The 57,671-nt window shown below is 35.9% G+C and carries 50 protein-coding genes and 1 pseudogene (1 of these 51 running past the window's edge); 17 read left to right on the top strand and 34 right to left on the bottom strand.

Annotation, left to right across the window (positions count from 1 at the left end):
- The 16 genes from metH to LX80_RS03065 all read right to left on the bottom strand — a co-directional run.
- Positions 1 to 2,365 carry the 5' portion of a methionine synthase gene (gene metH / locus LX80_RS03140; protein ID WP_111293612.1) on the bottom strand. It extends 359 nt beyond the left edge of the window, so only the first 2,365 of its 2,724 coding nucleotides appear in the window; it begins with the start codon at positions 2,363 to 2,365; its stop codon lies off the left edge, out of view.
- A gap of 23 nt (positions 2,366 to 2,388) precedes the next feature.
- Positions 2,389 to 3,405 carry a homocysteine S-methyltransferase family protein gene (locus LX80_RS03135; protein ID WP_111293611.1) on the bottom strand — a complete coding sequence of 339 codons (1,017 nt, stop codon included), beginning with the start codon at positions 3,403 to 3,405 and terminating at the stop codon, positions 2,389 to 2,391.
- Positions 3,406 to 3,725: 320 nt separating this feature from the next.
- Positions 3,726 to 4,253: a YceI family protein gene (locus LX80_RS03130; RefSeq protein WP_111293610.1), complete on the bottom strand. Its 528-nt coding sequence runs from the start codon at positions 4,251 to 4,253 to the stop codon at positions 3,726 to 3,728.
- A gap of 28 nt (positions 4,254 to 4,281) precedes the next feature.
- Complete coding sequence (locus tag LX80_RS03125; protein ID WP_111293609.1) at positions 4,282 to 4,698, bottom strand: OB-fold protein; 417 nt, start codon at positions 4,696 to 4,698, stop codon at positions 4,282 to 4,284.
- Between the two features lie 119 nt (positions 4,699 to 4,817).
- Positions 4,818 to 5,435 carry a recombination mediator RecR gene (gene recR / locus LX80_RS03120; RefSeq protein WP_111293608.1) on the bottom strand — a complete coding sequence of 206 codons (618 nt, stop codon included), beginning with the start codon at positions 5,433 to 5,435 and terminating at the stop codon, positions 4,818 to 4,820.
- A 58-nt stretch (positions 5,436 to 5,493) separates the two neighbouring features.
- Positions 5,494 to 6,903 (bottom strand): Ig-like domain-containing protein, encoded by a 1,410-nt coding sequence (locus LX80_RS03115; RefSeq protein ID WP_111293607.1) that lies wholly within the window; start codon positions 6,901 to 6,903, stop codon positions 5,494 to 5,496.
- A 91-nt stretch (positions 6,904 to 6,994) separates the two neighbouring features.
- Positions 6,995 to 10,141, bottom strand: a complete 3,147-nt coding sequence (locus LX80_RS03110; RefSeq protein ID WP_111293606.1) for an ATP-dependent helicase — start codon at positions 10,139 to 10,141, stop codon at positions 6,995 to 6,997.
- Positions 10,142 to 10,401: 260 nt separating this feature from the next.
- The gene (locus LX80_RS03105) at positions 10,402 to 11,607 is read right to left on the bottom strand and encodes an efflux RND transporter periplasmic adaptor subunit (RefSeq protein ID WP_170120361.1); all 1,206 of its coding nucleotides are present in this window, start codon (positions 11,605 to 11,607) and stop codon (positions 10,402 to 10,404) included.
- A 2-nt stretch (positions 11,608 to 11,609) separates the two neighbouring features.
- Positions 11,610 to 12,980 (bottom strand): efflux RND transporter periplasmic adaptor subunit, encoded by a 1,371-nt coding sequence (locus LX80_RS03100; RefSeq protein ID WP_111293605.1) that lies wholly within the window; start codon positions 12,978 to 12,980, stop codon positions 11,610 to 11,612.
- A 3-nt stretch (positions 12,981 to 12,983) separates the two neighbouring features.
- A complete protein-coding gene (locus LX80_RS03095; RefSeq protein ID WP_170120360.1) occupies positions 12,984 to 14,234 on the bottom strand; it encodes a TolC family protein in 1,251 nt (416 codons plus the stop codon).
- Between the two features lie 10 nt (positions 14,235 to 14,244).
- Entirely contained in the window at positions 14,245 to 16,182 is a 1,938-nt protein-coding gene (locus LX80_RS14660; RefSeq protein ID WP_211307687.1) for an efflux RND transporter permease subunit, read from the bottom strand.
- Positions 16,183 to 16,192: 10 nt separating this feature from the next.
- Positions 16,193 to 17,464, bottom strand: a complete 1,272-nt coding sequence (locus LX80_RS14655; protein WP_111293602.1) for an efflux RND transporter permease subunit — start codon at positions 17,462 to 17,464, stop codon at positions 16,193 to 16,195.
- Between the two features lie 113 nt (positions 17,465 to 17,577).
- Positions 17,578 to 17,982, bottom strand: a complete 405-nt coding sequence (locus LX80_RS03080) for an HYC_CC_PP family protein (RefSeq protein ID WP_111293601.1) — start codon at positions 17,980 to 17,982, stop codon at positions 17,578 to 17,580.
- A 184-nt stretch (positions 17,983 to 18,166) separates the two neighbouring features.
- Complete coding sequence (locus tag LX80_RS03075) at positions 18,167 to 18,382, bottom strand: heavy-metal-associated domain-containing protein (RefSeq protein WP_111293600.1); 216 nt, start codon at positions 18,380 to 18,382, stop codon at positions 18,167 to 18,169.
- A gap of 96 nt (positions 18,383 to 18,478) precedes the next feature.
- On the bottom strand, positions 18,479 to 20,701 hold the full coding sequence (locus LX80_RS03070) for a heavy metal translocating P-type ATPase (RefSeq protein ID WP_111293599.1): 2,223 nt from the start codon (positions 20,699 to 20,701) through the stop codon (positions 18,479 to 18,481).
- A 96-nt stretch (positions 20,702 to 20,797) separates the two neighbouring features.
- Positions 20,798 to 21,361, bottom strand: coding sequence for a helix-turn-helix domain-containing protein (locus LX80_RS03065; RefSeq protein ID WP_111293598.1), 564 nt, complete (start codon positions 21,359 to 21,361; stop codon positions 20,798 to 20,800).
- A gap of 454 nt (positions 21,362 to 21,815) precedes the next feature.
- Here LX80_RS03065 and mgtA point away from each other — a divergent pair, with 454 nt between their 5' ends.
- From mgtA to LX80_RS03045, 4 genes are all read left to right on the top strand, one after another.
- Entirely contained in the window at positions 21,816 to 24,527 is a 2,712-nt protein-coding gene (mgtA, locus tag LX80_RS03060) for a magnesium-translocating P-type ATPase (protein WP_111293971.1), read from the top strand.
- 114 nt (positions 24,528 to 24,641) lie between these two features.
- The gene (locus tag LX80_RS03055; protein ID WP_111293597.1) at positions 24,642 to 25,985 is read left to right on the top strand and encodes a carbohydrate porin; all 1,344 of its coding nucleotides are present in this window, start codon (positions 24,642 to 24,644) and stop codon (positions 25,983 to 25,985) included.
- A 93-nt stretch (positions 25,986 to 26,078) separates the two neighbouring features.
- Positions 26,079 to 26,585 (top strand): SRPBCC family protein, encoded by a 507-nt coding sequence (locus LX80_RS03050; RefSeq protein ID WP_111293596.1) that lies wholly within the window; start codon positions 26,079 to 26,081, stop codon positions 26,583 to 26,585.
- 270 nt (positions 26,586 to 26,855) lie between these two features.
- Positions 26,856 to 28,835 carry a KUP/HAK/KT family potassium transporter gene (locus LX80_RS03045; RefSeq protein WP_111293595.1) on the top strand — a complete coding sequence of 660 codons (1,980 nt, stop codon included), beginning with the start codon at positions 26,856 to 26,858 and terminating at the stop codon, positions 28,833 to 28,835.
- 14 nt (positions 28,836 to 28,849) lie between these two features.
- Here the strand turns inward: LX80_RS03045 and LX80_RS03040 are convergent, their stop codons facing one another.
- The 3 genes from LX80_RS03040 to LX80_RS03030 form a co-directional block, all read right to left on the bottom strand.
- Positions 28,850 to 30,334: a glycoside hydrolase family 10 protein gene (locus tag LX80_RS03040; protein ID WP_111293970.1), complete on the bottom strand. Its 1,485-nt coding sequence runs from the start codon at positions 30,332 to 30,334 to the stop codon at positions 28,850 to 28,852.
- Positions 30,335 to 30,493: 159 nt separating this feature from the next.
- Positions 30,494 to 30,946, bottom strand: coding sequence for a MarR family winged helix-turn-helix transcriptional regulator (locus LX80_RS03035; RefSeq protein ID WP_111293594.1), 453 nt, complete (start codon positions 30,944 to 30,946; stop codon positions 30,494 to 30,496).
- A 24-nt stretch (positions 30,947 to 30,970) separates the two neighbouring features.
- Positions 30,971 to 32,002 carry a radical SAM/SPASM domain-containing protein gene (locus LX80_RS03030; protein ID WP_111293593.1) on the bottom strand — a complete coding sequence of 344 codons (1,032 nt, stop codon included), beginning with the start codon at positions 32,000 to 32,002 and terminating at the stop codon, positions 30,971 to 30,973.
- 129 nt (positions 32,003 to 32,131) lie between these two features.
- Here LX80_RS03030 and LX80_RS03025 point away from each other — a divergent pair, with 129 nt between their 5' ends.
- From LX80_RS03025 to LX80_RS02980, 10 genes are all read left to right on the top strand, one after another.
- Positions 32,132 to 32,914, top strand: coding sequence for a glycoside hydrolase family 25 protein (locus LX80_RS03025; RefSeq protein ID WP_111293969.1), 783 nt, complete (start codon positions 32,132 to 32,134; stop codon positions 32,912 to 32,914).
- Positions 32,915 to 33,021: 107 nt separating this feature from the next.
- Entirely contained in the window at positions 33,022 to 33,546 is a 525-nt protein-coding gene (locus LX80_RS03020) for a class I SAM-dependent methyltransferase (RefSeq protein WP_111293592.1), read from the top strand.
- A 1-nt stretch (position 33,547) separates the two neighbouring features.
- Positions 33,548 to 35,947, top strand: coding sequence for a heavy metal translocating P-type ATPase (locus LX80_RS03015; protein ID WP_111293591.1), 2,400 nt, complete (start codon positions 33,548 to 33,550; stop codon positions 35,945 to 35,947).
- 189 nt (positions 35,948 to 36,136) lie between these two features.
- A complete protein-coding gene (gene ccoS / locus LX80_RS03010; protein ID WP_111293590.1) occupies positions 36,137 to 36,325 on the top strand; it encodes a cbb3-type cytochrome oxidase assembly protein CcoS in 189 nt (62 codons plus the stop codon).
- A 37-nt stretch (positions 36,326 to 36,362) separates the two neighbouring features.
- On the top strand, positions 36,363 to 38,513 hold the full coding sequence (gene ccoN / locus LX80_RS03005; protein WP_111293589.1) for a cytochrome-c oxidase, cbb3-type subunit I: 2,151 nt from the start codon (positions 36,363 to 36,365) through the stop codon (positions 38,511 to 38,513).
- A gap of 11 nt (positions 38,514 to 38,524) precedes the next feature.
- Entirely contained in the window at positions 38,525 to 38,698 is a 174-nt protein-coding gene (locus LX80_RS03000; RefSeq protein ID WP_111293588.1) for a CcoQ/FixQ family Cbb3-type cytochrome c oxidase assembly chaperone, read from the top strand.
- Positions 38,699 to 38,734: 36 nt separating this feature from the next.
- A complete protein-coding gene (locus LX80_RS02995; protein WP_111293587.1) occupies positions 38,735 to 39,916 on the top strand; it encodes a cbb3-type cytochrome c oxidase N-terminal domain-containing protein in 1,182 nt (393 codons plus the stop codon).
- A 19-nt stretch (positions 39,917 to 39,935) separates the two neighbouring features.
- Positions 39,936 to 41,357, top strand: a complete 1,422-nt coding sequence (gene ccoG / locus LX80_RS02990; RefSeq protein WP_111293586.1) for a cytochrome c oxidase accessory protein CcoG — start codon at positions 39,936 to 39,938, stop codon at positions 41,355 to 41,357.
- An 11-nt stretch (positions 41,358 to 41,368) separates the two neighbouring features.
- Positions 41,369 to 41,803 (top strand): FixH family protein, encoded by a 435-nt coding sequence (locus LX80_RS02985; RefSeq protein ID WP_111293585.1) that lies wholly within the window; start codon positions 41,369 to 41,371, stop codon positions 41,801 to 41,803.
- Complete coding sequence (locus LX80_RS02980) at positions 41,803 to 42,510, top strand: sulfite exporter TauE/SafE family protein (protein WP_111293584.1); 708 nt, start codon at positions 41,803 to 41,805, stop codon at positions 42,508 to 42,510. The genes LX80_RS02985 and LX80_RS02980 overlap by 1 nt, the downstream gene beginning before the upstream one ends.
- 245 nt (positions 42,511 to 42,755) lie before the next feature.
- On the opposite strand, the gene LX80_RS02975 is transcribed toward LX80_RS02980, so the two are convergent.
- The 6 genes from LX80_RS02975 to LX80_RS02950 form a co-directional block, all read right to left on the bottom strand.
- Complete coding sequence (locus LX80_RS02975) at positions 42,756 to 43,130, bottom strand: VanZ family protein (RefSeq protein ID WP_111293583.1); 375 nt, start codon at positions 43,128 to 43,130, stop codon at positions 42,756 to 42,758.
- Positions 43,131 to 43,302: 172 nt separating this feature from the next.
- On the bottom strand, positions 43,303 to 44,115 hold the full coding sequence (locus tag LX80_RS02970; protein WP_111293582.1) for an anti-sigma factor: 813 nt from the start codon (positions 44,113 to 44,115) through the stop codon (positions 43,303 to 43,305).
- A 2-nt stretch (positions 44,116 to 44,117) separates the two neighbouring features.
- Positions 44,118 to 44,663, bottom strand: a complete 546-nt coding sequence (locus tag LX80_RS02965) for an RNA polymerase sigma factor (protein WP_111293581.1) — start codon at positions 44,661 to 44,663, stop codon at positions 44,118 to 44,120.
- A 61-nt stretch (positions 44,664 to 44,724) separates the two neighbouring features.
- Entirely contained in the window at positions 44,725 to 45,099 is a 375-nt protein-coding gene (gene gcvH, locus LX80_RS02960) for a glycine cleavage system protein GcvH (RefSeq protein ID WP_111293580.1), read from the bottom strand.
- Positions 45,100 to 45,145: 46 nt separating this feature from the next.
- Entirely contained in the window at positions 45,146 to 45,838 is a 693-nt protein-coding gene (locus tag LX80_RS02955; protein ID WP_111293968.1) for a peptidylprolyl isomerase, read from the bottom strand.
- A 10-nt stretch (positions 45,839 to 45,848) separates the two neighbouring features.
- Positions 45,849 to 46,208, bottom strand: coding sequence for a hypothetical protein (locus tag LX80_RS02950; protein ID WP_111293579.1), 360 nt, complete (start codon positions 46,206 to 46,208; stop codon positions 45,849 to 45,851).
- 79 nt (positions 46,209 to 46,287) lie between these two features.
- Here LX80_RS02950 and serS point away from each other — a divergent pair, with 79 nt between their 5' ends.
- Together serS and LX80_RS02940 are read left to right on the top strand one after the other, a co-directional pair.
- A complete protein-coding gene (serS, locus tag LX80_RS02945; RefSeq protein WP_111293578.1) occupies positions 46,288 to 47,559 on the top strand; it encodes a serine--tRNA ligase in 1,272 nt (423 codons plus the stop codon).
- 27 nt (positions 47,560 to 47,586) lie between these two features.
- A complete protein-coding gene (locus LX80_RS02940) occupies positions 47,587 to 48,534 on the top strand; it encodes an alpha/beta hydrolase (protein WP_111293577.1) in 948 nt (315 codons plus the stop codon).
- Here LX80_RS02940 and LX80_RS02935 read toward each other — a convergent pair.
- The 4 genes from LX80_RS02935 to LX80_RS02920 form a co-directional block, all read right to left on the bottom strand.
- Positions 48,531 to 49,064, bottom strand: a complete 534-nt coding sequence (locus tag LX80_RS02935) for a L,D-transpeptidase family protein (RefSeq protein ID WP_111293576.1) — start codon at positions 49,062 to 49,064, stop codon at positions 48,531 to 48,533. The two genes, LX80_RS02940 and LX80_RS02935, sit on opposite strands and share 4 nt — an antisense overlap.
- A gap of 142 nt (positions 49,065 to 49,206) precedes the next feature.
- The gene (locus tag LX80_RS02930) at positions 49,207 to 50,112 is read right to left on the bottom strand and encodes an outer membrane beta-barrel protein (protein ID WP_111293575.1); all 906 of its coding nucleotides are present in this window, start codon (positions 50,110 to 50,112) and stop codon (positions 49,207 to 49,209) included.
- An 18-nt stretch (positions 50,113 to 50,130) separates the two neighbouring features.
- On the bottom strand, positions 50,131 to 51,216 hold the full coding sequence (locus tag LX80_RS02925; protein ID WP_146250362.1) for an anti-sigma factor family protein: 1,086 nt from the start codon (positions 51,214 to 51,216) through the stop codon (positions 50,131 to 50,133).
- Positions 51,213 to 51,701 carry an RNA polymerase sigma factor gene (locus LX80_RS02920; protein WP_111293573.1) on the bottom strand — a complete coding sequence of 163 codons (489 nt, stop codon included), beginning with the start codon at positions 51,699 to 51,701 and terminating at the stop codon, positions 51,213 to 51,215. The genes LX80_RS02925 and LX80_RS02920 overlap by 4 nt, the downstream gene beginning before the upstream one ends.
- Before the next feature lie 527 nt (positions 51,702 to 52,228).
- On the opposite strand from LX80_RS02920, the gene LX80_RS02915 reads away from it, so the two are divergent.
- Complete coding sequence (locus tag LX80_RS02915; protein ID WP_111293572.1) at positions 52,229 to 53,392, top strand: ATP-binding protein; 1,164 nt, start codon at positions 52,229 to 52,231, stop codon at positions 53,390 to 53,392.
- A 550-nt stretch (positions 53,393 to 53,942) separates the two neighbouring features.
- Here the strand turns inward: LX80_RS02915 and LX80_RS02905 are convergent.
- From LX80_RS02905 to LX80_RS02880, 5 genes and pseudogenes are all read right to left on the bottom strand, one after another.
- Positions 53,943 to 54,452, bottom strand: a pseudogene (locus tag LX80_RS02905) (sugar transferase); the annotation flags it as partial.
- 21 nt (positions 54,453 to 54,473) lie between these two features.
- Complete coding sequence (locus LX80_RS02900) at positions 54,474 to 55,115, bottom strand: hypothetical protein (protein ID WP_111293569.1); 642 nt, start codon at positions 55,113 to 55,115, stop codon at positions 54,474 to 54,476.
- 19 nt (positions 55,116 to 55,134) lie between these two features.
- The gene (locus tag LX80_RS02895) at positions 55,135 to 55,845 is read right to left on the bottom strand and encodes a sugar transferase (RefSeq protein WP_111293568.1); all 711 of its coding nucleotides are present in this window, start codon (positions 55,843 to 55,845) and stop codon (positions 55,135 to 55,137) included.
- Between the two features lie 165 nt (positions 55,846 to 56,010).
- Positions 56,011 to 57,198: a glycosyltransferase family 4 protein gene (locus LX80_RS02890; protein ID WP_111293567.1), complete on the bottom strand. Its 1,188-nt coding sequence runs from the start codon at positions 57,196 to 57,198 to the stop codon at positions 56,011 to 56,013.
- A gap of 213 nt (positions 57,199 to 57,411) precedes the next feature.
- A partial coding sequence (locus LX80_RS02880; protein WP_146250361.1) for an integrase core domain-containing protein occupies positions 57,412 to 57,671 on the bottom strand: 260 nt, incomplete at its 5' end.

The following is a 57,671-nucleotide window of genomic DNA, read 5'->3' as shown; positions in this document are numbered from 1 at the left end:
CATGCAAACATTCAGCAAAAGCTTCAGCCAAACGATCGGCTAAAGCCTGCAACATAATTTTATTATAATCATCGTGTTGCACTTCAAACTTGCGAATATGAGGCTCAATGCCATGTATGGCCACAGCAAATGCACCCATATAATCATCGGCAGTATCTATATTTTCAGCAGGTTTCACAAAATCGGCTAAAGATAAATTCGGCTGATTGGCAGCTTTTTTAATTTGTTGGCGCAAACATTCCAAATGATAAGTTTTTTCATTGTGTTGCACCAATAGGGTATCGTTTTGGCTTGCTGCCCTGTAAAAGCCTATTGTTCCTTTTGCTACTAACCATTTCTCATTGATTATTTTGTCGAGTAGGGCATTAGCATCGTTGTATAATTTGGTGGCTTCTGCTCCAACAATACTATCGGTTAAAATATCCGGAAAATTACCATGCATTTCCCATGCAATAAAAAAAGGTTTCCAGTCAATATATGTCCGTAATTCAGTTAATGGATAATCATCAAACACTTTATTACCGATAAACTGAGGTTTTACCGGCTTGTAATTTTGCCAATTTATGTTGGTTTTGTTTAACAATGCATCGTGATATGAAATGTATTGTTTTACGGGTTTTTTATTCAAGAAATTTTCGCGTAGCTGTGCATATTCATTAGCTGTTTGATCAAGAAAACCTTTTTTTTGATCGTTACTTAATAAAGATCCGGCTACTGTTACACTGCGCGAAGCATCTAAAACGTGTACCACACCATTTGGATATTCCGGTGCAATTTTTACGGCAGTATGAATTCTTGAAGTGGTTGCCCCACCAATTAATAATGGTTGCTGCATATTACGCCGTTTCATTTCTTTGGCCACATGCACCATTTCATCGAGCGATGGCGTAATAAGACCACTTAAGCCAATAATGTCAACATTCTCTTTAATGGCTGTATCCAGAATTTTGTCGGTAGGCACCATTACACCTAAATCAATTACCTCGTAACCATTACAACCCAATACCACTCCCACTATATTTTTACCAATATCATGCACATCACCTTTAACTGTAGCCAGCAATATTTTAGCTGCACCTGCAGCTTCTTGATTAATAGTACCTGCTGCTAAATGTGCTTGCTTACGAACTTCTTTTTCGGCTTCAATATAGGGCGTTAAAATAGCCACGCTTTTTTTCATTACTCGTGCACTTTTTACCACCTGGGGCAAAAACATTTTACCGGCACCAAACAAGTCACCTACCACATTCATACCATCCATTAATGGCCCTTCAATTACATCTAAAGGTTGTGCATATTTTAAACGAGCTTCTTCGGTATCCACTTCAATGTAGTCGGTAATACCGTTGATGAGTGCATGCTTTAAACGCTCTTCAACGGTTGCATTACGCCATGCTTCATCTTTAACAACCGTTTTTTCTTTGGTTTTAACCGTTTCAGCATATGCAATTAAGGCTTCCGTTGCCTGGTTGTGATCGTTATTTCGGTTAAGCACCACATCTTCACACAACTGACGTAATGTGGGTTCAATTTCATCATACACAGCTAACTGACCTGCATTGACGATTCCCATATCCATGCCTGCACGAATGGCATGGTACAAAAACACAGCATGAATGGCTTCACGAACCACATCGTTTCCACGAAATGAAAAAGATACATTAGACACACCACCACTTACTTTGGCTAAAGGCAATTGCTGTTTTATTTGACGAGTAGCTTCAATAAAATCAACAGCATAATTATTGTGTTCTTCAATACCGGTAGCAATGGCAAAGATGTTGGGATCGAAAATAATATCCTGAGGGGGGTAGTTTACTTTTTGGGTAAGAATTTCATAAGCTCGTTTACAAATATCCACTTTACGTTGTAATGTGTCAGCCTGCCCAACTTCATCGAAAGCCATTACCACAATTGCTGCACCAAAAGATTTACATACAATAGCTTGTTCAATAAATTTTGCTTCTCCTTCTTTTAATGAAATAGAGTTTACAATACACTTTCCTTGCACACACTTTAAACCTGCTTCAATAATGGCAAACTTAGAAGAGTCAATCATTATTGGAATTTTGGCTATATCGGGTTCTGCTTGCAACAAATTTAAGAATGTAGTCATAGCAGCAACGCCATCCAACATAGCATCATCCATATTTACATCCAATATTTGAGCACCATTCTCCACTTGCTGGCGAGCAACAGACAAGGCCTCTTCAAATTTGTTTTCGCGAATTAAGCGGGCAAATTTTTTAGAACCGGTAACATTGGTACGTTCGCCTATATTAATAAAATTAGTTTCGGGCCTTACTACCAAAGGTTCTAACCCCGAAAGTCGTAAATAAGGATGTATGACAATTTGTTCGCTCATAATTTATAATTACACGTATGCTATTAAATGAATTGCTTTTCAACAACAGGTAACGGCCTTGGCTTTATGTTTTTAACATGCTCGGCAATGTGTTTAATATGATCGGGTGTAGTACCACAACAACCCCCTACTATGTTTACATAACCTTGCTTGGCCCATTCTTCAATAAAATGTGCTGTTTGGTGGGGTTGTTCATCATATTCGCCCATGGCATTGGGTAAGCCTGCATTGGGATATGCCGAAGTATAGGTTTCAGCCATTTGCGATAGTTCTTCGATATGACTGCGCATTTCGGCTGCACCTAATGCACAATTTAACCCAACACTTAAAGGTTGTGCGTGCATGATGGAAGTATAAAAAGCTTCTAACGTTTGACCGCTTAGGGTTCTTCCGCTGGCATCGGTAATAGTTCCACTAATCATTATCGGCAATTCAGGCTTCTGTACATCGCGGAAATATTTTTTTATGGCAAAAATGGCGGCCTTGGCATTGAGTGTATCGAAAATGGTTTCAATTAACAGCACATCAACACCGCCATCTACCAAACCTTTTACCTGTTCGTAGTAGGCTTGCATAACTTCATCGAAGGTTACAGCGCGGTAGCCGGGATTATTTACATCGGGCGAAAGGCTTAATGTTTTATTCAACGGACCAATAGCACCAGCAACAAAACGCGGTTTGTTTGGATTTTTTGCTGTGTACTCATCTGCTACGGCACGAGCACATTTTGCAGCAGCAACATTTAACTCGTATGCTAATGCCTCCATTTTATAATCGGCCATGGCAATGGCTGTACTACTAAAAGTGTTGGTTTCAATAATATCGGCACCTGCCTCTAAATATTGCCGATGTATATTTTTAATAATATCGGGTTGTGTAAGACATAATAAATCGTTATTGCCTTTTACTTCAACAGGCCAGTTTTTAAATCGCTCTCCTCTGTAGTCTTCTTCTTTTAAATGATGGCGTTGAATCATAGTACCCATGGCACCATCAATAATTAAAATGCGCTCTTGTAAACAATCTTTAATTGACGTCATAATGATTTTATTATCACTTAACCAATAATATTTTGGCAAAGTTGTATTTATGCAGGTGTATTGCTTTTGCTATGAAGCCTTTTGCCGAGCATTGAACAGAACGATGCAGTGTGCGACGCAACGGAAGCTTAACAGCATTGTTGCAGCCGGTTACCAAATGAATAAGATGAACGGTAGAACGATTGCTAAATGGTGCGGGAAATGCAGCTGCTTACCGTTTATTAGTTCACTTTTCACAGGCCGAACAATAAACAAATCCACCTGAAGTGGCGCAAAGGTAATACAAGATTTTGGGAAAAAATACAAACAGGTGTTAGTAGTTATTGATAGGTGCAATTAAATTGGATGGCGACTTTTTTGGCAACCCGATCGGCATGAATATTAAAATCGCTTAATTGCAGGGTAAATTTTGCTTTGGCAATGATTTTAGTGCCCTGCACTTCAATAGTGCCATTAACGGTAATGGGTTTGGTTACACCATGCAAAGTTAAATTACCTTGAACAGTTGCCGGATAGACACCGTTTTTACTAAAATTTATGCTTTGAATGTTGGTAATTTTTCCTTTAAAATCGGAACGTGGATAGGTGTTACTTTGTAAATAGTCGCTATTAAAATGATCTTGCATTTCGGCATACTGAAAAAAGAAGCTCTTAATTAACAAACTAAAAGTTATATCACCATTAGTGGTAATTCGGCTGGCAACCTCATTATTAACGGCACTTACATCATCATCGTTAGTAGCTACGAAACTAATTTGACCATTTCGGGTAACATAAGCTTTTTGTGCCTTAACAGTAACAATACTCAATGTAAAGCATAAAAAAAACAACATGAATTTTGTTGCCATGGGTTCAGATTTTTTAAAAAAATATTTATTATTTTACCAATATTCCGTTATTCATTACCACATTCATGTCGGGAATATAGCCGGTGCATATTCCTTTAAAATGAATTGAATCGCCTACCTTAATATTTTGTGGTGCTTCTTTAAAAGTACAATTAATGGTTACCAGTGAATCGGCAGTATTGAAATCGATAACGGTTTGCCCTTGCTGATTGGTGGTAATTTGTGCTATACGTCCGGTTAATTCAATAGCCTTATCGAGGTATAATTGATTGGCATGTTGTTCATTGTCTTTAAACGCCTGATATAATTGTTCGGCAGTTAGGGTAACTGCTTTTTCGTTGGCTACATTGCGATGCGGTTTATTGTACACATAAATAACAAACCCGGTAGCTACAATAGCCACCACCAACAAAGCAATTAAAAAATATTTGAGCGTTTTTTTCATGAAGCCTTTTTTCTTTCATTAATGATTGAATAACCTTTTTAAGCTGAAATAGTTGAAACTAACAGCATTTTAAAAATAATAAGCGATTGTTTGATAAAAAAATTATTTGTAACGGACATTTAACCTTTAACATATTGTTGTACCGGCAAGCGATTAGCCAAGCTGCGTGCCAAGGTCATTTCATCGGCATATTCCAATTCGCCACCAAAGGCAATACCACGGGCAATAGTGGTTATTTTACAAGGTAAATGCTGTATTTTTTTTTGAATATAATATATGGTAGTATCGCCCTGAATATTGGGATTCAACGCAAAAATTAATTCTTCTACGGGTTCAGATTCCAGCCGATGCAATAATGGTTGAATGGTTAGTTGTTCGGGGCCAATGCCATCGAGCGGGGAAATAATGCCACCTAAAACATGATAGGTTCCATTGAATTGCTGAGTTGTTTCAATAGCTATTACATCGCGAATATTTTCAACCACACAAATAACGGCTTTGTTGCGCATGGAATTGGCACAAATGCTACAAATGTCACCATCGCTTATGTTATAGCAACGCTGACAAAATTTTATTTCGCGGCGCATTTTTGCAATGGTTTCCGAGAATAAGTTTACTTCTTCTTCGTTTTGCTTTAAAAGGTGCAACACTAAGCGTAGGGCAGTTTTCTTTCCTATTCCCGGCAATTTAGCAAATTGCGCTACTGCATTTTCCAATAAACCGGAGGGTAATTGCATGGCTCAAAGATACAATTTTGCTGCTTGAATAAGAGATTGTTTAACGGAACGATACTTTTTATAGGTTAAATTCAAACTCATTATCCCAGTTGCTTTTAATGACAATTTTTTTATTTAAGTCGTACACAATTTCGGGTTGTCGGTGCTGTTTATAATTACCGGTATCCCAAACACCATTTTGATTGGTATCGTACAGTATGCGAATATCATAATCGCCTGGGCGATACAGCTTGCGGTAAATTTCATTGGAAGTTAGGGGAATAGATTCCATTATGGTATTGTTTTGCAGCAGTTGCAAAACGGGATGCTTTTGTAAATCGAGATGATTAAAGCGCATACGCAATGAACCATAATCAGATTCGTTTTTGGTTGAAAACCGAATGGTATCGGCTTTAGCCAATTGCACGTGATTGGTATCGGTGGCAGCATTTTTTTGCAAAAGCAGAATAAATTGTTCAGCTTCTTTCCAAGGATGGGTAATACTGCAAATGGTTTTTGTTGAATCTAAATGAATGGTATAACCTTTAATGGGTTTAAATGCTGTATCGAGCAAAGCAATAGCCGAAGTATTTAAAGTATCTAATGGCGTACTAAATTTTAATTGCAATGCAGGGGTTAGCAAATCTTGTTTGCCATTATCAAGGTTTAAGGTAAAGCGCAAACGTTTATGTTCTTCTTGATCTTTTTTAATTTGTTTGGCAGCAGGTGGTGCAGTGGTTTTGGCCGGCTTTTCCTTTTTCTTGGCTGCTTCAAAAGCATAAAAGGTTACCGGTTGCATATTGGGTGCAACAGTAATAGCAGCATCTAAAAATGCAAACATTTTGGTAGAATCGTCGTACCGTTTACTATAATCGTCGGGTAGCACATAAGCATTAAAAGTTTTAGCGGGCAGGTAATGAAAAGCAAAATGCCCCTTGCCGTTTACTCTTGCAAAATATTCCGGTGCATTTTTTATAACAGCGGTATCGTTTAAATTTTCATGCAATACCACAATTAAAGTAGAATCTGTTTTACCGGTTTCAGCAACAATAACATTTCCGGTAAAACTTAATGTATCTAAATAATTGCCGGTTGAAAATACGTAGGTAAAATTTTTTAGGATATTTCCTTCATTTACATCGCGAATAGCATTGCCGAAGTTAATGGAATAAGTGGTGTTGGGTTTCAGTGTATCCTTTATTTGAATAGTTACATTTTTTAAATGTCCCTGAATGTTAGGAGTAACTTTTGGAATGGGCGATACAATTAAATTTTTTTGTAAATCTTTTACATCCACATACTCATCGAAAGTAAGCACCACTTTTTTGCTATTGAAGTCAAGCATTGAATCTTTAGGAACAGCCATTACCAACTTTGGGGGCAAAGTATCTTTAGGGCCACCGGTAGGGGGAATAATATTGGCACAACCCGAAAAAGTAAAGGGTATAAAGAATGCAGCAATAATAACGACCCACAATAGCTTTTGCATGAAATGAATATTTTATTGTAGCAATACTTGTTAAAATAGCTGCAAACTTAAGGTTTCAGTTGGGTTTTGCCAGTAAATAGAATGATAAAATCTATTCTTCACCTTCTTCTTCATTCGCGCCATTTATTTCATGCAATGCAATGGCCAACTGATTATCTTTTACAAAATTGCACCAATGACAATCTTCTTCACCACAGCCGGTATAAAAATCGTGCGCCTGAATTTTTTCCCATGCTGTTACAATTTGCTGCTGAACGGTTGTTACATCGGCCGGATGAATGACCATTTTTCTTTTTACAAGTTGTCCATCTTTTCCGGGTTCTAAGAAATCGAATTCCGTACTAACTGCTTCCCAGTTTTTGGTAGCATCATTATCAACCAATATTTTATAAAACACTGCCTGACGCCAATAATCGCCACCTAAAGGATGTTTTTCAGTAGGCGGCTTAAGCTTGTCTTTTGCATTTTCAACACTGCCTGTTTTATAATCTACTACATTCACCATTCGGCCATCAAATTCCAGTTTATCTAATTTTCCTTTAATGGGTACACCATTTACCACAATATTTTTAATGGTATGCTCTACCACCACAATTTTATGCCAGGTTAATACATTTTCTTCATAATATTTGGTTAGAACAATATGTCCGTATTCTATTCGCCTATCAAACTGCTCTTGTGTAAAGCTTTCGCGATGGCGATGCATATACCATTCAAAATAACCAATAAAGTTTTGTAGTGATGGGAATTGCTTTTCAGGGTCGTCTTTCATTTTTTTGAACAACTGTTCTAAAGCATAGTGCACGGCAGAGCCAAATTCTGTTGCCTCGCTTTTAGGTGAAGGTATGCGAATGAGGTTTCGATAATAAAACTCTAAAGGACACTTTAAATAGTTATTTAATGCAGTAACATTCATTACAAATTTTTCAAGCATACGGTTAATAACATCTGCTTCCATAGGTGCAATTTCAGGAGCACCCATGCCGGAAAATAAAACTGCACGGAAATTTGTCAAAGTTGTTGCATCTATTTTTTTGTGTTCAATTCCCAGGCCGGTTTGATCAATTAGTTCGGCTATAAACATAGATGGTTCCAACAATTTTCCATCATTACCATGTTCTGAAAAACTAATGGTTAAATATTGCTCTGCCCGGGTAATAGCAACATAAAAAAGCCGACGTAATTCCTCTTCAATTTTATTTTTAGGTGTGGAAATAAAAAGTGTATCAGGAAAAGCAAATCCGTTGTCGCTCTTTTTCTTTTTTTCCCAAAATGAGGCATTGCAACCTGCTAAAAAAACGTGTGTATATTCTAAGCCCTTTGAACCATGTGCAGTTAAAAAATTTACCCCTTTTTCATTACCGCTTACCTGTATTAAGGGTAGTTGAATTTTTTCTTTTTGCATTAATTCAATTAGGGTTACAAATTGCTTTAAGGTGATGAGAGGATTCCTTCGTGTTTCTTCCTTTACAAAATTGAATAAAGCGGTTAGTACCTGTAACAAATAAAATTTTTCAGGCTGCTGCATAATGTATTCAACAACACCTGCCTGCATAATAATGGTTTCGAACAAATGCTGCAACGTTAAGTTTGGAACCGCTGCAATTAAATTTTCTATTGTTGCAGAGGTCTTTTGTAATGACGCATGCAATGATTGACTGAATAAATCTTTTGCAGGCGTATTGGCCTTTTCATACAACAATTTTCGAATGGAAGTTTTACGAGGAGTAAACTGAACATCTGCAACTTCTAAGGATAACTTGGCAATTTCGATGGGTGGAATATGAAACCAATTAAAATGTAAAATTTCAAACAACATTTCATCACCGCCAAAAGGAGTATCATGTTCTGCATTCAAATATTCCAACATTAATAGAATTTGCCTGGCTAAAGGAATGGTGAATACATCTGTATTTTTTTTAGTGTAAACAGGAATATTCTTTATACTGCAATAACGTGCAAGCTCTTCACCAAATTTGTGTTCTTTATAAATTACTGCAATTTTCCCAGGCTCAACCCCACTTTGCAACAATTGTTCAATTTGCAGGGTAATACCCACCATTTCTTCCTGTTGATTTTCATACTCATGAATAAGGGGCATTTGCCGTAAATGTGCAATAGCGGGATTAGCAGCCACTAACTCTTTAGACAAATTGGGAATTTGATTAATTAATCGTTCTTCATTTTTATTAATTAATTGCTTAGCGCTTTCTAAAATAGGTTGTGTGGAACGATAATTTTTGGTAAGCACAACGGTTTCAATATTATGCTGATATTGTTTTTGAAATAACAGCATGTTTTCAACATTAGCCCCTTGAAAGCGATAAATACTTTGGTCATCATCGCCCACCACAAAAATATTTGGCTCGTCCCAATAATTAATGAGCAGTTGTACTAACTTATTTTGCGTACCGCTTGTATCTTGGTATTCATCTACTAAAATATATAAGAACTGCTCCTGGTAACGCGATAATAATGAGGGATTGGTTTCAAATGCTTGAATTACCCACTGAATCATGTCATCAAAATCGTAGCGGTTGTTTTCGTTCATTAACTGTTGAAATCGCGGAAATTCGTGTATTGCAGCACGAAGTTTTTCCATTGAAGTTTTTTCTTCTTCAATTTTATTCAGTTTTAAATCGCCTGCTTTAAAATTCTTATACTTTCTTTTGTACACAAATTCATCACGGTTAGGTAAGTCATTCAAATAATCGTCAATGGCTTTTTCAATTTGCTGTACGGTCCAACCTTCGCGTTTCATGGTGCTGAACAGGCTTTGCAAATTTTTTATTTCATAGTAAACATTACCTCGGTAACGTTTTATTGGATGATTTTTAGGCAACTCATCAATTAATTGTTTTAAAAATGCAATACGCTCAACATCCGATACAGGATCAAGCACTTGCTTTTCAAACATGGATAAATTTTCCTGAATAACATCATTACAAAAAGCATGAAAAGTATAGATGTTTACGCGATAAGCATCGGGACCAATGAAGCTCATTAAACGTTTACGCATGGCAACTACTCCGGCATCGGTATAAGTTAAACAAAGAATATTTTCCGGAAGTGTATCCGTTTCCAGTAATATTTTACCAATGCGAGCTGAAAGAATTTGTGTTTTACCGGTACCCGGTCCGGCAATTACCATCACAGGCCCCTCTATTTTGTCAACCGCTTTACGTTGTTCATCATTCAATTGATTGTATATACGTTGGAAATTTTGATTCAAATTCATATAAACACATTTAAATGCTGAAAAAAGCTATACCTTTTCAGGTATAAGCATACAAATATAAGCGCAGATTGAATTGATGTTTTTTGGAATTTATGAACACTCTTTACAAAAATACTTTGCCAACAACTGAATCAGTCGATTGTATGATGTAATGGTTTATAAGAATAGAAACATTCCGCCATTCATCAACAACAATTTAAATTGTGTGGCGCTATTTTTTTAAAAAACTATATTCATTATCTGACGAAAGAAGGAAGTTTTTACATTTTCATGCCTGGCATATTCATTTGCATTTCGGAACCGTTTTTAAACACAGCTTCACTATTTAATAAGTAGGCACCATGTGTTACAACCACATCACCTTTTTTCAACCCATTAACTACCACAATATTGTTTTTGTTTTGTGTACCAATTTGCACCATACGTTGTTCAAAAGTATGTTCCGAAGTTCTTACCCAAACCACATTTTTATTGTTACCCAGCTGCAAAACAGCTTGCAATGGTAATACCCATCCTTGTTGCTTTTGAATGTTACTTATAACATAAGCAGGCATTCCTGGCTTTAGTAACTGCGTTTTATTGTCAAGCATAATTCTAACCAATACAATATGTTGTTCATCGGATAAGAAAGGATTGATAGCAATTACTTTCCCTTGCATGGTAACGGTAGGGAATTGAGGTAGTTGTATTTCTACCCAATCATTCTGATGAATGGATAATTCATTGACTGCATACACCTGAGCGTCAACATAAACCGTACTTAAATCAGCTATATTAAACAATGGGGCGCCTTCATTCACATACTGCCCCTCCACAATTGGCAATTCAGTAATGACGCCTGAAACTGAACTATAGAATGTAGTAGTGAGGGGAATGTTTTTTAACAAAGGCAACTGAGCAACAGCATTTTCTGACATACCCCATAATAAAAGCTTATTTTTTGCATTATTTACTAATTGTGCCAATTGTGCTGAAGGATGTGCTTTTTGCTGTTGATACAATTGCACATAGGACTGTTTAGCATTGTTCAATTCTTCACTATACAAATCGTACAAAGGCATTCCCTTTTGCACAGGCACGCCGGTTTGCCGTATATACAGCTTATCAATACGACCATTTATACGCGCTGTTACAGTTTGTAAACCGGTGGGATTATATGTAACCGTAGCCGTTAAAATCATTTCATTGGCAATGGTACCTTGCTGAACAGTATCAGATTGAATATTTCCCAGTTCTAATTGTTCATTGGTTAAGTGAATTGCATTGTCGTGATGCATTTGTTTATCAACAGCAATCAATTCCATGTGGCAAATTGGACAAGTTCCCGGCTTATCTTGCTTTACCTGCGGATGCATACTACAAGTATAATAAACATTAGAAGAAGCAGTGTTTGAAGAATTTTGTTTTTGCTTGCAAGCAGAAATCAAAAACAATATGGCATATATGAAAATTGTAAGTTTTTTCATAATTATGATTTTAATTGAATGAAGCTTTCACTATCCACCAAATATTGAGCATCTGCAGCAACAGCTTCGTGAGTGGATAGGCCATCTATAATTTGAATTAGGTTTTTATATACAATACCTGTTTTAACTTTACGCGCCATGAATACCTCACCTGAACGAACAAAAACCACATTATTCATTCCAAGCGTTAACACAGCCTCTTTGGGCAACCACTGCGCAGTTCTATTTCCTGTATAAATTGTTGCTTTAACCAAAGCACCAATGGGTATTTTATATTGTGTATTATCAAACAAAACTCTTAAGCTGGTAGTTTTGGATGTTACATTGTAATAAGGCTCAATTAAATGAACGGAAGAAGTGATAGCTGTTTGGGTATTGGTTTCCGCTGAAAAAACTACTTTATCGCCTTTTTTTACCAATGGAACATCTGAATCGTAAAGATTAAGTATTGCCCATGTTTTAGCGGGATTAAACACCTTAAACAAAGTGGTTCCTTTCATTACATACATTCCTTCTTTAATTGGTAATACATCGGTTGTGTTATTATAGTTGTTAATGGAATTTTTACCATCACTAACATTCATGCTTTCGTCATTTAACAATACCGTACCGTCATAATTACTATACAATGTTACATGCAGTAAAGCAGTTCGTGTTTGCTCAACGTATTGCAATTGACGTTGGCTCATACCCATTAACAACAATTTTTGACGAGCCATTTGAATAAGGGAACTGTTATCAGCATCAGATGCCAATAGCTGTAATAAATTTTGTTGGGCAGTTACTAATTCGGGACTATAAATTTCAGCTACCTTAGATCCAACACTAATTTTTTGAAAAGGAGAATTAATATACAGTTTGTCAATTCGTCCGCTTACATTACTTACAATACTGTATAAATAATCGGTATTGTATTGCACGTAACCCAGTACATCTAACGAAATATTTTCAGTTCGGGGCATTAAATGAATCATTGGCACATTGGCTACAACCTGATGGTTTACCGGCTTCAATAAAGCATTTAATGAAACAGTACCTTTCAATGAGTCGGGTTTCAAAGGCTCTAAAGGCATACTACAAATAGGACAATTGCCCATGGTATCACTTACAATTTGTGGATGCATGGGGCAAGTAAATTTTTTACTTCTGTTTATACTGTTATTTGAAAGTTGATTGATATTATTTGGGTTGGGAATTAATTGCATGCCACATTTTGGACATTTTCCCGGTTTATCGGAAAAGAAACTATCCGATGGCATTGGGCAAGTATAGGCATTGTTCATTTTTCCTATACCGGCATGATGCTGATTACAGGCTTGTAAAAAAAAGATGATCATACAAAACGAAAGCAAGTATGTTAAATGCATTTTCATATGCTATAATTTTATTTCAGTTACTTTTAAAAGTTCTGCTTGCAGTTGCAAAGCCGCCTCTTCTTCGTTCAAAAACATTATATTGGTATCATACAAAGTTTGCCAGGCATCAAACAGTTCAAACAAGTTGCCTGTATTTTGTGCAAATGCTGTATTGGCAGTTTCATAATTTTTTTGCAAAGCAGGTATAATTTTATTTGTATACAGCTGCAGTTGTTGTTTTTTCAATTTTAATTGTAACCATAGCGTATTTGCTTTTCCAACGGCATCATTAACAATTACCTGCTTCTGTAAATTAAGCGATTCATTTTCGGTAAGCAAGCTTTGTGCTTTTGCTTTATTAGCCTTTGCAGCCCATTTAGCAAATGGAAGTTTTACAGTAAGCATGGCAGTAAATAACCAAGGTTGCTTTGCCCATCCCATCATTTGGTCAAATCGAACGCCATATTCCGGCTTTAATTGATTCATTTCAGCATCATACTGAAGTTTATTTACTTTCATGGCTGCATCTAACACTTGCAATTCACTTTTTTGTTGCAAGGCTTCAGGTGCAAACATTGCGTCATTAAAATCAGTCCATTGAATAGTAGTATCAATCAATAAATCTGTGCTGCCACTTCTATTCATTAAAGTATTTAACATGACTTTACTTTGTGCAATAACTGACTGTAATTGCCATGCAGTATTTTTCAGATTTTCCAATGCACTTTTGGTTTTATAATACCCATTTAGTGTACTAATGTTATTCGCATACTGTATTTCCGCTTGTTGCAACATTTGCTTTAGCAACAATTGTTGTTGCTGAATAACATTCAATTTTTTTTCTGCAATAACCCATGACCAATAACTTGATTGAGCTTGAAACATATATTCATTCAGACTAACTTGTTTTTTTTGTTGTTCAACATTAGCACGTTCATTTAGGTAAGCAAAAGTTGTTTGCTGTTTTTGTTTATTAGGAAACATTTGTTCAACACTAATCATAAACGCTCCCATACCGGGTTGACCATTCATTACTTTCCATTTTTCAGGATTGTAGGGTGTCATAAAAAATCCGGCTCCTACCTGTGGTGAAGACCAACTATATGCGCCACCTGCTTCTTCTTGCAAAGATTTTGATGCAACATCAAACATTTTAAATGCCGGGTGATGCCGGTAAATACTATCTTTAATTTGCTGCAGGTTTAAAACAGCTTGTGCCTGTAATTGCACTGAGAAAAAACATAAACAAAATATTATAAATACGTTTTTCATACCATCAATTTTAATGTTTGGATTCAAAAATTTGTATTCGGCCATATTTCTTCAATTCATACTCTTTACTCATTAAAAATATTAGCGGTGTAACGAGTAAAATATGAATAGCAGAAGTGAATACGCCACCCACCATTGGCAAAACAATAGGCTTCATAACATCACTACCTACCCCATTACTCCACAAAATGGGTATAAGTGCAAAGAGTGATACACTAACCGTCATAATTTTAGGCCGTAATCTTTTTGTTGCACCTTCAATAACATACATTTTTAAATCATTTCGTGTGATGGTTGCAGCAGAATTTCCTTTTGCTTTTACCAATTGCAGCATCGCATCATTCAAATAAATAACCATAACAATACCGGTTTCAACTGCAATACCAAATAATGCTATAAAGCCAACTGCAACTGCAACAGACAAATGCACATTCCATATATAAATGATAAATGCACCGCCAATTAAAGCAAACGGAAGCGAGATTAAACTTAAAAATGCTTCTCGCAGAGAATGAAAAGCGAAATACATTGCAATAAAAATAATGAAAACAACTATGGGCAAAATCCATTTTAAAGTTTTTTCGCTGCGAATTAAATTTTCGTACTGACCACTCCATTCAATAAAATAACCCTTTGGCAACTGCTTTAATAAGTTATTAAGATGCTCCATTGCCGATTGAACCGTACCACTTAAATCACGGTTGCGCACATTAAATAAAACCGTACCGCGCAATAACGCATTTTCAGAATTTATCATAGGCGGACCTTCCGCAATTTGTATATCAGCAACGGCTTTTAAGGGAATAGATCCATTTTCCGGTGTTTGTACTTGTAAATTTTGCAACTCAAACAAACTGCTTCTAAAGTCTTGTGCAAACCGTGCATTTACGGTAAAACGTTCCCGTCCTTCAATAGTAGTTGTAATAGTTTTACCACCCAGTGCAGTTTCAATAACATCATTTACATCATCTATACTTAAGCCATAACGATTTATTTCATTCCGTTTAATGTTTATATCAATATAACGTCCGCCTGTAATGGGTTCTACATACAAATCTTCAATACCATTGATGCCTTTTAAAGATTGTTTTATTTTTTCGGATAAAGCATAAATAGTATCTAAATTCTGACCATATACTTTAATACCTACATCTGTACGAATACCTGTTGAAAGCATATTTATTCGGTTAATAATGGGCTGTGTCCAACCATTGGTAACACCCGGAATTTGCAGCTTACTGTTTAACTCATTTATTATATCGTTTTTGGTTATGCCTTTCCGCCATTCTTTTTGTGGTTTTAAAAGAATGATGGTTTCTATCATGTTAATAGGTGAATTGTCTGTAGCAGAATTTACGCGCCCTGCTTTACCCAATACATTTTTCACTTCAGGAACTGTTGTAATAATTTTATCCTGTACCTGCAGTATGCGTTTAATTTCGCTATTGGAAACATCAGGCAAAGTAACGGGCATGAATAAAATACTGCCTTCATCTAATGGAGGCATAAACTCCCTACCCATACTAACCAATAAGGGAATACTAATTAATAACGCAGCTATATTGACGAACAAAGTTGTTTTTCGCCATTTTATGCACCATTGAATAATGGGTGCATATATTTTTTCCAACCACCTGTTTACAAAATGATGCGATTCGGGCTTAAATCTTCCTTTCATGAAAATAGAAATAAGCACGGGTGCTAATGTTATCACCAATACTGCATCTACAATTAAAATAAAGGTTTTGGTAAAAGCTAAAGGATGAAATAATTTCCCTTCTTGTCCGGTTAAAAGAAAAACAGGCAGAAAAGAAGTAATGATGATAACTGTTGAAAAAAACACTCCACGTGATACTTGAATACTAGACTCTTCAATAATCTTTATTCTTTCCTCGTAGGGTATTTCTACATAATTTTTTTTTGCGTTTTTCTTAAACAACTTACGCATAATGTTAGTATTAAGAATGATGATTTTGTTTTTCAGCTAAATGGCGATAAGCATTTTCGCTCATAATAATGCCATTGTCGACAATTACGCCAATAGCCAATGCAATACCCGTTAATGACATAATATTGGATGAAATGCCAAACAGGTTAAGTAAAATAAAACTGATGGCAATGGTTATGGGAATTTGAATAATAATATTAAGTGCGCTTCGCCAGTGGAAAAGAAATATAATTACAATAATGGCCACAATTATCATTTCCTCAATTAGTTTCGATTGTATATTATGAATGGCAGCCTCAATTAATGTACTTCTATCATACGCAATATGGAACGAAACACCATCGGGAAGACCTTTCTGTATATCACTCATTTTACTTTTAACAGCTTTTATCACCTTGTCGGCATTTTCACCATAACGCATAACAACTATACCTCCAACCACTTCGCCATTTCCATTTTCATCAAACACACCTAACCGCAAATCACCGCCCATTTGTACCGTTGCCACATCTTTTATACGAACGGGAATGCCTTTATAACTACCTAACGCAATATTTTCAATGTCTGTTATATTTTGTATGTATCCTAATCCGCGAATTATATATCCCATATCACTCATTTCAAATTTCCTTCCGCCAACATCATTATTATTAGCTTTTACTTTTTGAAGCATTTGCTGCAAGGAAATTTGATAGTATTGAAGTTTAGCCGGATTAACAACGATTTGATATTGTTTTTCAAATCCGCCAAAAGATGCCACTTCAGCCACACCGGGAACTGTTTGAAGTGCTAATTTCACATACCAATCTTGTAAGGCGCGTTGCTCGCCTAAATTCATGTTTTTAGCCTGCAGTGTGTACCAAAAAATATGTCCTACACCTGTTCCATCAGGCCCTAATGAGGGCGTAATTCCTGAAGGCAGTAATCGTTGTGCATAATTTAAACGCTCAAGCACCCGGGAACGAGCCCAATAAATATCAACATTATCATCAAACACCACATATATAAAACTCATACCAAACATTGATGTGGCCCGAATGTTCTTCACCTTTGGAATACCTTGCAGATTACTGACTAAAGGATAGGTAATTTGGTCTTCAACAATTTGAGGACTTCTTCCCTGCCACTCCGTAAAAACAATTACCTGATTTTCGCTTAGATCAGGTATTGCATCAACCGGATTGCTTTGTATATTGATAATTCCAACAATTAATAAAACTGCGGATATTAATAATACCACCCATCTATTCTGCAGTGACCAATGAATGATCCTAGCTATCATAAAATGAATAATTTAAATATAAAAATGGAAATGCAACAACACAAGTCAATGGTATATGAGCATACCATTAGCTCCAGTAATTAATACAGAGCTTAATAGAATAAAGAGTAGTATTATATGCGAAAGGTACAATTACGGACAAAAAGAGGAAGAGCTTGATTGAGGGGAGGCGCATGCACCGCAGGTGCTAAGCTGTCTTTTAAAAAAGTATAATCAGGTACAATAAAATTTGTTGGTAAGATTGTAACTAACCCTACAATTGTAGCATGAGCATAATTAAAAAAATTAGATGCGGATTGATCTGTACTTACTTTAATTGTTTGTTGTATATCTGAACAACAATTATTTTTCCGACTTTTCTCCAACAACATGCCACAACTTGAGCAATGTTGGCGGTTTGATTTTTTTACCCAATCAATACCGGCCCATTTACCCATACAGTAATGTACATGAAAGGTAGCACCTTGAACACTAAGGCCATACAGTAATATTAATAATATGGTAATGGCTTTTTTCAAACTATTAAATGTAATCCAAAAAAGTAAAAACCAAAAATATAAACATTTTATTGCAATGCACTATTTACAACAGTCTTTCTTTGGAATAAATAGAAAGCTAAATACTTTCCAAACAAACTGACCTATTACTTTAACTGTGCTATGCATTATCTGAATTTGAAATAAAGGTAATAAAAAAAATTTCTTATTCAGCCAATAATTCAGCATTGTAACCTGCAGATTTAACCAAATCAATTATTTGGTTTGTATCCAAAGTATTGGTTTGTATGGTTAAAATTTTATTCTTATTGGTAGTATCAACATTCCAGTTGTCAATTTTTGCTTCATTATTCAAAGTTGGTGTTACTTTGGCTACACAACTGCTACACTGAATATTCGTTTTAAATTTAAATGTTTTCATAATTTTTTTTGTAGTACAAAATTAGTAACAAAGAATAAGGGACTGTTTACATGATTTTTGAATAGATTTATAAAATTTTTAGAAGCAGAACAAAACTTATAAATTAACTGATTTCAATCTTAAACTATTCACAACTACAGATACCGAGCTAAAAGCCATAGCAGCACCTGCAATCATAGGATTGAGCAAATAGCCGTTTATAGGGTATAATACGCCTGCTGCAACCGGAATCCCAATAACATTATAAACGAACGCCCAAAATAAATTTTGTTTGATTATTTTAACTGTCTTTTCCGATAATTTCAATGCATTAGGCAATGCTTTTAAATCTTTAGTGATTAATGTTATTTTAGCAACATCAATTGCAATATCAGTACCGCTACCCATGGCAATGCCTAAGTCAGCTATTGCCAGTGCTTGGCTATCATTTATACCATCTCCTATCATAGCCACAACTTTTCCCTTCTGTTGCAGGTTTTGAATGAAGGATGCTTTTTGCTGAGGCAGTACTTCACTTTCAAAATGTTGAATACCTAATGTCTTTGCAACGGCATTAGCGGTTGCGCAATTATCGCCGGTAAGCATAAATACTTCAATACCCATATTGTGTAACATTTTTACGGCTTCATAAGCAGAAGGTCTAATTGTATCAGATATTGCTATAATTGCCAAAACCTGTTCTTGATTAGCAAAATAAACTACCGTTTGTGCTGATGACTGCCAGCTATTAGCTTGTTGTAATAGAAAATTGCTAATTGACAAATCCATTTCTTCTATCATTTTTTTATTGCCAACCATCCACTTTTGATTATTCCAAATTGCCATAATACCCCTTCCCGTAATACTTTCAAAATTGCTCAAAGATTGATTGATGTTTGTTTTTTCATTATTAAAATGATTTAATACGGCTTCGGCTAAAGGATGTTCTGATTTTGACTCGAGTGCCCATAAAATTTTAGTATAGTACAATTTATCATCAACTGAATTATCCCATAACACATTGGTTACAATTGGTCTTCCTTCCGTTAATGTGCCGGTTTTATCTATTACTACTGCATTTACTTTATAACCGGTTTCTAAACTGTCAGCGTTTTTAATTAAAATATTGTTTTCAGCACCTTTTCCAATTCCAACCATCATTGCGGTAGGAGTAGCAAGGCCTAAAGCACAAGGACAAGCAATAATTAACACTGTAACAAATGCAAGAACAGCATGCGAAAAAGCATCATTAGCTCCTGCAATCCACCATATTAAAAAGGAAATGAATGCTATACTTATTACTACGGGTACAAAAATGCCTGCTACTTTATCTGCAATACGTTGAACTTTAGCTTTACTTCCTTGAGCTTCCTGCACTAGTTGTATAATCTTTCCTAATATGGTTTCACTACCAACTTTTTCCGCTACAAAAATAAAATGCCCTTTCTGGTTAATTGTTCCAGCGAATACATCACTTCCTTTCATTTTCTCAACAGCAGTATATTCACCGGTTATCATACTTTCATCAACAAACGAAGTTCCTTCTGTTATTTTTCCATCAACCGCAATTTTTTCACCAGGCTTAACAGATATAAGATTACCAATTACTACATCTACAGTAGGTATTTCTTTTTCAAAACCATTTTCAATAATGGAAACAGTATTGGGTTGTAGTTGAATAAGTTTTTTTAAAGCAGAAGATGTATTTGACTTTGCTCGCTCCTCCAGTAATTTTCCAAGTAATATGAATACGATAATAACTGTAGTCGCTTCAAAATAAACGTGTACCGGCAAACCTCGAGAAATCCAAAAACTGGGATAAACGGTTGTAAATGCACTGTATAAAAATGCCGTTAGTGTACTAAGAGCAACCAGAGTATCCATATTAGCTTTACCATAACGAGCAAGTTTAAAAGCATTTATAAAAAAACGACGACCAAAATAAAAAACAACAGGAATTGATAGAAGTAACATTATCCAATTAGCGTTGGGTACATGCATAAAAACCATACCTATTAACACAATTGGCACTGTAAAAATAAAAGCCAATAAAGTTTGAATTTTTAATTTTTTAAATTCAATTTCAGTAGCTTCTTCATTCATGCTACTGTTGGTGTTATTATCTATCAGTAAATCATAACCAATTGACTGAATTACTGTTTTCAATTTATTGGGTTGCACAAGTTTTTCATCATAAATAACCATAACTTGATTAGAGGCATAATTAACAGAAGCACTTTCAACACCATCCACTGCATCTAACATCGTTTCCACGCTTATAGCACACGAGGCACAACTCATACCCAAAACAGGGAAAACTTTTTTTACAACTTGTTGCATAACTCTGATTTTAAAACACAAAGCTACCAGGCATGCAAACCATAGTTATTACAATATTGTGAGAAAGATTTATAAAATAATTACAGAATTAATACATTATTTAATATTGTCAATTGAACTTCTCTTTCCGCCTATTCTTTTAAATTCTGATGGTGTAAATCCGGTAATTTTCTTAAACTGGGCTGACAAATGTGCCACACTGCTATACCCCATTGTAAAAGCAATATCACTTAAATTCATTTCATTGTAGGTTAATAGTTCTTTTACCTTTTCTACTTTTTGTAAAATTGAAAATCTTTCGATAGTGGTTCCCTCAACAGAGGAAAATAAAGTACTTAAAAAATGATAATCATAACCTGTGGCTTCCTCTAATAAAACAGAAAGTTTATGTGTAACAAGTGATTCAGAATTTTTTTGCACCAATTGAATAATCGTATTCTTAATTAGTTCAACTATTGATGCCCGTTTATCATCCAAAATTTCAAATCCGTTTTCATGTAATAAATGATTTAACTTATTCAAATCATTTTCACTTGGAGTATTAGTAATTTCAACCTCACCCAATTGTATTTGTCTATATGGAATTTTTATTTCATCTAACAACTGTCCAACAACCTTAATACAACGATTACAAACCATATTTTTTATAAGAATTTTCATATTAAATTTTGTTATAAAAAGATTTTAAAACACAATAATTACAATGAATACAAATACCCCAAATAATAGCTTTTGGAGTATATATACCCTAACAAAGCTACCATACAAGTTTTTACAAGTTAGTTTAACAAAAAAATTACAAAATTGAGTTTTGAAACATTTAATTACCTTACTTTTGCACGCAATTTAATTATGAACAAGATGGAAACCGGTTCGGACCATAGTAAAATTAACATTCCTTCCTAAGCTACACCTCCGTTTTTAACTGTGGCTATGGAAGATGGATAGTCATAAACAGTTAAAAACAATGCAAAATGCATATTGTATTTTCTCTTTTTTGCCACACATTGCTGTTTAGCCGAAGTTGTTAATTGTATCAACGGCAGGGGTAAGTATTGCTCTAAGCCTTTTTGTATGCATTATCACTTTTTATTTAAAGGCAAAAACCGGCTTTATGTTAAAAACAACAGCAGCTAAAATTGTAAAGCACATTTCATTTTCGGGAGAAAATGCCGGACAAACTGTTCAATCTGCAGCTATATCTAAATTGAAAGAAATAGCCGCAGCTACTAAAGAAGAAGTTTTAGCAATCCTTAATACAAAAGATTCAGGTCTTTCCGAAACCGATGTACAGGAAAGAATTCATGAGTATGGTTTAAATGAAGTTTCACATGAAAAGGCACCGGCCTGGTATATACAACTATTAGAAGCATTTTTAAACCCCTTCATTGGCGTATTAATTATTATAGCTGCTATTTCAGTTATTACTGATATTATTACTGCCCCTCCCGGTGAAAGAGATTATAAAACCGTTACCGTTGTAAGTGTAATGGTATTGCTAAGTTCTTTACTTCGCTTTTGGCAAGAATTTAGAAGCAACAAAGCAGCTGAAAAATTGAAAAGCATGGTTAAAACAACGGCTACTGTTTTGCGTAATGGCGAAGGCAAAATGGAAGTTGATATAAAAGATTTAACTGTTGGTGATATCGTATTACTTTCTGCCGGTGATATGATACCGGCTGATTGCAGAGTATTAACTTCAAAAGATTTATTTGTTAGCCAAGCAATGCTTACAGGCGAAAGTTTACCGGTTGAAAAAAGAGAAATGAATATTCACAATGCCGACACAAAATCGCCATTGGAATTAGAAAATATTTGCTTTATGGGCACCAATGTTGTAAGTGGTGCCGCTACAGTTGTAGTAGTTAATATTGGTAATCAAACTTATTTTGGTTCCATCAGCAAATCATTAACCAGTAAAAGAGCTGAAACCAGTTTCGACAGAGGGGTGAACAGTGTTAGCTGGTTATTAATTCGTTTCATGCTGTTTATGGTGCCGCTTATTTTTATACTAAACGGCGTTGTAAAACACAATTGGTTAGAAGCTTTACTGTTTGCCATTGCAGTAGCCGTTGGCTTAACACCGGAAATGTTGCCAATGATTGTAACTGCTAATTTAGCAAAGGGCGCATTAAATATGAGTAAACGTAAGGTTATTGTAAAACGCTTAAATGCTATTCAGAATATTGGCGCCATGGATATTTTGTGTACCGACAAAACCGGTACACTTACAATGGATAAAATTGTATTGGAACGCCACTTAAATGTATATGGTGATGATGATGATGAAGTATTGAAATGGGCCTATTTAAACAGTTTTCACCAAACCGGATTGAAAAACCTGTTAGATGTTGCTGTATTAGAACATGCTGAGCTGCATGACTATTTGAAAGTGGAAGAACAATATGTAAAAGTGGATGAAATCCCTTTCGACTTTCAAAGAAGAAGAATGTCGGTTATTTTAAAACAAAGAAATGGGAAACATTTACTTATTTGTAAAGGAGCCGTTGAAGAAATACTTGACCTGTGTACTCATGCATTTGACCCGGGAGAAGACAAAGAATTACACATTGAAAACGACAAAGTAATTCCTATAGATGAAACCATGCGCAAAACCATTTTAAGTACTTCTAAAAAACTAAACAAAGAGGGCTTAAGGGTTTTATTGGTAGCTATTAAAGAATTTGAAAACAGAGCTTTAACCTATTCCGTAGCCGATGAAAAAGATATGACCATTACTGGTTTTATCGGTTTCTTGGATCCCGCAAAACCATCGGCACAACCCTCCATTGAAGCCTTGCAAAAACTGGGTGTTACACTTAAAGTACTTACGGGTGATAATGAAACTGTAACTAAAAAGATTTGTAAAGATGTTGGCATTACCGTTCAAAATGTAATATTAGGCAATGAACTGGAGCAAATTTCAGATGATGAGTTAATGAGTAAAATTGACGATATAAATATTTTTGCCAAATTAAGCCCTTTACAAAAAAGCCGTGTTGTAAAAGTATTACAAGCCAAAGGCCATACCGTTGGCTTTATGGGCGATGGCATAAATGATGCAGGTGCTTTACGCGATGCCGATGTGGGTATTTCTGTAGATACGGCAACTGATATTGCTAAGGAAAGTGCCGATATAATTTTGCTTGAAAAAGATTTAACCGTTTTAAGAAAAGGGGTAATTTATGGAAGACGCACTTTTGGCAATATTATAAAATACATTAAAATGACTGCAAGCAGTAATTTTGGGAATATGTTCAGCATGCTGGGGGCTAGTGCATTTCTTCCATTTTTACCCATGCTTCCCATACAATTATTAGTACAAAACTTATTATATGACATCTCACAAATTTCTATACCCTGGGATAAAATGGACGCTGACTATTTAGAACAACCCAAAAAATGGGATGCAAGCGGTATTGCCAGATTTATGTTCTTTATCGGACCCATTAGTTCCATATTTGATTATGTAACTTTTGCTTTGTTATTCTTTTTCTTTAAAGCAAATAGTCCCGAACATCAATCATTTTTCCAAAGTGGATGGTTTATTGAAGGCTTGCTGTCGCAAACCCTAATTGTACACATGATTAGAACCCACAAAATTCCATTCATACAAAGTATTGCAACGGCACCGGTTATATTATTAACTGTTACTATTATGGCCATTGGCATATATATACCCTATTCTCCTTTTGCCGATGCCTTAAAAATGCAACCCTTGCCTTGGATCTATTTTCCATTTTTAATTGCTATTTTAGTTAGCTATTGCTTGCTGACACAAACAATTAAAATTTGGTTTATAAAGAAATTTCAACAGTGGCTTTAACATAAGCATGCTTTTAGCCCCTAATTTTATTGGGAAAGAACCAAATGTTCTCGCCGCACTTGCTTTTTCCCAAATTCACAACAATAATTCGGAAATACCTTTAAAATTTGTAACATGAAATGGACATTTACATTAGCTTTGGCTTTAATATCAACTATTACATATACACAGCCCATTTTTCAAATGGATAGCAGTAACGGTTGGACCCATCATTTTCAACTTACAGTTGTTGCACAAAGCCATTCGGGTTTCAAAGCAAAATACAGTGGGAAAAACAGTTTAGAAAATTCGGTAGAAACAGGGGCAACCAGTTTAACAAGCACCCTATTTTTAGGCAGAAAATTATGGAAAGGCGCTGCAGCATACTTTAATCCGGAAATGTCCGGTGGCAACGGATTAAGTTACTCACAAGGTGTTGCAGGTGCACTTAACGGGGAAACTTACAGAGTGGGTAATGTTGAACCGCAATTATTTATTGCACGTGCTTATATTCAGCAAAACTTTGCCTTAGGTAAAACAAAATACAGCAATGTTGAAGACGACATTAATCAAGTAGCTGATAAAGTTCCTGATAACCGCATTACTATTTCAGCCGGCAAATTTGCTATTAGCGATTTTTATGATGATAACGCATATAGCCATGACCCGCGTACCCAATTTTTAAACTGGGCATTGATGGGTAATGGCGCTTGGGATTATCCCGCTAATACTCGTGGTTACACTTTTGGTGTTGTTGCAGAATGGTATCAAAACAGTTGGACAGTTCTTTTATCTAGTGTTGCAGTACCAGCTATAGCCAACGCGCCTAAAATGGAATACCGTTTGGGCAAAGCACACTCCGAAACTTTAGAAATTGAAAAACGCTATAGCATTAATCGTCAGCCGGGTACCGTTAGGTTTACCATAAGCAACTCCTACACTCGTGCACCCTCCTACCAGCAAGGTATGCAAGCATTAGCAACAAATAACACGTTTTTATTAAACGTAATAGATGGAAATGCGGAAAACAATACGTTCGGTGGTAAAAAATTTGGTTTAGGACTAAGTGCAGAACAGGCATTGAATAATGATATTGGCATTTTTTCACGTATTGGTTGGAATGATGGAAAATATGTTTCATGGGCTTATACAGAAATTGACCAAACGGCTTCACTAGGTTTATCGGTAAAAGGTACACGTTGGCATCGCCCGGCTGATGTAGCAGGTATTGCAGGGGTATTGAATGGTATTTCTAAGGCTCATCGCGACTTTTTAGCTGCAGGTGGTTATGGTTTTATTATTGGCGATGGCGCATTAAATTATGGGCATGAAGGTATTATTGAAGCATTTTACAACGCATATTTATTTAATAATTTTTGGTTAAGCTGCGATTATCAACTAGTTCATAATCCGGGTTATAATAAAGATAGAAGCGGGCCTGTAAATGTTTTTGCCATTCGAGGACATATCTTCTTCTAAAATAAGAAACTAAGTTTTAAAATATCAACGGTAAGTTTTTTCCTAAAAAGAAAACCTTACCGTTTTTGTTTTGTTAGTATTGAAAATGATGTTATGTCTAAAACATTTTCTCTCAAAACTGTTCAATACATTCCTACCGATTTAGATACTGCCTGGGCTTTTTTTAGCAACCCGGAAAATTTGTCTGCCATCACCCCTAAACAACTGGGATTTAAAATTATTAGTAAATACCACGGTTCAACCATGTATGCCGGACAAATTATTGAATATATTGTAAAACCGGTTTTGGGCATTCCACTTTATTGGATGACAGAAATTACACATGTACAACCTTTGCAATATTTTATTGATGAACAACGTTTTGGGCCTTACTCATTATGGCATCATCAACATCATTTTAAAGCCATTAACGGCGGTGTTGAAATGACTGATATTGTACACTACAGAATTCCTTTTGGATTTTTAGGAAATATTGCCAATGCATTATTTGTGAAAAAACAACTCAAACACATATTCAACTTTCGTTTTCAGGCCATAGAAGAGAGATTTGGCATATGGCAAAAAACTAATGAGCGTTCACAAACACTTCAGGTACATTAATCTAGTTTTTTACTTTAGAAAGGAATGCAAATTAAATTGTGCTTAATGCGGTTACCTAACTACCAAAATGGGTATAAATGCATTATAAATTTGCACCTTTAAATTTTATATGGCAACCCAACCACCGCACAACCTCTTTGTGTACCTATACGCTATCTTCATTTCCAAGTTCATTTTTCCATATTTGTTGAATCCTAATTTGACATTAAACTATTCATTCAAAAACAGATGAATATTAATGTACCCATACACCCTTCAATAACTTAATGCATGAAAACGGAATTACACAGTTCCAAAAACTTACATCGCCTTTCTGTAGCCGGCTTATTAGTAACCCTGGGCATTATCTATGGCGATATTGGCACATCACCTTTATATGTTTTTCGTTCCATTATTGGTGACAGACCTATTTCAAAAGAATTGGTTTATGGCGGCATTTCTTGCATTATTTGGACATTAACCCTACAAACCACTTTTAAATATGTATTGTTAACCCTTCAGGCAGATAACAAAGGTGAGGGTGGCATATTTTCGCTATTTGCTTTAGTACGTAGGTATGCGAAATGGCTTTATATGCCCGCCATTATAGGTGCCGCAACTTTATTAGCCGATGGCATAATAACTCCACCCATTTCTGTTGCTTCGGCAGTTGAGGGTTTAAATGGCATTCATTATTTACAAAACACCATTATACCCGGCAATGGTATTACTATTGGTATTGTGGTAGGAATTATTTCCCTCTTATTTTTCTTTCAACGCTTTGGAACCAAAGTAGTAGGATTTGCTTTTGGCCCCATTATGTTGGTTTGGTTTAGCATGATTTTAATTTTAGGTGCTACACAAATAATTCAATTTCCTGATATCATTAAAGCTGTTAATCCATATTACGGTATTAAATTATTGGTTGAATATCCGCATGGCTTCTGGTTATTGGGTGCTGTGTTTTTATGTACAACAGGTGCTGAAGCATTGTACAGCGATTTGGGACATTGCGGCAAACAAAACATTCAGGTAAGTTGGGCTTTTGTAAAAACAGCGCTCATTATAAATTATATGGGGCAAGGTGCTTGGTTATTACTGCAACAAAAATCAAGTTTAGGCAACGTAAATCCCTTCTATGCATTAATGCCGCATTGGTTTTTATTAATAGGCATTATTGTAGCCACTTTGGCTACCATCATTGCCAGTCAGGCTTTAATAAGTGGTTCATTTACTTTAATCAGTGAAGCTATCAGCATGAATTTTTGGCCAAGAGTTACAGTAAAATATCCCACCAATGTAAAAGGCCAAATTTATATACCCAGCTTAAACTGGATATTATGGTTGGGATGTGTAGGTATGATGCTGTATTTTAAAGACAGTTCAGCCATGGAAGCTGCCTACGGTTTTTCAATTGTAATTGCCATGCTAATGACTACCGGATTGATGTTTATTTTTATGTACAGAATTAAAAAATGGAATAACTGGTTAATTGCGCTTATCATGGCCATTTTTTTAATTGTAGAAATTTCATTTTTCATAACCAATGTGGCCAAAATTAAACAACGTTGGATGTTTTTGTTTTTTGAATTTGGCCTAATGTTCATCATGTTTGTTTGGCATAAAGCAAGAAAGATAACCAATCGTTATTTACATTTTGTGAAAATAAAAGAACATTTAACAAGCTTACAAACATTAAGCGCCGATAAAGAAGTACCTAAATATGCTACCCATTTAGTGTACTTAACAAAAGCCAATAGCGATGGCGATATTGAAAAAAGGATTATTGATTCTATACTAAATCGAAAACCAAAAAGAGCAGACGTATATTGGTTTATTCATATTGACCGCGCAGATAATCCTTACGAAATGGCTTATAGTGTAGTGAATTTATTACCCGAAAAAGTAATCAAAATCAATTTTAAGTTGGGTTTTAGAATTCAACCGCGCATTAACCTATTGGTAAAAATGGTAATGCAAGAAATGCGAAAAAACAATGAATTGTGTTGCAGCAATCAATATGAAGATTTGGATGTTATTAACTTTCATACCGATATTACTTATGTTATATTGGAAACATTCTTATCGGTTGAAAATGAATTATCGGTAAAAGAGGAATTTATTATGGATGCTTATTTTGCCATAAAACAGTTAGCACAATCCGACCAAAAAGCATTTGGCTTAGACAATGCCACCACCGTTATTGAAAGAGTACCACTATTAATTAGTCCTAAAACTTATTTGCCCTTAAAGCGTATATCAATAGCTTAATTCAAGGTTATATACTACTTTAATTCCACCCAGTTACTTAACACGTTGTGTTCGCTAACAACAGCTGCAAATAACCGATTATTTGAAGGTACTAATGCTTGTTTCCTTTCATAAACAACTTGTTTATCAGAATTAAGCAATTGTATTAATGAAGCATATTCCAATTTCGCATCAACATTCTCCGGCAAAGCAAAAATGGCAAAGGCTTTTACCGGAATTTTTCCGTTATAATGAATAGTAAACAAATTATTTCCCGATTTGGCAAAAATGGGTGCAGCAGGTTTGGTGCTATCTATCCATGGCATTGGCGGCACAATGGCGGGCAATGCATAATAATCATAACGTAAACTGTCGGCCCATCCGTTAGGATTGTTTTCAAAATTTTTACTGCTAAAAAATATACTTCCTTGTGTAGTTGGATAACTGCGAATGGCTTTTATTTCATTTGGAATTTCGTTAGGGTTTCGCCAGGCAGCATTACTTCCTGCTCTATAAATAGCTTGTCCAATATACAACTGCCTACCATATGTGTGTGCATTCCACCAAGCCAACAAAGTATCAAAGTCAGCAAGTTTATGCCCCTGTTCCCAGTATAATTGCGGTGCAACATAATCAATCCAACCTTTTTTCAACCATAATAAAATATCGGCATATAAATCATCGTAGTTTGTTTGGCCTGCTTTTGTATTACTGCCTTCCGGATCTTGGCTCTTATTGCGCCAAACACCAAAGGGACTTACGCCAAACTTTACATACGGATTAGCAGCGCGAATAGCTTGGAATAAATTAAGAATAATGCTGTCACAATTAGCCCGACGCCATTCATCTTTACTCAATCCTTTGCCATATTGCTGATAAGCTTTTCCATCGGGAAATTCTTTACCGGCAATTCTATAAGGATAAAAATAATCATCCATGTGTATTCCATCTACCGCATAACGCGTTACAATATCTTTTACAACACGTGTAACAAAGGCTCGCACTTCAGGCAAGCCGGGGTTAAAGTATTTGGTAGTGCCATAAGTTACAAACCATTCAGGATGAATTTTTGTGATGTGTGATGGTGATATAGACGAATTATGAATATTGAAAACTGCGCGATAGGGGTTTAACCAGGCATGAAATTCCATTCCGCGCTTGTGTGTTTCTTCAATCATAAATGCAAGGGGATCATAATAAGGTGTTGGCGGCAATCCTTGTTTCCCATTTAAATATTCACTCCATGGTTCATATTGCGAGGGATAAAATGCATCGGCTGCGGGACGAATTTGCACAAATACCGCATTCATGCCATTTCGCTGATGCATATCCAGCAACTTAATAAAATCAGCTTTTTGCGCTTCCACCGACATACCTTTTTGTGCAGGCCAATCAATATTCACAACAGTGGCAACCCATACTCCACGCATTTCAAATATGGGTGATTTCTGTGCATATAATTCTGATTGAAAAAAAATTGCAATAATCAATAATGCTAAGAAGAATGTGTTTCTTTTCATGTTTCGTATTTTGCCGACAACAGTATTCATGAAACATTTTGCATAATACTGTTATTCAAAAACTTAATTCGTGTAACTTTCAATAATTATTTTGTAATTAGTATTTCCAAGGCACTAATAATAGAAAATATAAAGCAGTAACGTAAGGATGATAAACTGTTACTGCTGTTGCCTGGCTGCATCTAACAATTGATTTAACTGCTTAGCTTCATCAACCGTTAATGATGACAAAAATGCATCTACCTCTTGCACTTTGGGTTCAAGCCTTTTTAACAAGGCTTCGCCCGCTTCCGTTAAGTAAATAGCTACCTTTCTTTTATCATGAACAGAGGTTCTTTTTTCTACTAATTTTTTTGCCACTAACCGATCAACCATTCGGCTGGTATCACTCATTTTATCTAACATTTGCTCTCTAATTTGCAAGGTTGATAACGGGGTAGTACTTGCTTGAACAATACGTAGAATATTATATTGTTGCGAAGTAATATCTTCCGGTAATAAAAACTGCCGAATACGCTCTTGCAACCAATTGGCAGTAAATATAATATTTACAATCCCCTTGTGAAATTCATTTCGAAAATGCAACTGTGGTAATTCCTTTTCAATATTCATGGCATGCAAAATGAGTGTCGTTTATTAATCTTCCCACACTTTCAATCCTTCACTACAATTGGCACAAATATCAATATTTTTCCTGCTTTGCATAATATTGTTTCTAAACTTACGATATTCCTGATTATGCCAAATGGCCTTAAAACTTTCATTTTTCAAACTTCCCAAACGGTGTTGTGCATCTTTATCAAAACAACAAGGCACCACTAATCCATCCCAGGTTATAACATTGGCGTGCCATAGTTTCCAACAATGATTGCCTAAACCACTTTTTACAACCACCTTTCCTTCCTTGTTGGTTTTGTATCTGCTATACTTTTGAATAGTGGGTATTAATTGATGTGGATCATTTTCATAATCATATACCTGAGCGGTTTTAAAGCGTACTTGATCAACCCCAATTTCCTTTCCCAATTGCTTAATGGCTTCAATTTGATGCTCATTGGGCTTTACCACCAAAAATTGAAAAAAAACAAAAGGTGTTTTACTGTTTAATGCTTTTTTCCATTTAACAATATTTTTTGCGCCTTCAATTACTTTGTCCAACTTCCCACCCACACGGTATTGTTGGTAAACCTCTTGTGTAGTGCCATCAATAGAAATAATAAGGCGGTCTAATCCGCTTTCAACCGTTTTCCTGGCTTTTTCATCTGTAAGGTAATGAGCGTTGGTTGATGTGGCAGTGTAAATACCTTTACTATGAGCATACTGCACCATATCTAAAAAGTTTGGATTTAAATATGGTTCGCCCTGAAAATAAAAAATTAAATACAGCAGCTCTTTGTGTATTTCATCAATAGTTTGTTTAAAAAAATGATTATCAAGCATTCCGGTAGGTCGGGTAAATTCACGCATACCGCTTGGACATTCAGGACAACGCAAATTACAAGACGTGGTAGGTTCAAATGAAATGGAAATGGGTAATCCCCATTGCACCGGCTTTCCTGTTAAACGGGTAATTTGGTAACTGCTCCAAACTTTGGCAGCATTCCACAAACGCCTGGCGGTAAATTTGCTAATTAAATTTAAACTGTCATTAAAATTAAAGTACGGCATACAAGGTGTAAAAATAAGCCCATTCCTGTTAAAAAGCCGTTTATATTATATATGTTCCACTATTCGAAAAATGATTGCCCGTTTTTTGAATTGAATATGGCATTTTTGTAAGGCAATTGATACATGGGTATGGCCAAAAAAAAGAAAAAAAAGTCATTTTTATGGGGGTGGATTATTATTGGCATTTTTATGGCCTTACTACTTGTAATTGTGTATATATGGCAACAAAACAACAATAAACCTGTACCTATTGACTTTACTTTTGATGCCAATTTCGGCATACCTATTCCGGATAATTATGCCATACACGGTATTGATGTAAGCGTTCACCAAAGTAATGTAAACTGGGGAATGGTTAAAAATACACGTTCCGATAAAATTGCCATTGGCTTTGTATTTATAAAAGCAACCGAAGGTTTATCAAGTGCTGATATTCAATTTAATAAAAATTGGCAACAACTGGCTCAGTTTGGTATTACCCGAGGTGCTTACCATTTTTTTCTTGCTACCAAAAATGGGGCTCAACAAGCGCAGAATTTTATACGAACAGTGCCCCTGCAAATAGGCGATTTACCCCCGGCGGTAGATGTGGAAGAACTGTATGGAGTAAAACCTGCACAACTAAAAAAACGACTTAAGGAATATTTACAAACCATTGAAGATTATTATAAAGTAAAACCAATTATATACACCTATGCCAGCTTTTATGAAAGCTACTTAGGCAAGGAATTTGACGATTATCCACTATGGGTAGCCCATTATAAAACCCCGCAACAACCCCGCATACAACGCCCTTGGCAATTTTGGCAACACAGTGATGAAGGGCATATTACCGGCATAAAAACCAAAGTTGATTTTGATGTATTCAATGGCGATTCCACTGCTTTCCGTGCCATGCTAATTCAACATTAACCTATTATTACCTCAAAACAAAACATGATAATAATCATGTTTGCTATTGAGCAGCGTCATAAATTAACGCTTTAGGGTAGGCTACTTTGCATTAAAATGAGCAAAGTATGCGGTTAAATTTTTTACAGAAATGGCTGGAAGGTGCACCCTTAACATTAGAAAGCTCTTGCAATTTAATTATGGTGGAGCATCATCCCGTTATTTTGGAATTATTAGACCAAAGCCGCCATCAGCTAGAAGCATTGTTAAATTCAAAAAATTACCAACATACATTACTGCCACAACTAGCACAAAAAATACAACTCATACACAAGCAAATTCGTCAATACATACATACAGAACAAGTATATTTTTTTCCGTATTTAAAAAAACAACCCAAAGTTGCACTGCATGATGATGACATATCTCTAAATGATCACTTATTGAAAACCATGCAACATAAACATGATGTTTTTATGAAAGCATTACAACATCAACGAAAAATTGTAAACAACTACATGATAAAAAAAGATTGGGATGCCGAATTTAAAAGCTTCATCAACCATCTTTTCTTATTGGAGAAAAAAATTCAAAACTGGCTGATGCTGGAACAAAAGAATATTTATCCATTCCTAACCAAAGCTGCAAAATAATATGGCTACGGAACACACTTCCATTCAAACAACCTGTTTTCATTGTGGTGAGGATTGTGGTAATCATCCCATTGAGGCATATGACAAACATTTCTGTTGCGAAGGATGCAAATCGGTATATGAAATTCTGAACAATACCGGCATGTGCGATTATTATACCATTAGCCAAAATCCGGGAAACAGCCAAAAAATAAAAGTACGTGAAAACAAATTTGCTTTTTTAGATGATGAAAGTGTACAAAAAGCCCTTACCGTATTTAAAGATAATAATCAAACACACGTTACCTTTTATTTGCCACACATGCATTGCAGCAGTTGCTTGTGGCTAATTGAAAACTTACATCGTTTAAACAAAAATATTATTAGCAGTAAAGTAAACTTTTCACGCAAAGAGGCTGATATTGTTTTCAATCACAACCACACAAGCATGCGCAAAGTGGCAGAATTACTCACCTCAATCGGATACGAGCCTTATATAAGCCTACAAAATTTAAACCAGCTTAAGCCACGGATTAATTATTCCAAAATTTACAAATTAGGAGTGGCAGGTTTTTGCTTTGCCAATATTATGATGCTTAGCTTTCCCGAATACTTGGGCATTGATGATAAAGATTACAATCTAACATATTGGTTCCGATATTTAAGCTTATTACTAAGCCTGCCTGTGGTATTTTATTCGGCGACAGAGTTCTACAACAGCGCATTTAAAAGCTTAAAACACAAATACCTGAATATTGACACCCCTATTGTCTTAGCCATTTGGGTTACTTTTATTAGAAGCATTATTGAAATTGTTACCAACACCGGCAGCGGATACTTAGACAGCATGAGTGGTATTGTATTTTTTATGCTGGTTGGAAGAATACTGCAGGATAAAACATATGAACAACTTAACTTCGATAGAGATTACACCGCATACTTTCCAATTGCCGTATCGCGTATTAAAAACAATAAAGAAGAAACCGTAACCCTTCCCAATATACAACTGAACGATACTTTGTTAATTCACCACAGCGAATTAATTCCTGCCGATGGTATTTTAACCAAAGGCAAAGCACTCATTGACTACAGTTTTGTAACAGGTGAAAGTATGCCCGTTGAAATTCAAATGGGTGAAATGATTTATGCCGGCGGTAAACAGTTGGGTAGTAATATTGAATTATTGGTAATTAAAGAAGTTGCACAAAGTTATTTAACCAAATTATGGAATAGAAGCGCCTTTAAAAAAAAGGAACACAAAAACGAGCATTCATTTGTTGATGCACTTAGCCGATACTTTACCTATATTGTTTTTGCTATTGCAACAATAGCTGCAGCCTATTGGCAATTCCACAATCCTGAAAAACTTTGGCAAGCAGTTACAGCAGTTTTAATAGTAGCATGTCCTTGTGCATTGTTATTAAGCAATACATTTACCAATGGTGCCATTATTCGACGTTTAGGTAGAAATAATTTTTATTTACGTAATGCCAACACCATTGAAACCATTGCCAAAGTAAATTACATAGTATTCGACAAAACAGGCACGCTTACTACCGGCCGATATGACCAAATTGAATATGACGGTATCCCCCTTTCGCAAACATTAAAAGAAAAATTAGCCACACTAACTGCACAATCAACCCATCCATTAAGCAAGTCAATTGTACAATGGTTACAAGTTTCCGGAAACAGAAAAATTGATGGATACAAAGAAATACCCGGAAAAGGCATTGAAGGAATGGTAGAAGATGAATGGCTTACCATTGGCACGCAAGAGTTTGTTTTAAAACGAAAAGAAGTAATCGATAATACTTCTACCGTTTATTTAGGTGTAGAGGGGAAATTAGTAGGAAAGTTTATTTTTAAAAATGCATACAGACCTGGCTTAAGAGGTTTAGCTAAGCAACTGCAAAAAAAATATCCCCTTGCCGTATTAAGTGGCGACAATGCCGGCGAAAAAAATTTTCTACAATCTCTATTAGGGTTTCATTCCGTTACCTTATTTCACCAAAAACCAAACGACAAACTTCAATTCATTGAACAATTACAAAACAAAGGGTACACCGTTATGATGATTGGCGATGGGCTAAATGATGCGGGAGCCCTGCAACAAGCCAATGTAGGCATTGCTGTTTCTGAAAACAGCAACAACTTTACACCAGCCAGCGATGTAATTATTGATGCCACTCAATTACACCGTTTACCCGCATTCATTCAACTGGCAAAAGCCAATAAAAAAATAATTTTTATAGCCTTCGCAGTTTCTATTCTGTACAACATCATTGGTTTATACTTTGCGGTGCAAGGTGTACTATCACCTTTAATAGCAGCCGTTTTAATGCCGGCAAGTACAATAAGCATTGTGTTCATTACTTACGGACTAAGTAATTTGTATGCAAAACAATTAAAGCTGCAATAATAATACCGGCAGTTGTTTTTCATGGCATCGCCTGTTGCGTCGCAATCACTTCATCGTTCCCAACATTGGGCAGCATAGCAATTTCCCACCAATAACATCAAAACATGATAAATATCAGTTAATGGGTTGATGAATGTCATACTGCACCGTAACTACCTAAAATACTTTTGAAACACAAAAATTATTCGTGTGAGTGTCATTATAGTATTATTAATAGCAAGCATTTCAGTTGCCGCCATTTTTTTATTTGCTTTTTTATGGAGTGTAAAAAATGGCCAATACAAAGATGAAATAAGCCCGCCTGTTCGCATTTTATTTGATGATGCTACACCCACAGTGCAACAGCAACCTACAGAAGAAAAAAACACAAATGAATAACCAAAACCCAATTAGTTAAAATAAACAACAGCCATTTATGCAATTAGAAAAGTTTTATTACGATAACAAGATTGTAAAAATGTTTGCCTATGCCACCATTTTTTGGGGTATTATAGGCATGTTGGCAGGTTTATGGGTAGCAATAGATTTGTACTACCCCACTGCCAATTTAGGCCTACCATACACTACGTTTGGCCGCATGCGTCCGGTACATACCAATGCCGTCATTTTTGCCTTTGTGGGTAATGGCATTTTCATGGGCGTGTATTATTCACTGCAACGCCTTTGTAAAGCCCGCATGTTTAGCGATACACTCAGCAAGCTACATTTCTGGGGTTGGCAACTGATTATTGCTTTTGGTGCCCTAACATTATTATCCGGTTATACCACCGGAAAAGAATATGCGGAATTAGAGTGGCCATTAGACATTGCTATTGCCGTTGTTTGGATAATTTTTGGTATTAACATGTTTGGTACCATTATTAAACGTCGTGAAAGCCATTTGTATGTAGCCATTTGGTTTTACATAGCCACCTGGGTTACGGTTGCCATGTTACACATTGTTAACTCATTCGAAATTCCATTTTCATTTATTAAAAGTTATAGTTGGTACGCCGGCGTGCAAGATGCATTAGTGCAATGGTGGTATGGTCATAATGCCGTTGCCTTCTTTTTAACCACACCCTATTTAGGTGTAATGTATTACTTCTTGCCCAAAGCAGCCAATCGACCTATTTATAGTTATCGCCTTTCCATCATTCACTTTTGGGCATTAATATTCTTATACATATGGGCAGGTCCGCACCACCTATTATATACTGCATTACCCGATTGGGCACAAAGCTTAGGCACTGTTTTCAGTGTAATGTTACTTTTACCAAGTTGGGGTGGTATGTTGAATGGCTTATTTACTTTAAGAGGCGCTTGGGACAAAGTTCGCGAAGACCCCGTATTAAAATTCATGGTAGTTGCCGTTACCTGTTATGGTATGGCAACTTTTGAAGGGCCAATGCTTAGCTTAAAAAATGTAAACGCTATTTCACACTTTACCGACTGGACAATAGCACATGTGCATATTGGTGCCTTAGGATGGAACGGCTTTTTAACCTTTGGAGTACTGTATTGGTTAATTCCACGCATTTTTAATACCCCATTGTATTCCAAAAAATTAGCTACTACCCACTTTTGGATTGGCACTATTGGCATTGTGTTATATGCAGTACCGTTATACTGGGCCGGCTTTACACAAGCATTAATGTGGAAACAATTTACACCCGATGGCCATTTAAAATATCAGTTCCTGGAAACAGTTACGCATATTTTACCCATGTACATTACACGTAGTATTGGTGGTACATTGTATTTAATTGGTGCATTTTTAATGGTATATAATCTATGGAAAACAGTTGCAGCCGGACAATTGGTTGCCAACGAAGCAGCTGAAGCCCCTGCATTACCCAAAGTTATTGAAACACATAGCAAACAATACTGGCACAGATGGATTGAAGCTCGCCCCATTCAAATGCTTATTTTCAGTTTAATTGCTGTAGCTATAGGTGGTATTATTGAAATGGTTCCAACCTTTTTGGTAAAAAGTAACGTACCCACCATTGCGTCAGTAAAACCCTATACCCCACTTGAATTGCAGGGAAGAGATATTTATGTAAGGGAAGGATGTTACTTATGTCATTCGCAAATGATTAGGCCCTTCCGCGATGAAGTTGCCCGTTATGGAGAATACAGTAAAGCAGGTGAATTCGTGTATGATCATCCTTTCCAATGGGGAAGTAAACGTACCGGACCCGATTTAGCACGCATTGGAGGCAAATACCCGGATAGTTGGCACTTTAATCACATGTTAGATCCTCGCTCAATGAGCCCCGGTTCCATTATGCCGGCATATACCTGGTTGTTTGATAATAAAATTGATACCTCATTAACACCGGCTAAAATAAGAGCCATGCAAACATTGGGTGTTCCTTATCCTGAGGGATATGACAAACAAGCCAATAAGGATTTGGAGGCACAAGCAAAAAGCATAAAAGAAACTTTGAAAAAAGACAAGATAGATATTAGCAGCAATGCTGAAATAGTTGCACTCATTGCTTATTTACAACGTGTTGGAACAGATATTAAAGCTCAAAGTACAGCAAACAATGCAACTGCAATAACCAACAATAATAACTAAATCGAAATAATATGAAATTTATTAATTATCTCGAAAAAATACTTGGTGTAGATGTGTATGCATTAACATCCCTGCTCATCTTCTTCCTGTTTTTTGTTGGTGTTGCTTTGTGGGTGTGGAAAGCCGATAAAAAAACCATGCAAAAAATCAGCAATATTCCTCTGGAAGATAGTCGGCATATCTAATTCAACAATTGTTCAATTTATCCAAAAACATTTACCATGAACACATTATTTAAAAAAATAAAATTCAGCAAATGGATGATTGGCTTGCTAACCTGCTTGCCGATGGGTGCCTTTGCAGCAGGGCCTCCACAGCCATCCGCTCTTTCATTTCCCATTGCGCAAATATTGGTTGTCATCATTATATTTTTATTATTAGCTATTGTGCTGCTGGCCAATGTACTAATTGGGACAGCCAGATTTAAAATTACTGAAGAGCAGGAAAAGAAAAAATCAAATAACACTTCCAATATTACTCTATTGTTAGTGGGAATATTTAGCCTATTAAGCATGCAGGCATTTGCAGCTGATAATCCCGAAACAACTGTTGAAAAAGTTACCAATTACGGCGGCTTAACCGCAATGGGGTATTATACCCTGGTAAGTGTTGTTTTACTGGAATTACTGATTTTATTGGTGTTAATTTATAACATTAAATTTTTATTACGCAAACAACGTGATTCCATTGCTGTAGCCGAGACTGAAACAGCTAAAGCCGAATCCAAAAACTCATTCAAAAACTGGTGGAATAAATTTAATCGTTTAAAACCCATTAAAGACGAAGCTGAAATTGACTTGGGGCATGATTATGATGGCATTAGAGAATTAGACAATCGTTTACCGCCTTGGTGGTTGTATGGCTTTTATGTTAGCATTGTTTTTGCGGGTATTTATTTATTTCGATATCATGTAGCACACAGCGCACCTTTAAGTAAAGAAGAATTGCAAATTTCATTGGCAAAAGCTGAGGAAGAAAAGCAAGCTTACTTAAAATTATCAAAGGCAAATGTTGACGAAAATACCGTTAAGTATTTAACTGACCCTTCAGATCTGGAAGCCGGCAAACAAATTTTTACTACCACTTGTGCTGCTTGTCACCAGGCTGACGGTGGTGGATTGGTAGGTCCTAACCTAACAGATGACTACTGGCTGCATGGATGTTCCATAAAAGATATTTTTAAAAGCATTACCTACGGCTGGCCTGAAAAAGGTATGAAAAGTTGGAAAGACGATTACTCGCCTTTACAAATTGAACAAATTGCCAGCTACGTAAAAAGTCTTCATGGTACTAAGCCCAAAAACCCTAAAGAACCACAAGGTACATTATGTACCGACAATAGTTCGGCACCGGCTGCTAATGCCGATTCAACTAAATCTACTACAGCAGCAACCATTCAATAAGCATTAAACACCCATTTGTATGAGTAATATTGAACACATTAATGAACCGGTTTCAGAAAGCTTTCGTGACAGAATTGCAACCGTTGATGCAGAAGGCAAACGCAAATGGGTGTATGCTTATAAGCCCAAAGGGAAATTTTATAACATACGCACATGGTTAAGCATTTTTTATTTCATCATTTTTTTTGGAATGCCATTTATTCAAATTGATGGTCGCCCACTCTTTATGTTCAACATTCCCGAGGGAAAATTTATTCTGTTCACCAAAATATTTTGGCCACAGGACTTTTTCATCTTCGGTTTAACCATGATTACGTTTGTATTTTTTGTTGTACTATTTACGGCAGCTTTCGGGCGTTTGTTTTGTGGATGGGCATGTCCTCAAACCAATTTTATGGAAATGATGTTTCGTAAAATTGAATTTTTGATTTTAGGCGATGCACCCGCTCAACGACAATTGCATAATGCCCCATGGACAGGCAAAAAGATTTTTAAAGTAGGTTTAAAGCACATTGTGTTTTATTTGCTTTCTTTCATTATTGCCAACTTCTTCTTGGCATATATTATCGGTATGCCTGCCCTATTGAAGATTATAACCGGACCGGTATCGGAACATATTGTAGGATTTGCTTCCATTCTTATTTTCAGTGGCGTATTTTATGGTGTGTATGCCTTTTTCAGAGAGCAAGCCTGTACCGTTGTTTGTCCTTATGGGCGTTTACAAAGTGTATTGCTCGATAAAAATTCCATGATTGTTGCTTACGATTATAAACGTGGTGAACCCCGCGGTAATTTTAAAAAAGCTACGTCAGCAACACAGCCTTTGGGCGACTGTATTGATTGTTTTCAATGCGTAAAAGTTTGTCCCACCGGTATTGATATTCGCAATGGTGTACAAATGGAATGTGTAGGTTGTACCGCTTGTATTGATGCTTGCAACAACGTAATGGAAAAAATTGGCAAACCGAAGGGCTTAATCAGATATGCATCTGAAAATTCAATTGCTAACGGTATCCCCTTGAAGTACACTTCCAGAATGAAGTTTTATACACTTTTATGTGGAATTGTGTTAGTAGTTTTAAGTACTATACTGGCTTCTCGTAAAGATGTAGATGCAACCATTATTCGCACGCCGGGTATTTTATACCAGGAAAGAGGCAATGACAGCATTTCTAATCTTTACAATATTAAAGTGGTTAATAAAACAACAAAAAATGTGGAGCTTCAATTGCAATTACACCAACTAAACGGGAAAATAGACATTATTGGAAAACCTTATGTTTTGGTTCCTAAAGAAGGTCAAGGCTCAGGTGAATTTTTTATAACACTTCCAAAAAGCATTATTAAAGAAAGATCATCACACATAAAAATTGATTTATTATCAAATCACCAAAAAATTGCCACTTTAAAAACCAATTTTTTAGGACCTGTTAACGATTAAAAACAATTATTATGAACTGGGGAGCTAAAATAAGCATCGTATTCATCAGCTTTACTTTACTCATTGGATTTTTAGTTTATGAATCTGTACATACTAAAATTGATTTGGTGAGTAATGAATATTACAAGGATGAATTACATTTTCAACAGCAAATAAACGGCACCAATAATGCCAATGCCATTTCTGCAGTACAAGTTATTCCAACCGATAGCTTAATTACCATTATTTTTCCGAAAGAGGTTCAACACAGCAATATTCACGGCGAAGCTTGGTTTTATTGCAAAACAAATGCAGACTATGATAAAAAATTAGCCATTGCTGCAAACGAAAACGGAATAATGACAGTTAGTAAAAATAATTTATTCAAAACCAATTACATTTTAAAGTTAAAATGGATGGCCAATAACACCAATTACTATTCCGAAAAAAACATTAATCTGCAATAATGCTTTGGGGCTTTATTATATCAGCATTAACACTGGGCTTGCTTAGCAGCTTTCATTGTGTGGGAATGTGTGGTCCTTTTGCATTGGCATTGCCCTTCCCTAATAAAACTTATTGGCAAAAAATGGGCGGCATTCTATTCTATAACTTGGGTAGAATAACAACTTATAGTTTACTGGGATTATTTTTCGGACTGATTGGACGCATTGTTTCATTAGCGGGCTTTCAGCAATACTTATCTATTGCATTAGGATTGTTCATATTACTGTATGTTATCCTTCCCTACTTTCATTTGCAATTTCCGCAATTATCCTTTGTAAGTGAATTGACTATTTGGGTACAAACCCTTTTAGGTAAATTATTGCGTAAACCCACATTCAGCAAATTGTTATTTATTGGAATGCTAAATGGTTTACTACCCTGTGGCATGGTTTATTTTGCAGTGGCAGGCGCATTAGCTACCGGTAGTATAGGTTATGGTTGGTTGTTTATGATAGTTTTTGGAATTGGCACTGTTCCGCTTATGGCATTATTATCTTATTTCGGATTTTTGATTAATCTGCGTACGCGAAATTTTTTAAAGAAACTCATTCCCGTTGCATTGGGATTAATGGCTATCTTATTGATTTTCAGAGGAATGAACTTAGGAATACCTTACTTAAGCCCATACCTATCGGGCACTTCAAGAAATGTTATAACGTGTCACTAAAATCATTAACATTTTATTGTTAAACCATTGACATTTCTTTCAGTCTTTACTACAGATATTTGTATTGCAAATGTGAAGAACGAATATTAAATTAGAGCAATAAATAAAAATTACGTTTTAACACATTATTGAAAACTTTTAGAAAGCATAAAACGTAATAATAATAAATAATTTAGGCAAGTAGTCAATTTTCTCATAAGCAGTTAGTTTTGGTTGCGGCCCCGATTTCCATCGGGGCCAATTTTTTATACAACACCCCACCATTTCTTACGCTGCCAAAACCAAGCCAAAATACAACCTATGGCATCTGCAATCATGTCATCTACATCAAATGAACGATGCGGAATAAAATATTTTTGTACAAACTCAATTGCTATTCCATATAATATTCCTGCTACAACAATCCATCTTATTCTCTTCATGCGCTTGTCGTAATGCTTTATACAATTAGCATATAAAAAAACCAATCCAAAAAATAAAGTTATATGTATCAATTTATCAACATGCCATTTTTCTACCCAACCAATATCGGGTAAATCATTACCGGGTAAACATAATAAAATAGTGGTACCAACCAACCAGGCTATAAATGCCCAAGTGTAATGAATGTGTGGTTTCAATTTTTTTTATTGCAAAAATAAGGGAGCCATAAACATAGCTCCCTCCCATCTGAAAAACCCCTGCTATACAATGAAAGCAGGAATTATTATCCTATTAATACTTACGAAAAAAGTGCACCAACGGATGCACCTTTATCAATTTCATTTTTAGTGAATAAAAGCTAATGAAAGATTATCCGGCAATTTTGCCCATTACATATAACTGATCTAAGTGGGGCGTAGCACTTCCGCCTTTATTTTCCAAAGTAATGGCAAATGCCTGTGCTTCAGGTATGGTTTTAAGTTTACACAAACCATTACAATCAGCAGTCAACAATCCGGCATCAACAGGTTTACCATTTACCAATGCCCATAATTGGTATTGTTTATTTTCAGGGGCTTGCGGCAGGCGATTGGGTAATAAATACACTGCTTTCGATTGTTTATCCCAAAAAACAGTGGCCAAATTATCTTCTTTGCCTTTTACTCCGGGCATAGGCACTTTTATCATATTGGGATCACTCATTACTTGCATACTGTTGTATAAATCCAATGCTTTGGTTTTATATATGTTCAAGCCGGCTTGCAACGAGTTGCTTTCATTTACCAATGCTGTATATTGTTGTTGCAATTGGTTTATTTTTTGAAAGAAATAAATATTCAATGCACCGCTGGCAACAATTATTATAACTGCAGCAGCAATAGCATATTTTAACCAGGGTAATGCTATCACTTTTCCTTTTTCAGAAAAAGTTGCATTGACAGTAGGTTGTTGTTGGAATTCGGATTGCAGTGTTTGCCATATTTTTTGTTGCACTACTGCGGGTGGTTGTTGGGCATTTGCCATAGCACCCGCTTCTAAAGCTGCTTCAAATTCAGCAATAGCTGCATTAATTTCCGGATATTGTTTACGCAAGCTTTCCAGCTCAGCACACTCTTGCTCGGTGGCTAAACCCATTACGTAACTCTCAATTACCCCACTTGCTATGTAAGCCTGTATATCCAATGTTATGTATTTTTTAGCATTTGCCTTAACTGTATCAATGCTGCTCGCAACCGGGTTTTCACGGTACCCAAAGGCAGTTGCAGCATTTTTGCAATTTCATCTTGAGTAAATCCTTCAAAATAAGCCAGTTCAACCAATTGCTTTTGCTCGGGCTTTAACTGATGTACGACCTTTCGCAAACCAATTTGATCGGTTGCTATTTGGGTGGTACCGGCATGTTCATACACACTTTCCTTTAGCTCATCGTTGTGTTTATTATTTTGAAATCCTTTACTTCGCACCATATCAATAGCAGCATTGCGGGCAATATTCAACATCCAGGTAAACAATTTGCCTTTTGTTGCATCGTATTGATGAATTTGTTTCCAAATTTTCACAAATACTTCCTGCAATACATCGTTAGCCAATTCAGTATCAGCTACAATATTTTGAATAATGCCGTACAAAGCACCGGAATATTGTTGATAAACATAGCTGAAAGCACTTTCGTAGCGCTTTTGCAGCAATGTTATCAATTCCGGTTCACTGTATTTTATTGTTTCTTGCAATGCTTTATTGGGTGTTTATTACAGATGGTAATCTATATACGTTAAGCCAACGCATTTGGATTTACCCAACTAGAGCCTCATAGGCAGCAGCATCCATTAATTTTTCAACATCAGCAGGATTATCTACTTTCAATTTTATCATCCACCCTTCGCCATAAGGATCGGTATTTACCAATTCCGGTTGTTTTTCTAAAGCAGCATTTACTTCAATAATGGTTCCGGCAACGGGCAAAAACAAATCGCTCACTGTTTTTACCGCTTCAACGGTTCCAAATACAGCTTCGGCGGGTAAGGTTTGATGATTGGCTATATCAACATAAACAATATCGCCCAATTCACTTTGAGCAAAATCGGTAATACCAATAGTAGCTATATCGCCATTTAATACAATCCATTCATGGTCTTTTGTGTAACGAAGATTAGCAGGAAAATTCATAGTGCATTTTTTTACAAATATTGATAGAAAAATTGACTTTAAAACATTAATTCAGCATGGTTATGGTCATTCGCACATTTTTTAATGGACGATTATTTTTATCGGTGGCTTGTGCGGCTATTTTATCAATTACATCTAACCCGCTAATTACCTGGCCAAATACGGTGTATTGCTGGTCTAAATAAGGCGCCCCGCCAATACGGGCATAACGCTCTAACTGTTCGTGTGTATAATGGAAGTTGGGATTGGCCGGCTGTACCCTTTGTATGTAAAAATTTTGTACGGCAGCACTATCATAAGTTCTTCCTTGCACAATGTAAAACTGAAAAGCGTGACTGGCTTTTCTGGGATTCCCATCACGGGCTGCGGCTAAAGCTCCCCGTTCATGTATAATATCATCTCTAAACTCAGGCAATATTTGCTCATTGGGGGGTGTGGTGGTATATTGCATGGCTGCAGTATCGGCTAAAGTTTTGGTAGCCGGATCACCGCCCTGCATCATAAAGCCGGCAATTACCCTATGAAAAATCGTACTATCATAGGCCCCACTTTCAACATTCTTAATAAAATTATCCCGATGATGGGGAGTACTGTTGTACAACTTAGCTACCATATTACCATAAGGTGTACTTATAAGCACATACCGCTCTTTTTCTTTTCCTTGTTTTACCGGCTTTTGCGCATTAGCCGAAAAACCGGCTAACAATAGTATTACAACAAAAAACCATGCCTGCTTCATAACATATTTTTTATATTGCCTCATCATCCTTTAAAGTTTCATCAAAATATAATAAAATATAATCTTTTAAAAAATTCTCTTGTTCGGGTAATGGCATATTGGGCATGGGTTTTAGCTGCCTGAAATGCGGCCAACCATCTTTATCTTTTCTTTCCAATTCAAAGTATCCCCCGGGGGTTAATACCGTACAAACAGCCACATGCATTAAATCTTGCTTTTGTTCTTTCGTTATTTTAGCTTTTATAAAACCGGTTTCCTGCATACCAATTAAAAACAGAATGGCTTCCATATCGGGTTTCTTCCCAAAGCGTTCCATTAAACGAGCTTCCAATGCCCACCAACGTTGTTGTAAATCATCTTGCACAAACATGCGGCAAAGGTAACTGCATTTTACGTGTGCTGCTCCACATCTGTTTTTCTACGCCTATATTTGCTACAAATTGTATGTTATGTTACAGGTACAGGTATTGCGCAATAATCCGGCATGGGTAAAAGAACGTTTGGCTATACGAAACTTTAAACAACCCGAATTGGTAGATGAAATCATTGCTTTAGACGATTTACGCCGTAAAACCCAGGCTAATTTTGATGCCGTACAAGCGCAAGCCAATACTGCCGCCAAAGAAATTGGCAAGTTAATGGCACAAGGCAACAAAGAGGCTGCTGAAACCTTAAAATTCCAAGTTTCCGGATTGAAACTGGAAACTACTGCATTAAGCAATGCCTTGGCTGAAACCGAAAAACAATTACATGAAAAACTAATACAACTTCCCAACCTTCCTGCTGCCATTGTTCCTGCCGGCCATTCGGCCGATGACAATGTAGTTGTAAAAAACGGTGGCAATATACCGCAATTATATGCCGGTGCTAAACCGCATTGGGACTTAATTAAACAATACGATTTAATTGATTTTGAAACCGGTGCAAAAATAACGGGCAGTGGCTTTCCGTTGTACAAAGGGAAAGGTGCTAAACTGCAGCGCGCCCTGGTACAATTTTTTTTAGATGAAAATACCCAAGCCGGTTATACCGAATACATTCCGCCATTTATGGTAAATGAAGCCAGTGCTTATGGCACCGGACAATTGCCCGATAAAGAAGGCCAAATGTACCATGCAACCGAAGATAACTTTTACTTAATTCCCACTGCCGAAGTACCTGTTACCAATATTTATCGCGATGTTATTTTAAAAGAAGAAGAACTTCCCATTAAAATGACCGCTTATTCTCCTTGTTTTAGAAGGGAAGCAGGTAGTTTTGGAAAAGATGTACGTGGCTTAAACCGTTTACACCAGTTTGAAAAAGTAGAAATTATTCAAATAGTACATCCTGAGGAAAGCTATACCACCTTAGATGCCATGGTCAACCATGTGGAAGGCTTACTGTTGCAATTGGAATTACCTTACCGCATTGTACGTCTTTGTGGTGGCGATATGGGCTTTACCTCTGCACTTACTTACGATTTTGAAGTATTCAGTGCTGCCCAACAACGTTGGCTGGAAGTAAGCAGTGTTAGTAATTTTGAAAGCTTTCAAACCAATCGTTTAAAATGTCGTTTTAAAGATGCTTCCGGTAAAACGCAATTGGCCCACTCCTTAAACGGTAGTGCATTGGCGTTGCCCCGAATTGTAGCAGCTTTATTAGAAAATAACCAGCACGAAAACGGCATTCGTTTACCCAAAGCATTACATCGGTATTTTGGTGCCGAACAACTTGTATAAGCTTTAAAGCTTTTAAAATATAGTGCTATGCCCAAATGGTTAAAACGAACAGGCTATGTAATGCTTGCCTTTTTTATTGTACTCAATATTATTATTGCTTCACAAGCATATTATTTCACGCATTTTTTTCCATTGCCGGCTAATGCATCAACTAACACGCAACTAAATGGTTGGGCCAAATGGAAAGCCTTGATTTTAGGTGCCCCTATTTATAAAACAAAAGTGGTTGATTCCTTAAATCTTCCACACCAAACCTTCACTATTGCTACCAACGACGGACAACAATTATCAGCCTGGTTTATTCCACGTGATAGTGCATTGGGTACCATTTTAGTTTTTCATGGACATGGCGGCAACAAAAGCGGACTTATTCCTGAAGAAAAAGCTTTTCATACCATGGGCTATCAGGTATTGGCTGTTGACTTCAGAGCGCATGGTAACAGTACCGGCACAGCCTGCTCCATTGGCTATCGCGAAGCAGCCGATGTAAAAGCTGCATTCGATTATGCTTTGCAACATTATCATCGCCCCATTATTTTATATGGAATTTCTCTGGGTGCTGCTACCATTTTACAAGCCATGCAACAGTATGCTCTTACGCCCGATAAAATAATTTTGGAAATGCCATTTGGCACTTTACCCAAAGCGGTAGAAGGAAAGTTACGCACCATGAACTTACCTACCGAACCATTGGGTAACTGGCTTACCTTTTGGGGTGGCCTGGAACAAGGATTTTGGGCATTCAACTTTAGGCCACAAGATGCCGCTGCTGCCGTACATTGCCCCGTGTTATTGCAATGGGGATTGCAAGACAACCGCGTTACACAACAGGAAACAAACGATATCTTTAAAAATTTAGCGTCGCATGATAAGGAAATGGTGGTGTATGCACTCAGTCACCACCAAAGTTTGTTACAAAACGAGCCTGCCAAATGGCAAAAAACAGTCAGCGATTTTTTATACAAGCAAAACTAAGGTTCTATAATAACCTTAGTACCCACCGGCAATAAATTATACAGTTCAATAATGTATTCATTTTTCGTACTAATACACCCTTCTGTCCAGGGCTGATAATTATCTACCGCAAAATCCTCATTCGGCCAGGTACCATGTATGCCAATACCACCGCCTATACTGGCGTTGGGCGATATAACGCCATGGGCTTTGCGTTCATTAAACTTCTCATAACTTTCTGCATTCGGGTAATCTAATGCCAAAAACCGGCACCATTTACTATGCACTTTTTTACTAACAATATGAAAGGTGCCTTCCGGTGTTTTGCGATCGCCGGCTATCATTTTATCACCCAAATCTTTACTGCCAAACACTACCGGATACCGAGCTACCCATACATGATTGCGATTATACACGGTAAGCGTAAAATCCGATTTCTTAATCACCACATAATACTCATCTTTATCCACTTTCGGTTGACTAATAGCAACACTTGTTAGGACTAAAGCCAAGCATAATAACAAAGGATATAGAAGATATTGCCGGACCATGTTTCAATGAAATGCTAAAAATATGCCGATACTATTTATGTTCTTACATTTTAAAAAAACATTCACGTTTGTGTGGTACCGCCTGCACAAAAACACTTCTTAGAAAAGAAGTGTTTACTTAACTACATATAACATGAGAAAACTAAAAACGACTAAACCGAATGCCCACCGCATAAGGAATTTGATCTAATCCCGTGCTTTCCTTATACAAATTATTCAGGCTATAACTGCCATACAAACGAATGGGGCCTAACCCTAATTCACCAATGGCAGCCACTCGCCAAGGTTGTAAATTAAAATCGCCTTTGTATTTTACTTTCCCCCTTTCATTGCTAATTTGTTTATTACGGCTGCTGAGTAAATAACCGGCACTTACCCCGGCACTAAAACTTAAGCCATTGTCTTTTGAAGGCGTTAAATTAAAGTTCAACATAAAGGGAACCGTTAAATAGCCAACATATAGTTTGTTCTTAGAAAAATTAACGGTATCATTAAACACCATGGGTTGTGGAGTAGAACGAAAACTGATATTATCTTCAAAGCGGAAGTTATACATTTCCAACCCTAAACCATATTTTAAATTCACCACATGTTTGGTAACATTCAGCTTTTGCATGAAAAACCAAATGTTTACATTCGATGATTTGCCCGTACGTAAATTAAAATTGTTTTTAGTAACGGGGTTGCCATTTACGGTAGTTAAATAACCGGCACCCTGGGCAGTGGTATAATTGGTATTATCATTAATATTGGTAAAGCCCAAATCAAGAATACCCCAATTGGTTACTACATTTTGATTGTTTTTTTTATTGCGTGGTTTGGTGCTTATGGTAATAACACTATTCATTCGTTGGTTTGGGCCATTGGTTGCACGGTCAACACGGTTAGATAGGTTTCTATTTTTTTGAATAATGATAAAATTTCCCACCTTAACTGTATCACTACTAATAAAAATGCTATCTGCTTGCACCCTTACTGTTTCTGTTTGTTGTGCCAATACCATACCGGATGCACACAATAGGCCTGCAACAATTATCCATTGTTTCATTGTATCATTTTTTATGTGTTAACGTAATTTAGCGGTGGCCGTTAATTTTTCTTTCGCCAGGTCCTGTTGTGAACGCAAGGCATGAAAAATTCCACCTGCTTTTTGTAAAAGGCTGTTTACTTTATTTTTATTCAGTGGTAATCCGTTTACATATACCGGTGTACCCTCATCATTATCTGTATCTAATACCCTGTACACCACTTCTTTCGCATTGCTTGTATTGTCCGATTCTGCTTGTACTGCCTTCATAGCCATTACCGATTTGTCGGGTGCTATTTTATTGGGTGTTTCTTTTTCAGTTAGTAAAGCATTTACTTCCGGAACGCTAACGGTACCGGTATTTACATTGACCGGTTGAATAGCTACTGTATTATTAGGCAAAACTGCTTCATCAACATTTGTTTTTGTTACATCCTCTTTTTGTACAGCCTGATGCAATATATTTTTACCGGATAAGTTTTGCTTTTCATTACCCATTACTACAGTTTGTTGTGCTACTTTTTCAGTTGCATTCAAAGGCTGTTGTTGTGCCTCATGCAAAGCCGGTGCATCATCAGTAGTTTTAGGAGTTTGTATAGCTACTACCCCATTACTTACCTCAGTTGAATGATGATTCGTTGGTATTAACAGCCACACTAAAATACCCAAGCCTAATAATACGGCAGCCGCCATCATTCTTGTCCACAATACCACTACCGGTTGCTTTTCATGCCGGTATAAGCTTGCCTTATTGGGCATTTCAATGTTTTCAAGGGGCAATTTTGTTTGTTCTAATAAATTCAATTGTTCCACTAATGCCGCATCATCTAAAACCGCTTCACGAATGGCATCGGTGGTAAAGCTATCCGTTTCGCCATCTATATAATCCAGCAACTGTTCTTCACTAAATTCTGTTTGAATACGTTTCAGCAAGGCCGATTTAAAAGGGAACAACACTGCCTCTTTGGGTAATTGGGCTTGTTGCAAGGCTTTTAATTCACCTGCTAAATCGGGATTCAGCACCAAATAGTTTTCTACCGCCATTTTTTCCAGTGGTGTTAACTCGCCATCTACATAGCGCAGTAACCAGGTTTCAATATTGTTGCGGTTGATTTCTATCATCATAACACATTTTCAGGACTTACTAAATAATTCCGCAGCGTAATACGGGCACGGTGCAGGTACACTTTCACCTGACTTTCATTCAATCCGGTAATCTCGCCTATTTCCTGATAACTATAGCCTTCATAATCTTTCAGCATCACCAAGCTTTTCTGCAGTTCATTCAATTGGTCTAAAGCCCGCATCAGGTTTTGATGTCCAATAGCATTCGGTTGTTTGGTATTGCCCAGCACTTCATCGCCAAATGTTTCGTGTAAATCTACTCGCTTGTTTTTGCGAATATGGTCAATCATTTGGTGGTAGGCAATGGTAAACAAATACGATTTTTCCTTTCCCTCTGCTACCTGTGCTCTGTTGATCCATAATTTTTCAAAGGCAGACTGAACAATGTCCTTTGCATCCTCTTCGTGACGCAAATTCTTCCATATAAATCGGTACACATTATCGGCGTACAGATTCACACATTGGTTATACATTTTTTCAGTCATAAACAGTAATAGGCTGTTTTAAAGTGGAACGTACAGGAAATAAAAAAGTTACAGTTGCAATAAAAAAAGATAAAAAAACTATCGCTGCTAAAAATAAGCGGCTATATTGAATTTATTAGCCGGCTCCCGAAAGTAATGGTCCGGTACCGGTTGAGCGGTTGGCATATTTTGCCGGGGCAAATTACATTGCTTGCAAGTGGTAACATTTTCCCACTGTTTCATTACCCAAATGCAGGCAGCACCCAGGACAACGATAAAGATGATTTGCAGCAATGATTTGGTCATGATAATTGTTTATCAGTGTAACGCACTGTAAATTATAAAGTTACAGCCATATAAAATATCGTTATTTTGGGTGAGTTTCTACGCATGAGCTAACATGTGTGTACCTGAATGCACAAATTCTTTTATTTGTGTTCATTAGTGCCATTGGTAGTTAACAAAGGGTGAGGTAATTCCAAATTTGCATATTTTTGCAAAAATGGAATCCAATTCCAAATTTGCATATTTTTACAAAAATAGAATTCATGATACCAAGAGCTATTTTACCGCAGGCACAATTGTATTTATCACAATTTAGAGCAGTTTGCATTACAGGGCCCCGGCAAAGCGGTAAAACAACATTAAGCAAAATGCTATTTAAAAAGTATCCTTATGTAAATTTTGAAAATCCCGATACACAGGCAAAAGCAGAAGAAAATCCGGCTGCATTTTTACAAAATTATACCAACGGAGCCATTTTTGATGAAGTACAACGAATGCCTGTGCTATTCAGGTATTTGCAGGAAATTTTAGACAATAACCAGTCTCGCGGCCAGTTTATACTAACCGGTTCTAATCATTTTTTATTACAGGAACAGATGTCTCAATCGCTGGCAGGAAGAGCAGGCTATTTAACGTTACTGCCATTAAGCTATGCTGAGTTATCGCAAACCCATGCATTCAAACAAAAAAACCATACCCTGCAACAACTTATTTTAACCGGTGGCTATCCTGAAATATGGCATGAGCAGTTGCAGCCCCATATTTGGCTGGCTGCTTATTTCCAAACCTATGTACAAAGAGATGTACGATTATTAAAAAACATTGGCAACTTAGCCGCATTTACTAAACTTATTTATTTGTGTGCTGCGCATGCCGGACAATTATTAAACCGCGAAACTTTTGCATCGGCTATTGGGGTAGATAACAAAACCATACAATCCTGGTTAGGTTTATTAGAAACCAGTTTTATTATATACCTATTACCACCCTGGCATAACAATACCGGCAAACGCATTATTAAAAGTCCTAAACTTTATTTTTATGATACAGGGCTATTGTGTTATTTATTAAACATAAAAACAACAACACAACTCCAACAACATCTCGCTTATGGTGCTATTGTGGAGAACTGGGTAATTTCTGAAATTAAAAAAAACCGGCTTAATGAAGGATTCCCCGACAACCTACACTTTTATAGAGATAGTGCAGGCAATGAAATAGATATAGTATTCGAAAAAAATGGCATTGATATGGCTATTGAAATAAAAGGAAGTAAAAAATGGGATAACGGTATGCTGCGTGGATTACATTACTGGGATAAATATCATCCCCATGCGCAAAAGTTATTAATTTATGCAGGAGAAGAAAGTAGAATGATTACGGATCAGTTACAAGTTGCCTCCTGGACAACCATTGGCGACATATAAAATTGAAAGCTTACAGAACGTACAGAAAATAAAAAAGTACAGTTGCAATAAAAAACTATCGCTGCTAAAAATAAGCGGCTATATTGAATTTATTGGCCGGCTCCCGAAAGTAATGGTCCGGTGCCGGTTGAGCGGTTGGCATATTTTGCCGGGGCAAATTACATTGCTTGCAAGTGGTAACATTTTCCCACTGTTTCATTACCCAAATGCAGGCAGCACCCAGGACAACGATAAAGAATATTTGCAGCAATGATTTGGTCATGATAAATGTTTATCAGTGTAACGCACTGTAAATTATAAAGTTATAGCCATATAAAATATCGTTATTTTGGGTGATTGTGCTGAATGACGGAAATAGAGGGATGAATGACGAGGGAACAAAGAATATGTCCCAATAAGTTTGGGGCAATTCATTGTTTATTCATTGAGTACAAGCCTTAGGGGGTAATAAAAATTGGTTGCGTGATATTGTTGAATAGGAAAGATAATGGGAATAAAAAAACCGGCTAAAGGGCCGGTGAACAATGAGAAGCCTGTATTTATGTTGATTTTAAACTGCATTTTTATCACCCCAAAAAGCACATTTTAGGGTTAATAAAATAATTTTTGCATCTAACCAAAGGCTCCAGTGTTGAATATACCAAATATCATGATTCACCCTACCTTGCATGGCATCCCCGGTTTGGGTAGGCCCCCGAAAGCCGCAAACCTGTGCCCAACCGGTAACACCGGGTTTTACTAAATAACGTAGTGCATAGTTTTCAATTACCCCTTCTGATACTTCATTGAGTTCAATAGGATGAGGTCTGGGTCCTATTATTGACATATCCCCCAACAACACATTCCAAAATTGTGGTAATTCATCTAAGCTGGTTTTACGCAACAATTTACCCAAAGGGGTAACCCTGGGGTCATTGGCTTTGGCTTGTAAATAATTGCCCTTTTCATCTACATTAGGGCAATGGGCATACATGGTTCTGAATTTATAACAAGTAAAGGTAGAATTATTTATGCCATGCCATTGTAAGCGAAAGAATGTGGGACTATTAGAGGTGATTTTAAATAATAATAAAAGGTTAAATCAAATATGGTCAGCTAAATAGAATAGGAACATTTCAATAATTTCGGGGGAGTTGAAAATAAATTCTTCTTCGTTGAAGATATTAGGATTATCATTAATGAAATAATTATAAGTTTCATTTATAAATGTGCAGTATCGAATATAATAATCTGCAATATCTATAAATTCATAATTGAAAGGGGGCGCATCCAGCATTGCCTCATATCTTCTTCTTAAATTTCTATTTCTTGAACGTTTAATATTGAAATTGATTAATGGAGTTTCAATTTGATTGTTGATTATAATGTTATTAATCACATAACTAACCCTGGCATCTAAAATGAAATAATGTTGAGGACAATAAAAAGCAAACAATTTTGAAAAAGAAGAGATGGCATTTGCAGTATTAGTATCGATTGAGCGGTGATTATGTAACCTATTTAATACATCTGGAACAATATGAAATTGATTAAAAACATGTATTCCGCCCCATTTTAAAATCTCTTTTTGAATTTCTATTGTAAATCCATTATTTAAAATACGCTGATGTATATCATGCCTAAACCTTATGGTTTCATTTACTGTATTACCCTTCCAATAATTGGTATTTCCAGAAAAATTATTAATATTATTTAAAAACAAATCATATATATGGTGAACCATAAACTTTTCTAATTTCTAATTAGTGTCCATTGGTCTTATTCCCAATCATTTGAGCAACGGTTGTTGCAATAATTTTAATATCCAAGCCAAATGACCAGTTTTGAATATATTCCAAATCGTAAGCAATACGTTTAGCAGTTCTTTTTTTGTTTTCTTCTCTATCTAAAACATCACCTCTATAGCCATTAATTTGTGCTAAACCGGTAATTCCGGGTTTAACCAAATGGCGTAAATCAATATTGTCTATATAGGTAGCGTATTCATTGTGGAAAGGGATGGGATGAGGTCTTGGTCCGACTAAACTCATATCGCCTAATAAAACATTAATAGCCTGTGGTAATTCATCTAAATTAGTTTTACGTAAAAATTTACCAATTTTAGTAAAGCGACAATCATCTTTCAAAGCAGGCATAAAAACATCATTCCGCACATTAGTGTACATGGAACGAAATTTATAGCATTTAAAAACTTGACCATTTAAACCAATTCGTTCTTGTTTAAAAAAGACAGGGCCTTTAGAAGAAAGTTTAATCAAGAGTATAATGATAGGAAATAGCCATGAAAATACAAACACAAATAAAAGGGAGGTGAAAAAAACATCGAATAGCCGCTTAGAAGTAGAAGTTTTAACTATCTCAGCTTTATGAAGAATTGAATCTAGTGCCCTATTTAGATCATTATCCAGTGCAATTACAGCAGTTTCCCTTCTTTTCAAAAATGTTTGAAGCATACTTATACGTTTATCCGTTTATATTCGAGAAATAAACATTTTCAATTGAGGGGGCAAGCAAATTTAAGGAAAAAAGATTCAATATTTGATTTAAAAAAAATTTAATTGTAGGATGAATGTTATCAACACATTGAAATATAGCATAAATATTTATATACATGAGTCTTAACTTGTGACCATATGAAATATTTGTAAAAATTTTGTTGCTATTGAATTTATTTGAAACTTTTCTTCAGCATATATTCTTCCTTTTAATCCCATGTCAGCTCTTAATTTTGCATTTTTTAATAAAATATCAATTTTATTAAACAATGCATCCTTATCTCCAGGTGGCACACAAAATCCTGCACCGGAATTAATTACGATTTTAGAACTCAAGTTTTCTAACGGTGCTGATAAAATTATAGGCTTTTGAGAGCATAAATATGAAAGCACCTTTGAAGGAACAGAAAATAATCCTGCTTCATTTTCAAGTACTGCTACTAAGATATCAGAAACGCCAAGCACATATGAGAAATCATGAAAATTTTGATATGGAAGAATAATTAGATTGTCTAATTTATTATTTAATTTTTGTTCCATCAAATAGCTTGCACCGATTCCTTCTGATACGACAACAATCTTTATTTTTTTCTGACTTTTCAAATGCAAAGCAATTTGCAGTAATATATTGGGGTCATGTTTTAGGCCTAATGTTCCAGAATAAACAATACAAAAAAAACTATCAAGGTTATGCTTTTTTGCCCAAATATTGTTTTTGGGTTCTAACCTGATCTCATTTAAATTAGCCCAATTTTCTATAATGCTTATTTTATTACTTGATACACCACGTTTATTAATATATAAAATGAAATCATCTGAAATTGAAATTATATGAGCGGAACTCTTCAAAATTTTGCTTTCTAAAACTTCAAAAAAATAAGCGATAATATTTCCAAGATACCACAACTTACTATATAGAATTTTTTTAATAGCAATGCTATAAATATCTTGACACCAATAAATGAAAGGGATTTTATTTTTTTTTGAAATTTTAACCAATCCATATTGAATAAACAAAGGGGTATTTCCACTTAAAAGGATGTCTGGTTGAAAATCCAAAATAAACTTGCTCAGTTTATTAACATATTCAAATTCTTGAAGAATTCTCTTAAAAATTGAATATTTAGAAAATTTATGTTTATTACTGATTGCAATAATTGTAATATTAGATGATATATTTGAAAAATCAGCTTTAGGAGATTCAAAACTTGTACAATAGCAATGCATTACTTGATGTCCCATATCTGCTAAACATTTACTTAATGATAAAGAAAAGGAATGGCCTGCATGATCATTTATCAAAATCTTCATTATTGAAATATTTTTTTATATATAATTTGATCTTTAATAAAATAGCGTTAATATTACTAATATATATTGCGAATGCCTTAAAAAGTATCATATACGGAGTAATCGAATTAGTATTAGGTGAAGCATTAAATATTAAAAAATGCGGTTTATCGAAATAATAGGCTAATTGAACTGGTAAACTATCATGTAAGCCCCCCTTTTTTAATGCCATTATTAATTAGAGATTTCTAAGGTACTAATCTTTTGTTTTTCAATGACTTTATCCACTAAACGGCTCTCTTCAATTAATGAATGATTTGCGTTCGCCTTTTTTGGATAAAGGGATATATCTACACTCAATCTTTTGTAATGTTCTTCAGCAAATTTTATGGGAGATGAGTATCCTAGAGATTTGTGTGGTCTGTCTGTATTGTAATCAATCCTCCATTGCTCTATTTGCTCTCTTACTTCCAATAAGCGATAAAACAGGTATG

It is taken from the genome of Hydrotalea sandarakina, assembly GCF_003254115.1.
In the GTDB taxonomy this organism is placed as follows: domain Bacteria; phylum Bacteroidota; class Bacteroidia; order Chitinophagales; family Chitinophagaceae; genus Hydrotalea; species Hydrotalea sandarakina.
The sequence above is the reverse complement of the archived record's forward strand: the minus strand, read 5'-3'. Positions and strand labels throughout refer to the sequence as shown.

Coding starts and splice junctions, on each gene's coding strand:
- LX80_RS03055 (WP_111293597.1), top strand. CDS start 24,642: ATGAAATGGACATTTACATTAGCTTTGGCTTTAATATCAACTATTACA.
- ccoG (WP_111293586.1), top strand. CDS start 39,936: ATGAGTAATATTGAACACATTAATGAACCGGTTTCAGAAAGCTTTCGT.
- LX80_RS03125 (WP_111293609.1), bottom strand. CDS start 4,698: ATGAAAAAAACGCTCAAATATTTTTTAATTGCTTTGTTGGTGGTGGCT.
- LX80_RS03100 (WP_111293605.1), bottom strand. CDS start 12,980: ATGAAAATGCATTTAACATACTTGCTTTCGTTTTGTATGATCATCTTT.
- LX80_RS02890 (WP_111293567.1), bottom strand. CDS start 57,198: ATGAAGATTTTGATAAATGATCATGCAGGCCATTCCTTTTCTTTATCA.
- LX80_RS03075 (WP_111293600.1), bottom strand. CDS start 18,382: ATGAAAACATTTAAATTTAAAACGAATATTCAGTGTAGCAGTTGTGTA.
- gcvH (WP_111293580.1), bottom strand. CDS start 45,099: ATGAATTTTCCTGCTAATCTTCGTTACACAAAAGACCATGAATGGATT.
- mgtA (WP_111293971.1), top strand. CDS start 21,816: ATGTTAAAAACAACAGCAGCTAAAATTGTAAAGCACATTTCATTTTCG.
- LX80_RS03070 (WP_111293599.1), bottom strand. CDS start 20,701: ATGCAACAAGTTGTAAAAAAAGTTTTCCCTGTTTTGGGTATGAGTTGT.
- LX80_RS02895 (WP_111293568.1), bottom strand. CDS start 55,845: ATGCTTCAAACATTTTTGAAAAGAAGGGAAACTGCTGTAATTGCACTG.
- LX80_RS02980 (WP_111293584.1), top strand. CDS start 41,803: ATGCTTTGGGGCTTTATTATATCAGCATTAACACTGGGCTTGCTTAGC.
- ccoN (WP_111293589.1), top strand. CDS start 36,363: ATGCAATTAGAAAAGTTTTATTACGATAACAAGATTGTAAAAATGTTT.
- LX80_RS03045 (WP_111293595.1), top strand. CDS start 26,856: ATGAAAACGGAATTACACAGTTCCAAAAACTTACATCGCCTTTCTGTA.
- LX80_RS03130 (WP_111293610.1), bottom strand. CDS start 4,253: ATGGCAACAAAATTCATGTTGTTTTTTTTATGCTTTACATTGAGTATT.
- LX80_RS02955 (WP_111293968.1), bottom strand. CDS start 45,838: ATGAAGCAGGCATGGTTTTTTGTTGTAATACTATTGTTAGCCGGTTTT.
- LX80_RS03110 (WP_111293606.1), bottom strand. CDS start 10,141: ATGAATTTGAATCAAAATTTCCAACGTATATACAATCAATTGAATGAT.
- LX80_RS02925 (WP_146250362.1), bottom strand. CDS start 51,216: ATGATGATAGAAATCAACCGCAACAATATTGAAACCTGGTTACTGCGC.
- LX80_RS02985 (WP_111293585.1), top strand. CDS start 41,369: ATGAACTGGGGAGCTAAAATAAGCATCGTATTCATCAGCTTTACTTTA.
- LX80_RS03000 (WP_111293588.1), top strand. CDS start 38,525: ATGAAATTTATTAATTATCTCGAAAAAATACTTGGTGTAGATGTGTAT.
- LX80_RS03135 (WP_111293611.1), bottom strand. CDS start 3,405: ATGACGTCAATTAAAGATTGTTTACAAGAGCGCATTTTAATTATTGAT.
- LX80_RS03105 (WP_170120361.1), bottom strand. CDS start 11,607: ATGAAAAAACTTACAATTTTCATATATGCCATATTGTTTTTGATTTCT.
- LX80_RS02930 (WP_111293575.1), bottom strand. CDS start 50,112: ATGAAACAATGGATAATTGTTGCAGGCCTATTGTGTGCATCCGGTATG.
- LX80_RS03050 (WP_111293596.1), top strand. CDS start 26,079: ATGTCTAAAACATTTTCTCTCAAAACTGTTCAATACATTCCTACCGAT.
- LX80_RS02900 (WP_111293569.1), bottom strand. CDS start 55,115: ATGGTTCACCATATATATGATTTGTTTTTAAATAATATTAATAATTTT.
- serS (WP_111293578.1), top strand. CDS start 46,288: ATGTTACAGGTACAGGTATTGCGCAATAATCCGGCATGGGTAAAAGAA.
- LX80_RS03025 (WP_111293969.1), top strand. CDS start 32,132: ATGGCCAAAAAAAAGAAAAAAAAGTCATTTTTATGGGGGTGGATTATT.
- LX80_RS03040 (WP_111293970.1), bottom strand. CDS start 30,334: ATGAAAAGAAACACATTCTTCTTAGCATTATTGATTATTGCAATTTTT.
- LX80_RS03035 (WP_111293594.1), bottom strand. CDS start 30,946: ATGAATATTGAAAAGGAATTACCACAGTTGCATTTTCGAAATGAATTT.
- LX80_RS03030 (WP_111293593.1), bottom strand. CDS start 32,002: ATGCCGTACTTTAATTTTAATGACAGTTTAAATTTAATTAGCAAATTT.
- LX80_RS02935 (WP_111293576.1), bottom strand. CDS start 49,064: ATGGTCCGGCAATATCTTCTATATCCTTTGTTATTATGCTTGGCTTTA.
- LX80_RS02915 (WP_111293572.1), top strand. CDS start 52,229: ATGATACCAAGAGCTATTTTACCGCAGGCACAATTGTATTTATCACAA.
- LX80_RS03020 (WP_111293592.1), top strand. CDS start 33,022: ATGCGGTTAAATTTTTTACAGAAATGGCTGGAAGGTGCACCCTTAACA.
- LX80_RS02940 (WP_111293577.1), top strand. CDS start 47,587: ATGCCCAAATGGTTAAAACGAACAGGCTATGTAATGCTTGCCTTTTTT.
- LX80_RS02950 (WP_111293579.1), bottom strand. CDS start 46,208: ATGTTTGTGCAAGATGATTTACAACAACGTTGGTGGGCATTGGAAGCT.
- LX80_RS02920 (WP_111293573.1), bottom strand. CDS start 51,701: ATGACTGAAAAAATGTATAACCAATGTGTGAATCTGTACGCCGATAAT.
- recR (WP_111293608.1), bottom strand. CDS start 5,435: ATGCAATTACCCTCCGGTTTATTGGAAAATGCAGTAGCGCAATTTGCT.
- LX80_RS14660 (WP_211307687.1), bottom strand. CDS start 16,182: ATGCGTAAGTTGTTTAAGAAAAACGCAAAAAAAAATTATGTAGAAATA.
- LX80_RS03015 (WP_111293591.1), top strand. CDS start 33,548: ATGGCTACGGAACACACTTCCATTCAAACAACCTGTTTTCATTGTGGT.
- LX80_RS14655 (WP_111293602.1), bottom strand. CDS start 17,464: ATGATAGCTAGGATCATTCATTGGTCACTGCAGAATAGATGGGTGGTA.
- LX80_RS03065 (WP_111293598.1), bottom strand. CDS start 21,361: ATGAAAATTCTTATAAAAAATATGGTTTGTAATCGTTGTATTAAGGTT.
- LX80_RS03095 (WP_170120360.1), bottom strand. CDS start 14,234: ATGAAAAACGTATTTATAATATTTTGTTTATGTTTTTTCTCAGTGCAA.
- LX80_RS02995 (WP_111293587.1), top strand. CDS start 38,735: ATGAACACATTATTTAAAAAAATAAAATTCAGCAAATGGATGATTGGC.
- LX80_RS03115 (WP_111293607.1), bottom strand. CDS start 6,903: ATGCAAAAGCTATTGTGGGTCGTTATTATTGCTGCATTCTTTATACCC.